The organism is Anaerobutyricum soehngenii (assembly GCF_009697165.1).
GTDB classification, from domain to species: domain Bacteria; phylum Bacillota; class Clostridia; order Lachnospirales; family Lachnospiraceae; genus Anaerobutyricum; species Anaerobutyricum soehngenii.
Genome location: NZ_VULP01000010.1, coordinates 1 through 57,671, shown reverse-complemented (window position 1 = coordinate 57,671; position 57,671 = coordinate 1). Strand labels below are relative to the sequence as shown.

Here is a 57,671-nt window from a genome sequence, read left to right as displayed (position 1 = left end):
GTGTTGGGATGCATATGACAATAAAAAAATCCCTTGTCCGAACTTAGAAGAACTTAAGTATGACTACGATCTTGAACGAGTAGCCATGAAACGTGCTGCGGAAATTGCATTATCTTATGAACATGAACGTCCAATGGGGGGTAAAGTTTGGGACGTTTATAATGAAGAAAACATTAAATGGCTTGCAGCCGGTGAAAATATCTCTGTCGGTCATACAACGGCTGCCGAAGCAAATCTTGGTTGGAGAGAAGATGATAAGACTTATGCTGGACAGGGACATCGTAGAAATATGCTTTCTTCCGATTATAATTGTGTCGGAATTGGACACGTTTATTATAATGGAGTACATTACTGGGTAGAAGTATTTGCAAATAGACCGGAGATAAATACAACGGAAATTCCGGCAAACGACAGTACAGAAACGGTTTCAGTTTCTGTAGATAAAAAGAAAATCAAAAAGGTCGATGTAACATTTGACCAAGATTCCTATTCCTTACGAATAGGAGAGAACATAACACCAATAATTACAGAGACCCGAATAGATGTTGTTAATTTCTCGTCACAGGGAAGAGGCTTAGCACCTGTTCTGGATACCCCTGTTGTCTCAATAGACGATTCCTCAGTAGCATCCTATAACAATAATCAGCTTTCTGGTTTAAAGGAGGGTACAACAAATCTGAGAGCAACCCTTTATGGTATGACTGCATCAGGTTCGACAGTATCTGTCCATGATTGTAAGAATCATTGGGACACTGGAAAAGTTACTAAAAAGCCAACTTGTACAGAACCTGGAGAAAAAACTTTTACCTGCAGTATTTGTAAAAGCACAAAAAAAGAAAGCGTTCCCTGCAACTGGACATAATTATGCGTCAGCCTGGACTACAGATATAGCTGCAACCTGTGAAAAAGCTGGTACAGAAAGCCGCCATTGTACAAATGAAAACTGTACAGCAACAACAGAGCAAAGAAGTATTGCTGCTTTAGGTCATAACTGGAAAGATAATGGAGACGAAACTGCTATATGTACTCGTAACGGATGTAAGGCAACACATACTCATGCATGGGATTCTGGAACAATAACTACAGAGCCAACCTGTACAGCAAAAGGAGAAAAAACATATCATTGTACCTATGAAGAAAATGGAATTTGTACAGCTACAAAAACAGAAGCTGTAAAAAAACTTGGGCATAGGTATATCCTAATAAAAAAGGAGGCCCCAACTTGTGAAAGTGATGGCATTCTTTACGGTAAATGTAGCCGCTGTTCAAAGACAATCACTAAGCAAGATGCCAAAAATCCAGCATTAGGACATGATTGGAAAGACAATGGGGATGGAACCGCAACATGTAGCCGAGAAGGTTGTGGAAAGAAGCATACACATGATTTAGATTCAGGAACAACAACAGTAGCACCAACTTGTACAGTCACTGGAGAAAAAGAATATTGTTGCACTTATACAAACTGTCCTTATAAAAAAACAGAATCTTTAAAGGCAACCGGTCATAAAAACAAAGAAACTAGAAATTATAAAAAGCCGACTTGCCAAGCAGAAGGATATACTGGAGATATCTATTGTAAAGATTGCGGAATACTACTTTCATCTGGAAAAGTAACTAAGAAATATGACCATGACTGGGATGGTGGTAAAGTTACAAAAGAAGCTACCTGTAAGGAAGAAGGAATCATGACCACCTACAAGGTAACATCCATTGGAGCGAAAGCCTTTAACAATAATAAAAAACTTACAAAAGTAACGATTGGAACAAATATTGTAAAAATCAATAGCAACGCATTCTTTAATTGTAAGAATCTAAAAACTGTCACCATAAAATCTGTGCACTTAACAGGAAAAACTGCAAATAAAAAAGCTTTTAAAAATGCTCACAAAAAGCTTGTTATTCGAGTGCCTAAGAAGGTAAAAAGGATTTATAAGAAGATTTTTAAAGGGCTAAAAGTAAAATAGTAAGAAGATTACTAATGAAAAAAGGTCAGAAAATGCTGGCCTTTTTTCATTGAAATAAAATATTTCTAAATTATAAAGTTGAAAACCTAGAACGTAAATAGTAGATATATAAAGCGGTTAAGATGCTCTTATCCTTACAACTATTCGTTAAAGTTGGATTTCGCGAATAGTTAGATTGCTCTTCTGATTACCTTAATATTGGTTAATAAGTTTTTAGACACTCAAACATCTTTTTAATCTTCCTTGCACCATTGTTTATATTCACTTAATCTTCTTATAAAACCATCGAATTCAGGAACAGTAAAATCTAATTCTTTGTATCGAATTGGATAAATAATTCCTTTATTAATTAACTGCGCTCTGATTGTAGAAATAGAGTTTACATTTTTGTGTAAATTTTTTGCTACATTTGATATTGTGCAAGGTAATTCACCGCATTTAACCATTGCAAATAAAAATCTTTTATCGCTTTGAGAACATCTTTCATATCTTGTTTTAAAAAATCCAACATCAAGTATCGAAAAAAAATCATTAATGCTTGAATCAACTAATTCTTTATCTATTAAATGATCATTCATTTTATTATATACGATCTGGCATAATTGCTGGATAAAAAAAGGATATCCTTTTGTTATTTCAATTATTTCATTAACAGCTGCTTTACTATATCTGACGTTAAATTTTTTAGCTGGTTCTTCAATCGCTTTCTGAGATTCATCAGGAGTCAATGAGCCGATTTCTTTGTACATGAATAATCTTTCTGAGTAGGATTTTTCCTCAGATAACATTTTATATATTTTAGGAAGTCCTGCACCAATTATCATAATAGGATAACCTAATTGGTTTGCTCTATGCAAGGCAGCAATTAGAGCCCCTAATTCTTTTTGCTTCATATATTGAATCTCGTCAATAAAAAAGCAAATTGGTGTTCCTGTTTTTGCTCCTAACTCTCCAATACTTACGAATACCTCTGTTAAACTCTGTGTTAAATTTCCAGATGTATACAGTTCTCTTTCCTGCATAGATACAGAAAAAGTATTATCGTTTGGATTGAAGGATATGATTAAGGATTTAATAGCATCTAATGGTTTTTGTATTAAATGTTTAAATTTCTCTATTGTACTTACCTTTCGGAGAAATGCCTGTGAACATTCTGCAATCTGTGAAATAAAATCATTTCTTTCTTCAATTTCGATATGTTTACAAAAGATTTTCTTTTCTGCTGCAATCGACTCTAATTTATTAATCAGAACAGTTTTTCCAACCCCTCGTAATCCACTGAAAATAACAGATTGAACCGGTATATTCATTATTAATGCATCAAATATTTGTTCTATATTAGTAATATCTTTTTCTCTTCCAGCTATATACCCTGGCATTAATCCAGCACCTGGGCGATAAGGATTAATTTTAAACATGATTAATTCCTCCTTATTACGGGAGTAGCATTAGCTACGGAGTAATTCGTGACATCAAATTAGGGGCAAAATTCCTTTTGACCCTAACATTATTATATCATGTCATAGTATGGCTTTCAACATTCTTACGCAAATATACGCTTATAAAATAATATAACGTCACTTTACGTTATATTACGCAAAAATAATCCTATATTTAAATTGTTTTCTAATTCAATACTTTTCCAATCTATTCTTGAAAATAAAAAAAGCATCCTATTCCTCAAGGAATTTAAGAATGCTTTTTTTATAGCTGTTTAGCCCGACAAATTATTACTTAATTTCAACAACTTCGTAATCTTTATCCTCAATTGTTTTCTTTAAGACATCATCTGCAATCTCTTTTTCTAAAGTAACTACAGCCGTTCCCTTCTCATGGCTTACTTCTGCTGAAGCTACCTCTGGAAGTGCTTCTAATGCTTTCTTTACTGCTGCTTCACAGTGTCCGCACATCATTCCTTTGATATTCATTGTCTTTGTCATTTCATTTACCTCTTTCTTTTCATTATTATTTATGTTAATTAAACTAACATCTATCGTGTTTTTCTTCTTTTTATCTTTTTTTGTGCTTCGAATATTTAACAGGTTTAAACGTAGTGCGTTTGTAACAACACAGAAACTGGATAAACTCATTGCTGCCGCTCCAAACATTGGATTTAATTTCCATCCTAATACGGGAATCAACAGACCGGCTGCCAGAGGAATTCCAATTGTGTTATAGAAAAATGCCCAGAATAAGTTTTCATGGATATTTCTTAATACGCCTCGGCTTAAGCGGATTGCAGCCGGAACATCCGCGAGTTTACTCTTCATCAATACAACATCGGCGGCATCCATCGCTACATCAGTACCTGCTCCGATTGCGATTCCTACATCGGCGCGAGTTAAAGCTGGAGCATCATTAATTCCATCACCAACCATAGCAACTTTACCTTTTTTACCTAATGCTTGAATAACACTTTCCTTTCCGTCTGGAAGAACGCCTGCGATTACATTGTCAACACCTGCCTGTTCTCCGATTGCCTTTGCAGTACGTTCATTATCTCCTGTCAGCATAACAACATGAATCCCCATCGCCTTTAACTCTTTAATTGCCTGTGGGCTGTCTTCCTTAATTACGTCAGCTACGGCAATCATTCCGAGAAGACGATTCTCTTTTGCAAAGAAAAGAGGAGTTTTTCCAGCAGACGCTAATTGTTCTGCGCTATGTTTTAATTTCCTGGAGATAGATAAACTCTTTTCTATAAAAAGCAAATTACCACCAATAAGGGTTTCTTCATTCAATGTTCCTGTAAGCCCATTTCCTGGAACAGCTTTGAAATTATCTACAACAGAAACCGTAAAGTTTTTCTCTTCACCATATTCTACGATTGCCTTTGCTAACGGATGCTCACTCTTCTTTTCCAGTGAAAATGCTGTTTCTAAAAGTTCCTGTTCACTGATTCCGTCAACCGGAAGAATATCTGTTACTTTCGGCTGACCATTTGTGATCGTTCCAGTCTTATCTAAGGCAACAATATCAACCTTGCCAGCTTCCTCTAAGGATACAGCCGTCTTAAATAAAATACCATGTTTGGCACCAACGCCGTTTCCAACCATGATCGCAACCGGTGTTGCAAGACCTAATGCACAAGGGCAGCTGATCACAAGAACAGAGATACCTCTTGCAAGGGCAAAACCAACACTCTCTCCGGCAAGAAGCCAGCCGATAATCGTGATAATCGCAATTGTGATAACAGCAGGTACAAAAATACCAGACACCTTATCAGCAATCTTTGCAATAGGAGCCTTTGTTGCCGCCGCATCACTTACCATCTTGATAATCTGAGAAAGAGTGGTATCCTCTCCTACTCTTGTAGCCTCACATTTAATAAAGCCGGATTGATTAATCGTTGCGGCGGAAACAGTATCTCCTACAGCCTTATCTACTGGAATACTCTCTCCAGTAAGAGTTGCCTCATCAATCGCACTATTTCCCTCAAGGACAATACCATCTACCGGTATACTTTCCCCTGGTTTTACAAGAAAAATGTCTCCCTTTTTCACCTGATCAGCAGAAATCAGCATTTCCTGTTCATTGCGGACAACGGTAGCCATCTTTGGAGCAAGATTCATAAGGCTCTTTAATGCATCTGTTGTTTTTCCTTTTGAATATGCCTCTAATGTTTTACCAAGAGTAATCAAAGTAAGAATCATTGCCGCAGATTCAAAATAAAACTCATGCATATAGCTCATAACAAGCTTATCATTTCCGGCAGTTTGCGCTACGGTCATCGCAAACAGAGCATACGTACTATAACCAAATGCTGCTGTTGCCCCCATCGCAACTAAAGTATCCATATTGGGTGCCCTGTGAATTAGACTTGTAAATCCGCTAATAAAGAAACGCTGATTAATTACCATAATGATTACAGTAAATAAAAGCTGTGCAAGCCCCATACCGACATGATTATTATTTAAGAAGCCCGGTAACGGCCAGTTCCACATCATGTGTCCCATAGAAAGGTACATAAGCGGCATCAAAAAGATAAGAGAAATAATCAGTCTCTTTAATAACTTTGGTGTCTCCGTATCTGCTAAAGCTTCCGCTCCCTGACTACTCTCCATCTGCGCCCCTTTTACAGAAGCATGATAACCTGCTTTTTCTACGGCTGCCACAATATCTGCTGAAGTAGCCGTTCCTTCTACTCCCATAGAATTTGTTAATAAACTTACAGAAACATCTGTAACACCAGGTACGTTAGAAACTACTTTTTCTACACGAGCCTGACATGCTGCACAGGTCATTCCTGTTATACTATACTGTTCCATTCTGTCTCCTCTCTGTCTGAAAAATCTACTTCATTAACTTTTGCAACGTTACAACTAACTCCTCTATAACCTCGTCATTTCCCGCCTGAATATTTTCTTTTACACAGGTACGAATATGATTCGAAATCAATACTTTATTAAAACTATTCAATGCCGCATTGATTGCAGAAACTTGTGTAAGAATATCAATACAATATGCATCATTCTCTAACATCGACCGAACACCACGAACCTGTCCTTCGATACGGCTTAAACGATTGAGCAATGCCTTAAATTCTTTTTCTGAACGAACTTTTTTCTTTACACTGCAATTTTGACACTTCGGTTGAGAAGAACTGCTTTTAAAACTATCATTCGCTCCACAGTGACAAGATAAAGAAATATCTTCTTTATTATTACAACACTCTCCCATAGCATTTTCCTTTCTGTAAATTTTATTCTCTATTATTCTCTATCAGATAAGTAGGATTATATACCCCATAAGGGTATTTTGCAAGCAATATTTAAAAAAAATTATTATTACAAATTAGAATAAAAAAGGATCTATCCTTTGTAATGATAAATCCTTTAAATTCAAAAATTTTCAATATTAATAGTTTCCATTATATCATCAATAGTAAATCTGTTCATAAAAATATTTATAAATGCACGTAGTATTCTCTTAATAAAATGATTTAACAATTTCCATAATTAACCATACTATAATCCCATGTAATAGTATCTAATAAAAGGAACTCTTCTGTTCCTATTGGTTTGCCATCCCGATCTGTGGAAAATACATCGCACGATATCACATTGTTCTTTTTTGTAATAGTTTCTATCGGAGTATGCCCGACTACCTGCAGGAATTGATGTGACTTATACATTTTCACATCTGTATACTGTGGTCTGAGCCAGATTGGGGAGCCGTCATACCACATCTCCATTTTTCCCAAATTATTAATGTAGTCTAAAACAGTGTCCACATCATCGTGCTTTGTCTTTGGAACATATAAGTCAACAAAATTCTTAGCTACTCCTGCATGTGAAAACAGAACATTATCAATTCTGTGCACATACTTTATTGGATTATTCTCTGGTAATACTTCCTTTAAATCAAGCAACTTTTTTTGTACGGTATAAGCAGCCATAGTACTGTATCCCGTTTCTAACTCACGCCAAACATAACTTAAATCATGATTTCCATAGCACCAGGCAGTATCCGGATATTTTTTTGCAAAACGAATAGCCTCTTCGTAAGTCTCCTCATAAAACAGGATATTAAACTGTTTGTCCCAGTCATCAGGAATGTCCATCAAACAAACCGCTCTTTGTGCAATCCCTCGCTCCATCAATTCCGCTGCCTGTTTAAACATAAATGGTTTTAAATGTATATCTGGTATTACAAGAACTTTCATAAATAGTTTCCTCCTTTCTGATAATGGGCAATTCATACAAAATTGTTGCAACTTACCTATAACACCTGATACAAAATCCCATACAACTCCCTCACATAAAATGTAGGAAACAGCCACCATGCAGTATGACCAGGTACCGCCCCAACGGAAAAACCAAGTGTCTTTGCTATCTTTGAAGCGCGATACTGATGATAATCACTTGTTGCAATCGCTATATTCTTACTTAATCCTCTCTCTTCTATTATTTTTTTAGAAAATCTCAGATTTTCCCTCGTAGAAGTTGATTTATCTTCTTTTATAATTCTTGAAAAATGAATTCCTTTCTTTATCAGGTAGCGGTACATGCACTCCGCTTCACTGATTTTTTCTCCCTCGCCCATTCCACCGGATACAATACATTGTGAATCAGGATTTTCCTCTAAATAGATAAGAGCCGCATCTAACCTTTCCCGCAAAGAACGACTGGCATGTTCTCCATATACTTTACAGCCAAGTACAATGAGCGTTGCATTCTCCTTTGGCTTTTTTGTTGATGCCTTTACGATAAAAATGGTTTCGATAATTACAGTTATCACTACAACACTAACAACAGCTATTACAATACCAATCACACACTTTCCAAGAAAATTTTTTTGCAAATAAAATATTCCTTGCTGAAAATTCTTATAAAAAATGCCTCCAAGCAGCAAAATACCGCTAACTACTAATCCTGTAAGATTCCCAATATTTAAAATTCGGTGAGTGAATAATGGAATACTGAACCATATGAAAAAAACTGCACCAATTAGAATCGTTAAAATATGTATTATTTTCAATTTCTAAAAACCTGCCTTTCTTATCTTGTAAATTTTCAATTACATATCTGTTACATATCTATATCCGCTACACAAGATCTGATTACTTTTATAAGTATAGCATATTGAGATTTTCTTAGCTATGATTTATGTTTCTCTTCTTTTTCTGCTTTTTTACACTTCTTTAATCGGATGTACTCTCGAGTCTTTCTTGCACTTGATTTTGTGAGTACATTCGGCAAACAAGTTCAATCATATCAGGATACTTTTTTCAACTGTATAAAAATTCAATATAGAAAGTTCAAATTTATTTATTTTATATTGAACTTTTTCCTTCCGTGTGCTATACTCTGTCTAAATCTTACAAGCATACAACGCAAATTGAACTTTGCGCAATCATAAAAACAGAAAGGAGCAGCTAGATGATTCAAAAAGAAGTCTTCTCAGAGCGATTAAAAGCTGCCATGAAGAAACAAAACGTAAAGCAGATTGATCTTGTACGAGCGGCGCAGTCACAGGGTATCAAACTTGGAAAAAGTCATATAAGCCAGTATGTAAGCGGAAAAACAGTTCCAAGGACGGATATTTTATTGTTTTTGGCGAAAACATTACAAGTAGAAGAAAAATGGCTGATTGGTATATCGGATATGGAATCTGACACAGCCATTTCTGCCAATAAAAATAGAGATCTATTAGATAAGAACGATACTAGTAATACTATACAAACAACCTCTGCAGAAATTATCAGCAGGGACATTAGTAATAAAGAGGAAAGAACAATGCGTGAATTTAAGAAATCATCCAAATTAGATAATGTTTTATATGATGTAAGAGGACCAGTTGTTGATGAAGCTGCTCGTATGGAAGAGGCTGGGACACATGTTTTAAAATTAAATATTGGTAATCCGGCACCGTTCGGTTTCCGTACTCCTGATGAAGTAATTTATGATATGCGCCAGCAGTTAACAGACTGTGAAGGATATTCAAATGCAATGGGATTGTTTTCAGCAAGAAAAGCGATTATGCAGTATGCACAGTTAAAACATATTCCAAATGTGAATATCAATGATATCTACACTGGAAATGGTGTCAGTGAATTGATTAATCTTTGTATGTCAGCACTCCTTGATACAGGAGATGAAATCTTAATTCCTTCTCCGGATTATCCACTCTGGACTGCCTGTGCTACGTTAGCAGGTGGAAAAGCTGTTCATTACATTTGTGATGAGGAGTCAGAATGGTATCCGGATATTAATGATATCCGCAAAAAAATTAACGACCACACAAAGGCAATCGTTATTATCAATCCTAATAATCCCACAGGTGCACTCTATCCAAAAGAAGTGTTAGAACAGATTGTGCAGGTAGCAAGAGAACATCAGTTAATTATCTTTTCTGATGAGATTTATGACCGTCTTGTTATGGATGGCGAAAAACATATTTCCATTGCTTCTCTCGCACCGGATTTATTCTGTGTAACATTTAGTGGATTATCTAAATCCCATATGATTGCAGGCTTTCGTGTTGGCTGGATGATCTTAAGTGGAAATAAAGCTATGGCCAAAGACTATATCGAAGGTTTAAACATGCTCTCTAATATGCGTCTTTGTTCTAATGTTCCAGGCCAGTCCATCATACAGACAGCACTCGGCGGACATCAGAGCGTAGAAGACTATATTATGCCTGGCGGAAGAGTTTATGAACAAAGAGAATTCATTTACAAGGCTCTTACAGATATTCCGGGAATCAGCGCAGTAAAACCGAAAGCAGCTTTTTACATCTTCCCAAAGATCGATACGAAAAAGTTCAATATTGTGAACGATGAGCAATTCGTACTAGATCTGTTACGAGAAAAAAAGGTATTACTTATTCATGGTGGTGGATTCAACTGGAAACAGCCAGACCATTTTCGTGTTGTATATCTGCCACGAATCGAAGTATTAAAAAAAGCAACGACAGGTATGGCTGAATTTTTAAGCACGTATCATCAGTAAATTAGTAAGATAAGCTTTTCTCTTTTAAGTCTGACAGTGGCTGGATAAGGTTTCAATATAATTCAGCCACTGTCAGAAGACCATTTTTTAAATGATTTTAGTAATTCAGTATCTCTTTTCCTAATTCTTCGTCAGCATAGAGGATATCGATATATCCACCAAGTAATGCACCATGTAGTGCTTCTTTTTTTTCAAGTCCGGAAGCAACACCTATCTTACAGGGGATTTTCTTTAATTCTTCTAAAGTAAGACTGATACGTCTCCTTGAAAAGGAACTACTTACTGCTTCTCCGGATGCATTAAAAAAACAAGTGCATACATCTCCTACAGCTCCTTTTTTTTCTAATTCAACAAAATCTTCTTCTTTTAAAGAACCAGAATGATATAAAATAGTATTCCGACTTAAATTTCCTATACCAAAAAGGGCAATCTGGCAATCACGTCCTAAAGTAAGTGCAGCGGAAATATTTCTTTCTTGTTTTAACATATCAGCAATTTCTGCGGAATCTACTGCAACAGGCGCAGGAATTACATAAGCCTCTCCACATCCTGCCCGGGCAATCGCCTGTGACAAATCATCTGCTCCAACAGGAACAGACGTCAGATTTGTCTTTCCATTAAGCTGAACTACTTTTACATTCTTCACACCAAGATCTGAAATATAATTTGCAAAACTCTTCATTGTACGACCCCAGGCAGTTCCGATAATGCTTCCATCTTTTAAATAGGAAGATAAGTCCTTTGCTGCTGCCCTGCATACATCTTCCTGTACAGCAATTGACGTGCTTGACAGTTTAGGAACAAGAAATACTTTCTTTAACCCATATCGTTTTTGTAAAGAATCGGATAATTCTTCATTCGATAATACCGGATATTCTACAGTAATCTTAATATATCCCATCTCTTCTGCTTTTTTTAACATTCTGCTGACGGTAGATACCGAAATTCCCTCTTCCTGTGCAATGATCTTCTGATCCATATGCGATTCATAATATTTTTTTGCCACTCGAATTATTTTGATTATTTTATCATTCTTCATACGTTTCCCCCACATTTACCATTATTATAAAATACCAATAGGATAGTGTCAATCAATAGAAATCGAAAAAATGAAAATATTTGCAAAAATTAAATGTATAGAAATATAAACATAGAAATAATTGCATTTTTATTGACTTATATGAAAAATCCTGTTATACTTCAACAAGTAAGTGTTTATAACATTTTAAAACATTTGGTATGTTCCTAACCAGATTTTTTTACAGAATATCTTCTGTACAGATCAGGTTATTCAACATTTTCAGGAAAAGTTATCCTGAATTTCTTTCTCCCGAAGGTTCTTTCACTTCTGTTTATATTTCCCTACTCTACTACAGTTCCAAAAAGAAACTTTGGGAGAAGTTTAAGATTTAATCAATACTCCTCATTTATAGAAGGCAGAACCTTTTCGATGGAAATAAAAATATAACGATTCATGATAAGAATTGATTTCAGTTATGAAATATGATAGAATAAGTTTTACGGATTATGGCATTGTATTAAGCAATGCCATAATTTATGTCCAAAGAAAAGGAAAGTGAGAAAGGTATTATGAAAGAAAAAAAGAAAATGTCACTGGCAATGCAGATATTTATTGCATTGGTTCTGGCGATTGCTGCCGGACTTCTTTTGCAAAGATATGCGCAGTTTGCCGAAACGTATATCAAGCCATTTGGAACAATCTTCTTAAATCTACTTAAATTTATCGTTGTTCCTATCGTGCTGTTTTCCATCATGTGTGGAATCATCTCGATGCGCGATATTAAAAAAGTTGGGGCAATCGGTTTGAAAACAGTTGTTTACTATATGTGTACTACTGCTTTTGCTATTACTTTTGGTCTGATCGGCGGTAACTTATTTAAAAAATTATTTCCTGTAATTGCCACCACAGATCTATCTTATGAAATCGGAGAGAAAACATCCTTAATGGATACGATTGTAAATATTTTTCCTTCCAATTTTATTTCTCCAATGGTCGAAGCAAATATGCTTCAGGTTATTGTTATGGCAATATTAATCGGTTTTGCTATTATTCTTGTTGGGGACGAAAAGAATGACCGGATCATTACGGCTTGTAATGATTTAAATGATATATTTATGAAATGTATGGAAATGATTTTGAAATTATCTCCAGTCGGTGTGTTCTGTCTGCTTTGTCCAGTAGTTGCCGCGAATGGAGCAACGATTATTGGCTCTCTTGCCATGGTACTTTTAGCAGCTTATGTATGTTATGTTATTCATGCCGTTATTGTTTACTCGCTTGCTGTAAAAACACTCGGTGGAATCAGTCCGGTGACATTCTTTAAAGAAATGCTTCCAGCTATCATGTTTGCATTTTCAAGTGCGTCTTCTGTTGGAACACTTCCTATTAATATGGAGTGTACAGAAAAACTGGGAGTGTCTAAAGAGATTTCGTCTTTTATTCTCCCACTGGGTGCAACAATTAACATGGATGGTACTGCAATCTATCAAGGGGTATGTGCAATCTTCATCGCTTCTTGCTATGGAATTCATCTCACCCTTCCACAAATGCTTACGATCATTTTCACTGCTACTTTAGCGTCTATCGGTACAGCCGGTGTTCCTGGAGCAGGAATGGTTATGCTTGCGATGGTACTTACTTCGGTTGGACTTCCTGTTGACGGAATTGCTTTAGTTGCCGGAGTTGACCGTATCTTTGACATGGGACGTACAACGGTTAATATTACCGGAGATGCTTCTTGCTGCGTTGTTGTATCAAACCTTGAGAAAAAACGAGAAGCACGAAAACTTACAAAAAACTAATTTCAAGCATACCGGAATATTTTTGAAAAAATACAAAAAATAATAAATGCACATAGCGAATCTTCTATTGTTATTGCAAGAGAAAGTTATCTCTTTATTTTTCTTTGCACAAAAACTGATTCGACTATGTGCATTTTTTGTTATATCATATGCGATATAGCCGCCAACATTCTTATATTTTTAATCTACACAATGGTATTAACCGTTTATTTTCTAAAATTTAGTTCTTTGTTTCTATTATTCCACGAAAATCTCCCCAAAATCAGGCAAAAAAACTAATGAAATTATAAGTACAATCTATAAATAACCAGAAACCATGCTATTTCGCATTCTGTTTTACTATTTATAAATTGATTTTTAAGAAAAAATGGCACATCCTATGTAAATTATTTGTTTTACAGTATTTATCTAACATTTTTCAGAAGATATATGTTATTAATTGTAATATATTAATTAATATTAATTGATAAAAATGCATCTTGAAGTTTTTTTTGAGATGTTGTATGCTGTAGAAAAGGTTTTTGAGGCATTTTAAAGCTTTTAGGGGGAATATACCCTTATCAAAACTTAACAGTATTGATAACGTCTCAAAAACAACGAAAAATAGAGCTGTGAGTTTTATCAAAACTTATTATCAAAATTGGAGGATTATCAATGGTTTACGGATACTGCCGGGTATCAACGAAGGGACAGGCGAAAGACGGAAACAGTATAGAGGCACAAGAGGCGGCAGTAAGAGAAGCGGGTGCAGAAGAAATATATGCAGATGCATTTACAGGGACAAAGAAACACAGACCACAACTGGACAAGTTGCTAAAAGTGATACAAGATGGCGATAAAGTTGTTGTAACTAAGTTAGACAGAATTGCAAGAAGTGCCACGCAGGGAATCGCATTGATAGATACGATGCTTGATAAAGGAGTCACTGTACATATTTTAAATATGGGTATTATGGATAATACGCCTACCGGCAAGCTGATTCGAACAATTATGCTTGCCTTTGCTGAGTTTGAACGTGATATGATTGTTGAACGAACCCAGGAAGGAAAGGCGATTGCCAGACAAAAAGAAGATTTTAAAGAAGGAAGACCTCGAATCAGCAAGATAAAGATAGATCATGCCCTTTCTCTTTTAGAAGAAGGATATAGTTATAAACAAGTTGAGAGCATGACCGGGATCAGTACCGCTACACTTGCCAGAAGAAAAAGAGAACGGATTTTAGAAGAAGAATTTTAAGAAAATTGGAGGAATTTATTATGGCAAATTTTGCAATTGCAGCCGATGAAAATGTTATCGCCCGCGGCAATAAGCTTATAGAGGAATTACAAGAACCTGGAGAAAAAAAAGGAGTTACACTGAATCGTCTTTTTGATCTTGTATCCACCCATTTGCAGGAAGATCAATTAAAAAGAAGCGGCGTAGATACAGAGGCACTAGATGCTTCCATTACGAATATTCGTAATCTATTCACTGCCGCCCTCTCCGGAAAAGAAGAAATCCGGACAGAATATGAACGCCGTATGGCAGAACTTCGGGAAAAAAACGAAGAATTAGAAAAAAACTATAAGATTCAACTGGGGAAACTCATTACAGAGAAGGAAGAAGCTCTACGAAAATACAATGATCTAAAAGAATTGCAGGAAACCGCAGAATCTGCAAGAAAAGCTGCCGAAGAACAAACGGCCTCTGCTGTGAATCTTGCAAAAGAAAAAGATAAAACAAATATCATGCTGATGGAAAAGTTACGTATAGCAGAACAAAAAGCTAAAAATTATAATTCTTTAGAACAAAAAGTGACTTCTTTAAATCAGGAAGTTTCAAATCTGCAATTTAAAATAAAAGACTACGAAAAAAACGAACTTTTACATATTAAAGAGATAGAGCAGTTAAAAAAAGAAAAAGAGAATGATTCTTCTACTATCGAAAAGTTAAATCAGGAAAAACTGCATATGAAGGAAAATACACAAAAGGAGCTTTCCGAAAAAGAATCCCTTCTTACTACTCAGGAAAAGGAATTAAATACTTTACGTATTCAGCTTGCAGAACAGGTAAAAGATGCCGAGCTTATAAAAGAACGAGCTGTTATTGAAAAAGAAAGGGAAATGATTTCCAAAACAGAAGAACTTCGAAATACACTTGATATAATAAAAGAAGAAAAGTATAATTTACAACTTGAACTGAGTCGATTAAAAAAATAATTTATTTATTTCTATAACAAGAGGGATGCCTGCCGTTATGATTGATAATCTTATCTGTAGACATCCCTTAAAATCTTTCATTATCCCTACATTTATTATTTTTCATATAGCCAATTTCGTGTTATAATCGCTTAAGTAAAAAAAATGTAAACATAACAGGAAGTGATTTTATTTATGAAAAGAATTGATTTTGACAACGGAAAAATTACTACCAACATCTTTCAAGCAGCCATACCGATGTTAATTGCACAGATTTTAAGTCTTCTTTATAATATTGTAGATAGAATCTATATTGCAAGAATACCAGATATCGGAACAACTGCGCTTGGAGCGGTTGGTCTGTGTTTTCCAATTATCGTGATTATTACGGCTTTTAGCAACTTGTTTGGTAGTGGCGGTGCTCCTATCTTTGCAATTGAAAGAGGACGTAACGATACAAAAAGAGCAGGTATGATCATGAATACCTCCTTTTTTATGCTCACGATATGCTCGATTTTACTGATGTGTGTCGTTTTTTTATTTGCCAGGCCGATTCTTACAATATTTGGTGCATCTGACAATGCACTCATCTATGCCTATCCTTATATTATGATTTATCTGATCGGAACTTTTCCGTCAATGATCGCAACCGGAATGAATCCTTTTATTAATGCACAAGGATATGCAACAACAGGTATGATTTCTGTTATTATCGGAGCCATAGCCAATATTGTACTTGATCCTCTTTTTATCTTTGTATTTCATCTTGGTATACGTGGGGCTGCTATAGCAACCGTATTATCGCAATGCTTATCTGCTGGATTTGTATTCTATTTTCTTTCAAAAAAAGCAGAATACAAAATTCGATTACTACATAAAGAAGAAATTAAGAATTGCGGGAAAGATGCAAAAAATATCGTCAGTCTTGGAACAGCAGGATTTGTTATGCAGCTTACAAACAGCCTTGTGACGATTTGCTGCAATAATGTTCTTGCAGCAACAGGAGGAGATGTTTATGTATCAGTTATGACAATCATATCTAGTGTACGACAAATGATAGAAACCCCAATATGGTCTATTTCTGAAGGATCTTCTCCGATTATCAGTTATAATTATGGAGCAAAACGACCAAAAAAAGTAATCAAGGCATGGATCACTATGTCTGTTCTTGCTTTAATTTACAGTCTTATTGCCTGGGGAATCATTCTTCTTGCTCCAAAATTCTTAATTGGAATCTTTAGCTCGGATAAAAGTCTTATGATTGATACAATTCCTGCAATGAAGCTTTACTTTGCAGCCTTTATTTTTATGATTTTTCAATATACCGGACAGACAATGTTTAAATCTCTCAATAAGAAAAAACAGGCAATTTTTTTCTCCTTACTGCGTAAAGTCATCATTGTTGTACCATTGACATATTTACTTCCGTATGCTTGTCATATGGGATGTAACGGTGTTTTCATAGCAGAACCAGTATCCAATGTACTTGGCGGAAGCCTGTGCTTTATCGTCATGCTCGCTACTGTCCTTCCAGAATTAAAGAGAATGAATCCTGATTTGTAAGGCGAAACAGATGAAATCAGGATTTCTACCTGAGAAAAATAAGGGGATTGTCCCAAAGTCTGTGATTTTTATTCAAATGAAAATCTCCAGTTTGAATGTCAATCCTTTAAAATTTAATTCCATAGAAAGCCATAATATTCTGGAAAATTCCATTCTCACCAACTATGGATTTAGATTAGACAGCCGCTGTATTCAAGTCGAGCCGCTGCGAGACTTGGCGCGTGATTCTGGTCAGCGTAAGCTGACATATTCTTTACAGAATCACTGCGCATCCTCGCGGAGCGTTTATCTCAGTCGGAGATTGGACTCCCACTAAGACAAATTTGCTGTCACTCACCACCTGAAAGAGGTGGGAGTCTTCTCGACTGAGATAAAGCCTTTTGCTGAATTGGAAGGAAACTATGGCAAAGAAAAGAGAATTTTTATAAGTATTGCATTTGTGACTTTGTGTTGTGGAATTTTGACTCTGAAAACTTCGGACTTATTTTTCCGAAGTTTTCGTTTTTCGAGGCAAAATGAAACGTTTAGCGCAACGGAACAAAATCAAACTTATAAAAATTCTCTTTTCTTTAGAAATTTCAATACAATTCAGTTAAGTAATCCCTCTTCAGCAGTGTCGTCTACACCAAATCCATAAATCAATAATTAATGTCTTTGAGCTTTATTGCTGTAGACTTCACAAAATCTTGCGGCAAAAGACGGTTCTTCCCCACCGGCATAAAGATGAGACACATCCCCTACTTTTAAACCGCGAAAATAAGCAATGCCTTTTTTTCTTTCTTCTGTTACAAGCTCTGTAACAGATGTTGGAGCTAATGCGAGACTATTCCATAAAGTAAATGGAGAAACATTCCACAAATGCGAAAGGAGTACACCTATAAGACCGAAGTGACAGAAAAAGGTAATCGTTTTTGTATTTTCTTTTTCTACGCGATAATGACCATTTTCACGAACATACCCATGTTCTGCAAGAAGATTATCAAATTCTTGTATGATGTTATCATATACCTCGACCATATCAGAACACTGTGCTACAACGGAATCTCTCCATGCGATTCTATCCATATATTCGTTATGTTCTGTCAGATGTTCTGGCATCATATCCCATACGATTCTTGGAAGATATCCTTTTTCGTTTTTCTTTACATCGGGATAAGCTTCCGCCAGTTCAGGTGCTTTATTTATATCTAATTGAGCAGGGAATTCCTGTAACCAAGCTAAAGTTTCAGCTTCGCAGTTCACTGCCTCTAAACAGGGTTTTGCTGTGCGCTGTGCTCTTCCTAATGGAGACATATAACATTCTCCCATTTGAAGAGTAACCGCTCTCTTGGCTAAAAGATCGGCTTCTCTGCAGCCTTTTTCAGTTAATGTATCATTTAAGTAATCGGGATCCCCATGTCTTATAAATAAAATTCTCATTGTATGTATTCCTTTCTTATCTAATTAATATATGTAAAATTATGCAAATTCTATAATAGTTTCTATTAATTTTTGAGAGGCAACTGGCTTTGTCAAATGTCCATTCATACCTGCGTCACTACATTGCTGCATACATTCTTTAGATGCCTGTGCTGTCATTGCGATAATCGGAATGTTTTTTGCATCCGTACGTTTAGAAAGTCGAATAGCCAGACTTGCTTCAAGACCATCCATAACTGGCATCATAATATCCATTAAAATCATATCATAGGTATTTGGGGCAGATGCCAGAAATTTCTCTACGGCTTCTTTACCATTCCATGCCTTTTCAATTCGTGCTCCGTATTCCTGTAAATAAAATTCTGCTATTTCCATATTGAGGTCATTATCTTCCGCCAAAAGAATATGCATACAATCCAAACAGTTATTATTTAAACTGTTAACTTCGGAAGCAGTGTTGCCTTTTTTCATTGATTTTTCTGAAATGGATAATAGTGATTCTTTTGTATCAGGTAAAGAACTTTCTGGCTGATTTATTTTAAATGGAAGGCGGAAAATAAATGTTGTTCCTTTTCCTAAAATACTTTCTACTTCTATCGTTCCATTCATTGCTTCAATCAGCTGTCTGACAATGGACATACCCAGACCACTTCCTTTATAACGTGTTCGTGCATCCACCTGCTCCTGAGTAAAAATATCAAACAGTTCTTCCTTTACAAACTTTTCACTCATTCCAATTCCGCTGTCTTTTATTTTAAACTCAAACCAGGCTGTAGTTCCGTCAAAAGAAATTTCTTCTGCATACGTATCAATTGTACCACCAATTTTATTATATTTAATAGCATTGCTAAACAAGTTCACCATAATCTGACGTAGGCGTGTAGGGCTTCCAATCACCATCATATGGTCTAAATTTTTTCGATGCGCATGATGTGATAATTTCATTTCAAGAAGCTGTGCATTAACTAAAGAACACACTTCGTCAATAACCTGTAAGAGGTTAAAAGAAACTTCCTCTAACACAAGTCGTCCAGATTCTAATTTGCTCATATCAAGGACATCATCTGCAAGAGACATCAAATGTCCAGCAGAAAGTTGAATTTTATCAAGACATTCTTCCACCTTTTTTTCATTGTCTTTATTTTTACGGATTATATCGAGCATACCTATAATTCCGTTGATCGGAGTACGAATATCATGACTCATACGGTTAACAAACTCTGTTTTTGCACGACTTGCAGAATCTGCTTTTTCAAATGCAAGCTGCAGGCGCTCTTTTTCCTGCTGATCTTTTTCATGAAACACTGCTGTATTCTTAAATAAAATAATTCCATGCACTACCGTTGACTCTTTTTGAAGTTCACTGTCATAAACAGTATCTCTTGACATTAATACCGTTTTTTGAAGCCAGATTGGTTTACCATTAATATCTTTTTCACGATATTCTACTATTACCTGTTTTTCTCCTGTATGGAAACGTTCCAATAACTTTGCAGATGAGTCTACAATACGATAATTCTCTATGGTATCTTCTGTTATCAGCTCCTTGTGTTTTACACAATATTCATTATAAGAACATGGCAGACTTACTTTCATATTGAATTTTTGTAGACTATTTGAATGATAAAAAATATTTTCCAGACGATCATGCGTAAAATCCGCCGTACAAACTACTTCTGCCGTATCAAGTAATGCTTCTACATAATTTCCATTTTCAAGAATAATCTGTTTCATCTGCTCATAATACTGCGTTAATTGCAGCTTTTCATCCGCTGCTGCAATATTTTTGTCATGAAATACTTCAAATCCCAAGATAAAATGGTGTACGGCCCCATCACGACTGGCATCATAAAAAATAACAGTTAATCTTCCATGTAATGGGGAATCTCCCTTTCTATATTGATATGAAATTTCATGAACAAAATTTTTATTTGTAAGATGTTCTTTCAGATAATCAATCTGAAGCTGCGTCCATATAGTCTTTCGTGTAGAGTCAGTAGCCAGTTTACGAACAATTTGTTCTACCGCTCCGGAATAGCTTCCATTTTCTGCAAGAAAAAATTCACTACTGGCACGTAAAGTACGATACTTGTCCATAAATGCATCACAATAAAGGCAATCAGAAAAATGATATCCCATATCCTTTACCTTTGCTAATAAAGACTGGTTAATCCTTTTTTCTTCCGCTGCCTCTTCCATTTTGGCACGATTCTTATCAATATACATATTTTTATCGGCATAACGGAATAATTCCCTCATCGTAGCCTGCTCAAAATCCTGTGACAGGGCATAACCAACAGCATAACTGATCGGCATTTCCGGATGTTCCTTTGAATACGTTTCTGTTTGCTTCCGAATATTTAAAAGACATTTCTCTACATGAGCACGAGTAACCCCGTTTAAAACAACAATAAATTCATCACCACCATCGCGGCCTACAAAATACTCATCCGAGACAGCAATGCGAAGCTGTTTAGCAAAAGAATAAATATATTCGTCTCCTTTATCATGCCCCAGAGTATTGTTAATATTGCGAAGATTATTCAGATCAAACACACAAACTGCCACAGCATCTTCGGTAGTTAACAATTTCGGTTTATTAAGAATCTCCTCACATTTATTTTTATTCGGAAGACCAGTTGCCTCATCAAGATATACCTTACTTTGCAAAATGCGGTTTTGTGCTGCATAACGTAATGCCTTCACAAGCTCAATGGCAATGATAATAATAAGACCTCCAATATCAACGAAAACAATCTGCTCTAATCTGTTAAGAGCAGTTGCCTTCCTTTGAGAGTACGCTTCAGCAAGTCCGGTTGCCTCATCACATATATTAAAAAAAGTCTCGCTCATCTCAATAATATTTGTATTCTCATATCCTTTTTCACGAATGAGAAGAATCTCTTTACATAATTTTTCAAAATATCTGTTAAGTTCATTCATTTTAACTTGAAAAGCAGCATCATCCAATCGGACAAGTTTCAATTCATCACTGCCATAACGTAATCCTTTAATATAGGAAGAAACACTTTCAATCATCTCATCATGAGGCTGTCCGGCATTCTCAAGCTTTATAATACGCTGTGTTTTACCACGCACCAATCCCGCATAATTAACAACCCTTGCTGTCCCCTGAATCTGTCCTACCAGTAACATAATGCAAAAAAACAATATAATTAAAACTGTTGTTAAAAGAATCATACAGCTACGGGTAATATATGATAATTTCTTTGAATTTAAAACTTTTTTCATGTTTAAGCACTCCACAATCTTGCAATTTATTTTATACAAAACAATCCTATGGCTATTATATAGGTAGCCATAATATCTGTCAATTATAGTGAAGAAAGCTTTTTGAAAGAACTATTTATAATGGATATTCTAAAATATGGAAGTGAAAAAATATATAGACAAGTTCGTGACAACAGTGTATGATTTTTATTTATATGAAACAGATAATTATAATACATAACCAGAAAGGAACGATTACTTATGAAATTGTTGATTGATGATGCACATATTGACCTTATTAAAAAAATCTGCGATTACTATCCTGTAGATGGAGTAACAACAAATCCATCTATTTTAGCTAAAAGCGGAAGACAGCCGTTTGAAGTATTAAAAGAAATTCGTAGTTTTATTGGGAAAGATACAGAACTTCATGTGCAGGTTGTAGCGAAAAATGCGGAAGGTATGGTTGAAGATGCCCACCGCATCGTAAAAGAATTAGGAGCAAATACTTATGTAAAAGTTCCGTCTGTTCCAGAAGGCTTCAAAGCAATGAAAATTCTCGTTAAGGGAAATATCAATATCACAGCTACTGCTATTTACACCCCAATGCAGGCATTCCTCGCTGCTAAATGTGGCGCATCTTACGCAGCTCCATATGTAAATCGTATTGATAATATGGGATTCAATGGGATTCAGGTTACGAAACAAATCCATGATATTTTTAAAAATAATAATTTAAAAACAGAAGTTCTTGCTGCAAGCTTTAAAAATTCACAGCAGGTTCTTGAATTATGTGAATATGGAATCGGAGCTTCTACTATTGCTCCGGACATCATTGAAGGACTTGTTAAGAATCAGGCCATCACTTCCGCAGTTGATGATTTCATAAAAGACTTTGAAACATTAACTGGAGAAGGAAAAACAATGAGTAATTATGATCTACATTAAATAGAATATACGATGATTAAAATTTGTATATAAAACACGTATGTCTTTTGTAAAATGTTTGAAAATAGTGTTATTTTCTCGTTTTTCACTTTACAACAACGAAATAAATCGTTACAATACGCTTGAAGACTATATTTAAGAATTGAAAATATTTACAGGTTATAATTGTAAAAAGGAGAATAAACAGCTATGGAAAGTTTAAGAGCAAAAAAAGGCTTTATCTGCGATATGGATGGTGTAATTTATCATGGAAATCAACTTCTTCCGGGTGTAAAAGAGTTTGTTGAATGGTTACAAAAAGAGGAAAAACAATTTCTTTTTCTTACAAATGCAAGCAGTCGCTCGCCCAAAGAATTACAGAATAAATTATATCGTATGGGATTGGATATTGGGGAGGAACATTTTTACACAAGTGCATTAGCTACAGCGAAGTTTTTACAATCTCAGGCTCCGGGCTGCAGCGCTTATGTGATTGGAGATCATGGACTTTATAATGCTTTATATGATGCCGGAATTACAATTAATGATGTGGATCCGGATTATGTTGTTGTAGGAGAAACTGTAACTTATGGTTATGAACATATTATTACTGCCATGAATCTTGTAAATAAAGGTGCCCGATTAATTGCAACAAATACTGACATTATCGGTCCTATTGAGGGTGGTATCGCACCTGCCTGTCGTGCTTTTGTTGCACCGATTGAAGCAACTACAGGAAAAAAGGCTTATTATGTCGGTAAACCGAATCCATTAATGATGCGTACGGGTTTACAAATTTTAGGTGTGCACTCTTCGGAGGCAGTAATGATTGGTGATAGAATGGATACAGATATTATTGCTGGTATTGAAACTGGTCTTGATACTGCTTTAGTACTTTCAGGAGTATCCACAAGAGCAACTATCAAAGAATTTCCATATCGCCCAAGACTTATTTTAAATGGGGTAGGAGATATTGCGATCTAATTATTTTTGAAGATTGCGATAAGGCGTGTAGCAATCTGGTATCAAACGCGTTCCTATAAGGAATCAAAAGAAAAAAATAAGAACCGCCTGTCATAGCGGCTATCTTTATAGTTACTATGACAGGCGGTTCTTATTTTAATTACGTTTTCCAGAATTACGAAACCATCTTTCACTCTTTCCCTGGTCTGTAATCCGATTTAAATCAACTCTTCCGGATATTCCCGGACAAAATCCATTAGACGTAAATTGCTGAAGGTCTGCTCCCTTATGAACATCGTAGCGAGGATTATATTTTCCATTATTTAATCCATAACGAGCTTCCCACCACGCACAATTCCTTGGTCGTCTGTAAATTACTTGTTTATACATTTCGTACTCTGAGTACATCGTATAAAGCATCATTTTATGTCGTTGTCTCTTTAAAAAATCGAGAGATTTTTCTATATCTGCTTCTGCATTGCCTGATTCCACATCAAGCACATACCCTACAAAATGTTTTTCTATTCGTTCTCTACAGACTTCGACTAAAAATCTGGTTTGGTCAACTTCTTTTCCTCGGTTTAGAAATGCATACAACCAATATGGAATTCCTCTTTTTTCACATTCTTTTATATTAGTGTATAATGTTTTATCGATATAGGAAATCCCCTGTGTCGCTTTCATAATAAGAAAGGGACAGCTTCTTTTAACAGTATCCCAGTTTCGTACTGGGTGATAATGACTGATATCTGGATAATATTTACTCATAACATGTTCCAAAACACTTTGCCAAACCTGTTTTATTTATTAATATGCAAATCAGTGCATTTTGATTTTAAAATTTAAAAACAGAATCCTTTTATCTATGCGATCATTCCTCTGATGCTTCCCCTCATCTTTCGAACAAAGGAAAGGATTAATCCGGCTGCCGCAAAAGTAAGTATCGTCTTACTTCCTGTAAAAGCATCTAAGATCCATCTTCCACCCTCACCTTCTATACCGTTATATCCAAGAGAAAGAAAGCCATCAATAAATGGGGCAAGTATCGTAATAATTAGAAATAATCCGAAGGCAAAAATGCCTCTTCCGGTGTCAATATTTCTAAGAACACCCATATCCATTACTTTTTTAGAACCTAAAATCCATAAGGCTTCTATAATTCCAAAAAGAATGAAAAAGGCACTGCCTCCAACAAATATAATACTATTAATGTCTCTTGAGGAAGGAAGTTCCATAATTGCGCCTATGCTTGTATAATTGAAGACATTTCTAAAAATCTGCAGTACAATTCCAAGCATCAGAAGTGCACAGAGCCAATGAAGTCCTGTAAAAAGCAGATTTCCGGCTGTTTTTACACTCTTTCCTACAACAGTTCCGGCTGTAGAAGCCGCGCTTGATACAGCATCTCCACCAGCACTTAAAGCGGAGCGGCGCTTTCTTTTTGTCTGAGTGGTTCTTGTATTTCTTGAAGAACCTCCTCTTTTATTTTTAATTGTAACTTTTACATTCTTCTGCTGCTGATTCTCCTTTTGCGCATCTTCTTCATTATATACTTTATATTCTGCATCCATAGATTCATTATTACCTGCTACTTCTTTCGGAAGTGGAGCTCCACAGTTATTGCAGAAGTTTCCCTCTGTCTGTGCGCCACAATTCTTACAAATCATTGTTCTTCACCTCATTTCAAATATCTTGTATCATCATATACTAATTTTGTAAAAAAGAAAAGGGGCAAAGTTTCCTGATTTTTACCGGGTTCATTTTATACACTACTACGTTTGATTTTCTTTATCTACTTGTCGTTATAATATCTCTCTTTGTGCAAATGGTTCCAAATTATTATTACATTCTTTTATGCACGCTTATAAAGAATTGGAATATCATATCCAAATGTTCTTTTTCCATTGACCTCCATACTCTCGGCTACTTCCAAACCTGTCCCTGAAAAACGTTCCCACAATTTAAACTTCATAACCGGTGTAAACTGGCTTGTACTTCCACCTTCCCAAATACCATCATTTTCAACATATAATGCCGGTGTAAACTTTTCCGACTTCTTTAATTCACTATATTCTACCGGCAGCATGGAATCATACGTAAATGTATTTTTATCTGCTCCCGCCGGTATTTCATAAGATGAAAGTAAAATTCCCTCCTTTTCCTCTGTAAATAAAAAAATATGGGGAGAGGCATGTTTCTTTCCATTTGTTTCATAATAGCTTTCTTCTACAAGAAACTTTCCCTGAAAATCCACTGGAAGATTTTTAATCTTGTCATTACAGACTGTATTCACGTGCTCAGCATATGGATATACTTTTCCCGCTTTTTGCATCTCTTCAAACTGCTCTTTATTATTAAAATGTCCTGTTATAAGCTTCATAAACATCTCAAGATTTGAGCTCTTTTCTTTATTATTTAACATAATTCTGCCTCCTATTTTATTTATTATGTACTCTCGGAGTTTTTCTTGCACTTGCTTTTGTTACATCATAATTCTGATGTTAAATAAATCAAGTCAAATTATGCTGGCGAATTATCACTACCGCCTTTTGGTGCATATTTTTCAAACAGCCAGTCTTCTAATGTATTTAAGTTTTCATCTGAATGTTCAACCTCTCGCGCATATCGCCAGGAGATTTCTTCCACATCTTTCATGAAAAGTTTTTTTCCATTCTCTAACCAACGAACGATTAAAAATTCCTGAATCCAGCGAACGGAAAATAATGCCAGTTCCATTTTAGAACAAACCATATCGTCGTAAACAGCTCCGCAAAAATATGTATAAACAAAGAACATCAGAAATTGTTCGCCTATATTTTTCCACTCTTCTTTATGAATACTCAACAAACCATACATTTCGTGAAATTCATTACAAATGTGATGATAATTCTCTTTCGTTGTCTTATAAAGCCATTTATCAGCCCCATCAAGCACTTGATTCCATTCCGGACGCAGGCGTTCCAGATGCCGAAGAATCTGTAATTCTTCTTTTTGCCGTTCCCATTGATGAAGAGATGCGGCATTAACCCCCTTTCCTGCAAGGCATTTCAATACGAATTCCTGCAAATGACCTTCTTTCTGATAACGCTTACATTCTCGCAAAAGATTATCAATATCAAATTCTCGCTGTTCCTCCATACAGATTTGGTAACTTTCTGCCAGCTGTTCACAAACTTCCATACGGAGCGTCAATGAAATAGAACGATTTTGCAAAATAGAAAACAGAACATCTCGAGTATCTTCTAACTGGGAAAACATCATAAAATCAAACTCTTCAAAATCGTCTTCCTCATCTGTTTCTTCTTCTAGAAATCGAACAGGTTCTTTACAGGACAAAATGATTTTTGCTGCTTCCGGACAAGAAAGTGATAAGGATAATTCTCTAAGCCCTTCATATTCTTCCGTATGTCTTGGATAGGATTTACAGGTATCACAGAGTGCATCGGGTCCTAATGCTTTATAAAGATCACACAAATTTTCCTCATTTAAAAACGCACACCGACGGTTATTCTGATAAAAGCACTCCTTTTCCCAATCAATTGAATTACGCAGATGTCTCCCAAATTCACCTGCTTCTTTTCCATAACGTTCCAAAGATTCCTCATCGATCATAATCTGCCATCCTGCACAGCAGGTATCTGGGCAATCTCCTGCTGTGCAGATAAACTTGTCATAAAAATGTGGTTTTAAATATTTCATCTTTTTTCCTTTTCTTTTCAAAATTTTCATAAATAATTCGTTTTTTCTGTACAAATAGAACAGACTATATTATAGCGCAAAAAAACAAATTTTGAAATCCATATGATGTTTTATCTTGATGAATCCGAATCTATTAATAATCATTTTGTCCAAAATAAAAAGGAACTATCTATTTTCTGATAGCCCCTTTTTATTATTCTTCTTATTATTCTGTTGCCTGAATCGCATCATATCCAGTTTCTTTCGTACGAATCTTTTGAGCATGACGAACCTCATACGTAAATATCTTACCATCGCCAGGTTCTCCTGTATAGGCAGCTTTTTCAATCGCTTCAATCGTTTTTGCTTCCCATTCTTCTGAAGAAACAACGATTTCAAACTTAATTTTAGGCTGCATCTGCATATCAACCTGCATACCACGAACAATTTCTTTATATCCTCGCTGGATACCACATCCCATTACCTGGGATACAGTAAGACCATTTACACCAATCGCATTTAAAGCGGCTTTTACATCTTCAAATTTATCTTCTCTGACATAAGCCTCAACTTTTATCATCATATTTCTATTCCTCCTGTTTTTCTGAAATTGCATACGAATAGTATTTATATTACTGGTCAAGACCGTTAAAGGATGGATAAGCACTCTCTCCATGTTCAGAAATGTCAAGACCAACCTGTTCTTCACGAACACTTACACGTAATGGAGTAAATATTCTGACAATTGCAACACAAATTAATGTACCGACAACAGCAACCGCAATCGTAAGTATAATTCCGATAATCTGTGCGGCAAATAAATGATAATCTCCATAAATCAGACCATCCCACTTTGCGACAGGATTAATGGAAGACTTAGTAAAAATACCAGTTGCAATACCACCCCAGATTCCGCCAATACCATGACATCCAAAAGCATCTAACGCATCATCTATCTTTAATTTTTTCTTAATAAATCCTACACCAAAGTAACAGATTGGACTGACTAACGCACCGATAATAAAGGATGCCCATATTGGAACAAATCCTGCTCCAGGTGTGATAGCAACAAGTCCTACAACTAATCCTGTTGAAGCACCAACTAATGTCGTTTTTTTGTTTTTTACTACATCAATAAACATCCAGGACAGAAGAGCTGCTGCTGCAGAAATAGACGAAGTCATAAATGCGTGCGCTGCCAGTCCGTCAGCTTTTAATGCACTGCCTGCATTAAAACCAAACCAGCCAAACCAAAGGAGCGTTGCTCCAAGGACAACAGAAGGGATATTGTGGATTCGATAAGTTGTATGTTCATAGCCTCGTCTTCTTCCGAGAATAATGGCAAGTACTAAGGCACTTACTCCTGAACTGATATGAACAACATCTCCGCCGGCAAAGTCAACCGAGCCGATTGCCGCAAGAAATCCTCCCTCGCCCCACACCATGTGTGCCATAGGATAGTAGACAATAACTGACCATATTGCTACAAAAAGAAATAATGCTTTAAATTTCATACGACCAACTAAGGAACCAGTGATCAAAGCCGGGGTAATCATAGCAAACATCATCTGAAATGCACAAAATACAAGATGAGGAATACTATCTGCATAAGGTCCTGCGCTCATTCCAACATTATTTAAACCAAACCAGCGGAAATCACCGATAATTCCTGCATGATTTCCTCCAAAAGCTAACGAATAACCAAAAAGTGTCCACATTACAACAGAAAGCCCCATAATAGCAATACATGCCATAATTGTGTTACAAACATTTTTTCTTCGAACTAAACCACCATAAAAGAATGCAAGCCCCGGTGTCATAAAAAAGACAAGCGCTGCACATATCATCATAAAAGCTGTATCTCCTGTATTCATAATTATTTATGTCCTTTCTTCTCTTTCTTTGATGATTCATCATTAATTAAAAAATATTCCGGAAAATAAAAAAGGCGCCTAAAGTATAATTATTATACTTCAGACACCCTTGTCATGCTTCGAATATTATCATATATTTAATCTTTTTTCAAGAGAAAATAATTAAAAAGCTCATGTTTGGTTAATTTTATTAATAAATAGAAACTATTCACCTAATTTTTCAGACAATATTTTGGCAGCATCTTCAATGCAGCCAGGACAAGAACGAAGTACCTTGCCTGTATCCATTCCTTTTAATTCCCGGCAAATTGTAGAACCATTTTTCTTGCGGAAACTATCATTTAATTCTCTTACTTTTTTATAAGTATCTGCTTTAGAAACTGGCGCTTCCAAATCGCCACAACTATTCGCCATTCCCATAATAAGAGCCATTCCTGTCACCGCTCCACAAGTTCCGTAAGTATCACTGACACCAAGACCAAGACCTTCTGATACCTTGAATGCCGTTTCCTCATCTAGTCCTGCTTTGTCACAAAATGCACATACGATTGCCTGTGCACAATTATATCCTTTTTTATGATATTCTGCGGCTCTTTCTGCTCTGTTCATTTGTAAAATCCTCCCTTTATACCTCATTCATGTACTTTATATTAAAATCTTTCGTTGTTAGTTTAACACAATCTCATATATCCTGCATAGTGAAAAATATTCTCATAAAATATTAATTATACACCTAGCTCTTCGAGAAACGCCTCGCAGCCTTCAATGAGATCTTCGTAAGTTTCATCAAAATTACCCGTATACCATGGGTCTGCAATATCCCTTTTCTTCCCTGCAAATTCCAGTAAAAGATGCACTTTATGCTTAGGATCATGATTAATAATGCGTTTTACATTATTGATATTCCATTTATCCATGCATAACAGATAATCATAAACTTCATAATCCTGTTTCGTCAGCTGTCTTGCCTGCCTCTTTGTATGAGGAATTTCCATTGCATCAAGCTTTGCCCTCGCCCCCGGATGCATCGGATTTCCAATTTCTTCACGACTAGTAGCACAAGAAGAGATTTGGAAAGAATCTTCTAATCCTCTTTTTTTAACCATATCTTTTAAAATAAATTCACCCATCGGGGAGCGACATATATTTCCATGGCAGATAAATAATACCTTTATCATAACTTTTATACCTCCTTATATCTTTTTAAAAACTCCCGAAACCCTTTATTTATAAGGCTTTTCGGGAGTTCTCTTTTTTTGTTGTTTTCTTATAACCTCCCATAATATTTTATATTTTCTCAGTCATTTGGTACTCGATTGGTACTCAAATTGGTACAAAACCAATCAATTTGTACCATGTCTTATAGCTCATAAATTAGCCACTTTTGCAGTATTGCGGGACTTTTTTACTCTGATTTTCCGTTGCTCTTTTTGTTCTATTTGGGCGATTTCTCGCTTGGCATCTGCCAGACCTAAGTGCGTGTAGACATTTAAAGTCACTGAAATATCTGAGTGTCTCATGAGATATTGCAGGGTTTTCACACTTATTCCACTCCTAGCCATGTTAGAGCAGTAGGTATGACGGCAAACGTGTGGAGTAACCTTTGGCATTTGCAACTTGTACAGCCTATTATACTTCTGACAGATGTGTTGGAAATATTTTTCCCAATGAAGTGAAATCATAGGATTTTTATTTTTATCAAAATAAAGGAAGCCGCTATACCGTCAATTATCGGCTCAACTTTTAAGTGAGGACGATTATTAATAATTTTCCTGAAGCATTCTTCAACGTCTTTCTTTATCAGTAAGACTCTAACACCTGCTTTGGTCAGCCTCCAACTCGTAATCTTTTTGCGCTTCCTTTCTACGTATTCGCCGCAACATAACTTATAACATATAATAAGTATGCCACGACATAAAATTCAAGTCAAGACACATTTAAATAGCTTCTAACGTGTCAATATATTCCTCAAATAGTCACCGCTTTATCTGTGGGCGGTTTCCGTTCCAAAGTAAAAATTTTGCCGTCCTATTATCGGCTACGAGGTTGCATAGTTTGTTTTCGCCGATTCGAAAATAAGCCGCTGCCTCTTCAATGCTTAGTGTATACTTTTCCCACACTGGTATTTTCTCCATAAATTTTCCCTTTCTTGCTATTTCAGACACAAAAAAAGTAGCTATTTCAAAAAGAAAACTGACATAAGTTGTGTCTTTCTCGTTTTTTTATAACTGCTGTAGCCGTCTTTCACCAACAAGACGGAAATTCTTAAATTTTCTCACATTATATCATAAGTTCTTATTTTATCAACTCTTAGTATAAAACATAAATTTTATTTAGGCTCGATTCAAGACGTTAAAACACTCCCCTGTAAACTCATATTTGCCCCGTAGAGCCGTTTTAATATCTTTTTAATATTTTTGCAAAAATGACATAGAAGGCGTATTAGATCGGATTTGGCATATTGTAATTTAAAAAAGCGTGAACAAGTCAATTAAATTATTTAAAACCTCTGTAAAATGACAATCAACGTTATTGTAGCAGCTTTTATCTCTTGCCAATAGTTTATGGCAAGAGAACTAATGGTAAATAATATGATTATATATTCCACAAGTGTTTTTCGTTTATTCAAAATCTCTGTAATACGATAATGAACGCTATTGTAGAGGATTTTGTTTACTGTTCATAATTTATGTAAGAAAAGATATATGTTTGTTTCCTATATAGCCAAAAATCTTGATAACTATATTAAATATTTTGATGAAGCGTTGCAATGGGTGGAGGAAAATGGTGCTAAATCAGATGAAATGGCTCAACGGATAAAAGAAAATAATGTACAATAGAGCAGATAATACAAGATTTATTTAGCAATTAAAAAGGACTCTTGTTTTTTCAAGAGTCCTAGTGTATAATTTGGTTAGAAGATGACCGAATACAAATTTCGGTTACCCTCGGTAATTTGAATATTAAAAAGAAATAAGCATCTTACTTTGGACGGTTGGGATGCTTATTTCTTATTATGATTATCTATGTAGGTCAGAACCGCAAAAACTAATATCAGTAAAGTTAGTACTTCCATTGTAGTCATGGGCATCACCCTCCTCTCTAAAGAGAGGGCACTGAAAAATATACCATTTTTATTTTGACTTTAATAAAAAAAGAAAAAAACCATCAGAATTTTTATGATTCTGGTGGATTTTTTGTTAGGCGAAATATAAATTGCTTGTTTTTTCGGAGAAAGTTCTTATTTTTCATTCATTAATTTAATTATTCTCTTAAGATTTACTGCAAAGATCGTCATTGCTCCTTGCATTTCCATACAAATAAGACCTGATGATGACGCTACGTCATAACCATGCCGATGTTTTAGTTCGCTATTCTTAGCTTCTATTTTATAGCGTTCCCGCTTTTTTTCTTTGAAATGCTCAGTTTCCTGAAATTTAAACTGTTCACTGTGGGAATCGCAAATGATTGTTTCTGTGGATGTTTTCTTTTTGGCTCCTTCTTTGTAACAGCCATCACGATACGGACAACATTTACATTTTTCAATATCAAAAAAATAGACCATACGTGGGTTTTTGTTTTTTTTATCTTTTTTCCTTTTATCGAAATATTTATGAATGGCTAAATGTCCTGCTTTACACTGATACATTCCGGCATCTTTATTAAATTCAAACTCATCTTCCTTTCTTCGGTTACCTTGTGTAATAACTGGATTTAATTTTGCTATCAGTTCATAACCACCTTCTTTTGCTGCCTCGATATTTTTCTTTTCAGAATAAGCCATATCTCCAATGACTGATTCAATCTGTATCCCTGCAGCTTTACTTTTTTGTATAAGTTTTGGCAGTTCTTTGCCATCTGTTTTTTCGCCGCTGGTGATTGTGGCAGCTGTGATGATCCGTTCTTCTGTCATTGCTATGTGTGTTTTATATCCAAAGAATGAAGTGTCGGCTGTCTTATGACCAGTTTTTGCATCTTCATCCTTTGAAATTTCTAAATGTTCCATGTCATCAGTGACAGATTCTTCTAGTAGATTTAATTTTTCCTGCACTTTTGGATAACTGCAAATTTCTTCATTTCCTTTTACAACATCAATAAGCTGTTTACAGTATTTTAGTTCTTTTTCTAAAGAATCCTCTGTGTTTTTATCAGGAAATTTTTCTTTCATTGTTTCATCAATCTCATAAATGCTACGGCGCAGATTTTTTGATTGTTCCTGGAGTACTTGACGTGGTGTCTTTTGATTGTATCTTGATTTTGTATGCGTAGCATCCACAATAATGGATTTTGACTTAATAATTCCTTTTTCTAATGCTAACTGAACTGTTTTGGCAATCAGCATATCCAAAAGATTCATATCCTTTAAACGCAGCTTCCGAAATTTTGTCAATGAACTTGGATTTATAACTTCATCTTCTGGAGCCATATCCAAAAAATATTTAAAAGACATATCGTATTTAGAACGTTCAACCACATCAACATCTGATAAATCATAAATTGATTTTAAAAGCAGATATTTAAACATTCGGATAGGTGGAACTGCATTTCGTCCGTTATCTAGACAATAATTAGCAAGCAATTCACCATAAATAAAGCTAAAATCAACCAATTCTTTTATCTGTCGGAGAAGATTATCTTTCGGGATTACTAATTCATATATTTCCATGTATGGACTTAGCACCAATTTCTGCTGTTGTTCGATCATAAAAACACCGCCTATATTTGATAGATACATTGTACCAAATATAGACGGTATTATCTACTTTTTCAGTGCCCTCCTCTAAAGACTGGAGGGTGTAAGGCGAAAATTGCATCCGTTTCTGTTCAATTATACAGGTGGATTATACATCTTTCTGCCACTAACTCAAGTAAAAAGCCGCCAAATGTCCACGAACTCCCCAAACAGGAACCGTATAGCTGTACAGTTTGAAACCCAATATTGTAATTCTTCTGGCGACCCTTCCATAATGATACGTTCAAACTCTCCATTTGAAATTCCTAATATTGCTTTCACAAGCTTTTGCAATTCATGAATATCGTTCTCGTCCCAGGATAATATTCCACCACAAAAAACATAATCGTCAATCAGATCCGTAATCTTCTTTTTCGAGAAACGGTCCATCTCGATTGCCTTCAAATCATTTTTTAAAATTTTTCTACTAATTCGTTCTGCCTGAAACCAAGGTTGCATTAATACGGTAACCAACTCTGTACGAGCAATCTTTAATGGTTTAATCTCAAGTGTTGAATTATACTCGTATGCTGATTCTGTTATATTAGCTTTATTTATCATTGTTAGTACTGGATTAATCCAGTCATTCTGATAAACCACAGCTACCCCACTAGGAAGCTTTGCGATTTCATTCACCTGATCCTCTGTCAAACCTATAGAACGACCTACTGCTTCTCTGTCATTAGCTTCTGGTATCCTTAATACAATTTTGGTATTGGTATTCTTAATGGCCGCAATATCAACTGAAGAAGGTGACTGATCTACAATTACAAATCCTTCACCATATGTCCTTATTTCTGCGATTGTGTTTGTAAGCATTTCCACTGACTTGCCTATCAATTCAGAGCTATTAGTACCTGTAGTATTTTTTAGAATTTAATATCCGATGCATAATCAGAATTATCGATTAACTTACCTAACTGCTCTGATAATATCTCAAAATCTGGATATTCGATATCATCGCCTTCAAATGTTGATGATCCCAGATCCCAGCCAATAGTTTCATAGGACTTTAATATTGCATCTTTGAAGAATGCTGGCATAGCATCATACATTGGCCAACAAACACTAAATATTTCAATTTTTGTTTTTATCTCTCACATATATAAAAGAATAACTTGGGCACTACCTTTACCAGTTTTTTCTCTTTTGTGCAATCGTGATTCTTTTTACGTTCTTCCATCACATAAAGAGACATTGCTAAATTCCTTACATCTTTCCACCATAAACAGGGAAGATTCCACTGTTACCATAGCTCTTAATTTTCTTAAAATTTTTTAACAGTTCCATGTCTTCAGCACTAATTTCAAAATCTAGTTCTGCATTACTCTTCATATGTTCAGGATTACCTGTTTTTGGCAGAGAAATTGCACCAAGCTGAAGCGTATATCTAATGCAGAGCTGTGGAACAGTCACACCATACTTTTTTGCAATCGTAGTTATCTCCGGTTGATTTAATATTTCACCATGCGCAATTGGTGAGTATGCTTCTACAGCAATATTATTCTTCTGGCAATATTCTACTAATTCCATTGGTGTATTACTGATATGGAGAAGAATCTGATTTACCATTGGCTTAATCTTTGCTGTTTCAAGAAGACTTGCAATATCTTCAATCAGGAAATTGGAAATTCCGATTGCCTTAAGTTTTCCTGCCTTATAAGCATCCTCAAGAGCTTTCCATGCCGCACGATTTCCCTCTATATATCTATCTTCACACTGATTAACTTTTACCCAAGGCTGCGGACTGTGGATAATCATCATATCAAGATAATCCAGTCCCATCTTTTCAAGTGTCTCATTGATTCCTGCCATTGCTTCCTCATAGGTTTTATGCTCTGCGGCAACCTTTGATACAACAAATAACTCATCACGCGGAATACCACAAGTTCTTACTCCTTCACCCACGCCACGCTCATTGCCGTATGCCTGTGCAGTATCAATATGTCTATAGCCAATCTCTACTGCTGCTTTTACAGCATCAGCAGCCTTATCATCATCAATAAACCATGTTCCAAGACCGAGCTGTGGAATTTTCACTCCATTATTCAATACAATACTATTATCAAACATTTCATTCACCTTCCTATTGTAATTTCCCATATTCTTCATCACTTACCGGTTCAAGCCATTCATTAGAACCATTTTCGCCAGGAACTTCTATTGCCAGATGTGAAAACCATTCATCCGGTGCGGCACCATGCCAGTGTTTCACTTCTGCCGGAATATTGATGCAGTCGCCTGGCTTCATTTCTACAGCATCTTTTCCTTCTTCTTGATAATATCCTCTTCCGGCAACACATACCAGGATCTGTCCTCCCCCACTTTTTGCATGATGAATATGCCAGTTATTTCTGCATCCAGGTTCGAATGTCACATTAAAAATTCCAACCTGAGAAGTGGAGATCGGTGCAAGAAAACTTCTGCCGGAAAAATACTGTGCAAACCCATCATTTGATGCACCAATCGGAAACATCATTTCTTTTGCATGCGCACGCATCGCTTCCTCTTCGTATGGCAAATCTCCTTCGCCTGCTTCCCACACTTCCTTTGCAAGATTGAAAACAGCCCACGCTTTTGGCCAACCTACATAGAATGCGACATGTGTGATCACTGCAGCAATCTCTTTTTGTGTTACACCATGATTTTTTGCATTTTGAAGATGATATTTTAAAGAAGAATCTGTAATTCCAGAAGCCATCAGCGCAACCACTGTGATGATACTTCTTGTTTTCACATCAATATCCTGGTTATTCCAGTTTTCTCCGAAAAGTACATCATCGTTAAAATGTGCAAATTCCGGTGCGAATTCACCAAGTGTATTTCTTCCTGCTGTCTGTACTATTTTTCCCATATTCTGTATACCTCCATAACGCTGTTATTTATAAAGAGTTTACCCATTCAGTGATTTCCTGTTTCGTTCCACAATTTAACAGTCTGCCTTCTGTAATAACTGCGTCTGATGCAGATGACTGCAATTCTTTCACAGTGTTCCCAAATCCACTTCCTCCGGATGTTGCAAAAAGCACAATCTTTTTACCACTGAAATCGTAAGCTTCTAAAAATGTATTGATGATTGTCGGAGCTACATACCACCAGATTGGGAATCCCAGAAGGATCTCGTCATAAGAACTCATATCCATTTCTTTTTTCATAATCTCCGGTCTATATTTTTTATCACTCATTTCCACACTGCTTCTGGATTTTTTATTCATCCAGTCAAGATCAGGCTTTGTATATGGAACTTTCGGCTCAATCTCAAACAAATCCGCTTTTACTTCCTCTGCAATCATCTGTGCTACTTTTTTTGTTGTTCCACTTGCACTGAAAAATGCCACTAATTTTTTACTCATAATAAAAAGCCCCTTTCTATACGTATTTTTCACAAAAAAATAGATGTATAAGATTTACATTCATCTTACACATCTATTTTAAGCTCTATCGCTTCATTATGTCTAATGCTTATATTGAATTTTGTTTTATGCCTGAAAAGCATTAATCTCCTCGATCATTTTACGGACTGCCAAAGAATATGGGATATTCCGTCGCCAGGCAATCACCGTACTGGTCGTGATTTTAGGAGAAATTCTTCGCTGTACAAGAATATCCTCTCGCCAATACTTTGCAGCACCCTCAATTGAAATTGGATACCCCAGTCCATTTGCCGCCATAACTCCAGCATTCGTTCCAAGATTACTCGTAAAAGCAATCTGTAATTTTGAAAAGTCTTTCCCAAACCAGTTGGCAAGTTCACTTTGAACGTTCATTCTTTCCGGCAGAATCAAGGGCTTTCCAATAAGATCTTCTTTTTTTATAAACTCTTTTTCTGCCAGCGGATCATCCGGCCGCATTCCGACACACCAGTGATCGCGATCTGTGATCCGGATATAATCCAGCCCTTCGGTGTCCACCGGCTCCATGAATAATGCAATATCTACAAGTCCTTTGTTCATCATCTCATACACTGCATCTGCTGTTGCAGTATGCAATACAATCTGAACTAGCGGATATTTTTCTTTATATGTTTTACATATCTTCGCCAATGTCTCCACTGCCGCAAATTCACCACATCCAATGGTTATCGTGCCCTCTACAACCTCTTCTTTTCCTTTCAGTTCCTCAAGCGTCCTTTCCTCAAGATTGAGAATCTCCAGGGCACGCCTTTTTAATAGAATTCCCTCATCAGTAAGCGATATTTTCTTCCCGTTTCGAATAAATAATGCTACTCCTAGCTCCTCTTCAAATGCTGCCATTTGTCTGGAAAGCGTTGGCTGGGTAATATGCAATTGTTCTGCTGCTTTTGTAAAGTTCTGTTCTTTTGCTACTGTCAGAAAATAGCGTAATAGTCTTAATTCCATGTTTTTTATTCCTGTTTTTTTGTTTTAACAGTTTCTTAAAATATTGTGCCAAAGCGGCATCCGTGCAATATACATAACAGCCCTTCATACCTCTTGTCATGAGTGTTCTGTATGTATTTTTTATAATTTCATCTGCAACCTGCTCTGCTTTTTCTTTATCTTTCTTCGCTAGTGTTTTTATTCCTTTCAAGGAATTATCGGTCTTTGCACGTTTTGTATAGTCTGTAATCACTTTCCCGTTTTCAAATCGCATATCATTCCCAATAATAACACCTGTATAATCGAATTCTAATCCTTGTGATGTATGAATACATCCGGCTTCATGAACTGACTCATCACTGATTGCAAAGGCATCTCCACCATTTAGATTCCAGCTTATGGAATAATCTCCAATCTCAATATCATGGAAATTTGTATTGTTTCTGGTAGCCTTCGGCCAATTCCAACAATAACCTGCAAGAATTCTTGCTCTATTTCTGGCGCGATTCTTTTCAAGCACAATTGCTTCCATTTCCCATTGTTTCAATTCAACAATAACAACATTTTCTTTTCCATTCAATCCATAACCAGAAACAAGCATAAATAAGCATGTATTCACCCCACACATCATATTGTTTTGTTCAATTTCAATAGACAATTCTAAAATAATCCAAATATGCTTTATATTTATCTTGTGCTGTCAGACAGGTATCTGTCAGATAACCTTTTTCGTTGTCCCATTCCTTCAATCCACGATAATAGAACATCTTCAAATTGTCCTCAATAATAAACGGAACGATATTGTATTTCAAACACTCCTTAAACATAATCAATCTGCCCACACGCCCATTACCATCTTGGAACGGATGGATTCGCTCAAACTTCACATGGAAGTCAAGAATATCCGCAAAGGTCTTTTCTTCTTTGGCGTTGTATTCCATCAGCAAGACCTTCATTTTATCGGCAACTTCTTCTGGAAGGGCTGTATCCCTGCCACCGACTTCATTCGGAAGTTTCTTATAATCACCAACAGCAAACCAATCTTTTCTAGAATCGCTGGTGCCATTCTTCAAAACCAAATGAAGTTCTTTGATGAACTTCTCCGTCAAAGCTACTTTTGCATGATCAATAATCATGTCAATGCAACGGAAATGATTTGCCGTTTCAATCACATCATCCACATTCAGCACTTCTTTTTCTACGCCAATAGTATTGGTTTCAAAGATATATCTGGTTTGTTCGTGTGTCAGGCGGCTTCCTTCCATATGGTTAGAGTTATATGTCAAATCAATCTGTGTTTTATGATAAATACCACCAGAGTATTTACTTGCCTTCTGCTCTTTCAGAATATCCACCAGAGTAATAGGTTCTTCTTTCCTCTTATTGATACGCTCTGGTTTCTCCGCATTTTCTGGAATGTTCCAAGTCTTACCGATAAGACACGCACCCTTCACACGACCCTGGGCACAGTAATTTCTAACACTGCGTTCTGACATATTCCATTTTTTTGCTATTTCAGCGACTAAAAGGTATTTCATCTACCATCCTCCGTCATAAATCAAATCCAAAATGTACTAATCTACTAATAGTATATCACACCATCGGCAAAAACACCATCTGTTTTATCTATCACACTATTTTTTAGCCGATATATAATATCTGTTTTCTGGACCGATTAATTTAATAGAAAAATCACCTAAAGATTCAAAATACACTTTTGAATTTTAAATCTATACCTTATGTCGCCTAATAAGTTGTGTGTTTATTTTTTTGATTTATACTGATAATTTGACGCCAAAATAGAATATGAACTTCCAGTACCTGTTTTCAAATTTTGAAATTATACCATCATTCATCAATTTCTAATTTTCAAACCATATCTCTTACAGTTTCCATATGTCTTGACTACTGATCCGGTCTTCCAAAGGTGTAAATAAAGTGTGAATTCTACACTTCCATCGTAAAATGGACTGTTTCTTAGAATAGGTAAATATTTTTTCAAAATCTTTTCTTCTGTTGGAAATCAAACATACAAGTTATATTTATCATATTATACTTCTAACAGAAACAAAAGTTACATGCTATTAATGAAGGGTAAAAATGATGAGAAAGGTTATCCGGATTGATAAAAAAATGCAACGGCTATGGAGCCTGCGCAGATACCTGTCACAAAGGTACTATGGAAAGATTATAGAGTAAAAGGAGAATACGAGAATGAATAAAAAAATGTTTTGTTACCAGTGCGAGCAGACCGTAAGTTGTGCCGGCTGTACAGGAAATGCCGGTGTCTGTGGAAAAAAGGCAGATACAGCAAAATTACAGGATGAACTGACAGGTGCATTGATCGGTCTTGCAAGATCTATGGATGACACAACAATGATATCCCAAAATACCTGGCGTATCATCATAGAAGGATTGTTTACTACCGTTACAAATGTAAGTTTTGATAATACAGCCATCGAAAATATGATACAAAAAGTCAGAGCTGAGAAAGAAAGACTGGTTCCTAATTGCAGCAACTGTCAGGCTCCTTGTGGCAGAACAGAGGAATACGATATGCAAAAACTTTGGAATGACGATGAAGATATCCGCTCTTTGAAGTCGCTTATCCTCTTTGGTATTCGTGGAATGGCTGCCTATGCCTATCATGCAAATGTTCTAAATTATGAAGATACTGAAGTAAATCAGTTCTTCCGCGAAGCCCTGTTTAAGATTGGTTATGAAGAAAGTGTGGAAAGACTGCTTCCTACTGTATTGAAAGTAGGAGAAATCAATCTAAAGTGTATGGCACTTCTTGATAAGGCTAATACAGAAACCTATGGAACACCAGAACCAATCGATGTTACACTCACAGTAGAAAAGGGTCCTTTTATTGTCGTAACCGGACATGATCTGAAAGACCTGCAGCTTTTGCTTGAACAGACAGAAGGAAAAGGAATCAACATCTATACTCATGGTGAAATGCTCCCTGCCCATGCCTATCCATTCTTAAAAAAATTCTCACACTTAAAAGGAAATTTTGGAACTGCATGGCAGAATCAGCAGAAAGAGTTTGATCATCTTCCGGCTCCGATTCTTTACACTACCAACTGTTTGATGCCGCCAAAAAGTAGTTATGCTGACAGAGTATTTACAACAGAAGTGGTTGCTTTCCCAGGAGCTGTTCATATCGATGAGAAAAAAGATTTCACGCCAGTTATTGAAAAAGCTTTGGAACTGGGTGGTTACAAAGAAAATCAGATATTTTCTGGTATCAACGGCGGAACAAAAGTGACAACCGGATTTGGTCATGCAGCTATCCTATCTCATGCAAATACTGTAGTAGATGCCGTAAAATCAGGTGCAACCCGCCATTTCTTCCTGGTTGCCGGCTGTGATGGTGCTAAGCCAGGTCGAAACTATTACACAGAATTTGTGAAACAGACACCTTCTGATAGTATTGTCCTCACTCTGGCTTGTGGCAAGTTCCGATTCAATGATCTCAATCTGGGAGAAATCGGCGGGCTGCCACGACTGATGGACATGGGGCAATGTAACGATGCTTATGGTGCAATCCAAGTTGCCGTAGCACTTGCAGATGCATTTGGATGTTCTGTAAATGAGCTTCCGCTTTCCTTCGTTCTCTCCTGGTATGAACAAAAAGCAGTCTGTATCCTGTTAACACTTTTACATCTGGGTATCAAAAACATTCGTCTTGGTCCTTCTCTTCCAGCGTTTTTGTCTCCTAATATTCTGAACTTTCTGGTAGAAAATTATGGTATTTCACCTATTACCACACCAGAAGAAGACATCAAAACGCTACTGAACCATAACAAATAATTTTTATTCTAAAATCCAAATGAATATAAACAATCAACTCAAAATGCCAGAAAAACCGAGGACTATTCCCCGGTTTTTCTTCTTTGCTTAACTATTTATAATCCTTTTACAAACTCAACTGCATTCTTTATATCTTCTTCATCCGGATGCCCTTTTGCAATTCCACCAACCAGTTTAAATGGACCAAATGTATCATAGCCCTTACATCCGAATTTTCCTATCACTTTAGAATGTTTCTTATTTAAAATCTGCTCTATAGATCTGTAATTCGCACTTCCACCATAAGTACAAATCAGAAATATCTTTTTGTCGTCTGGTAGATTCTTCTCTGCAAATTTCAACATTGACTGATGAAATTTTGAAAAATAAATCCCTGATGCAAACCCAATCATATCATAACTACCCAGATCTGCATCTGACTGTTTTACAGCATCAATCAAGTCAACCTGACACTCTTCTGCTATGCTTTTTACTAATTTTTCTGTATTTCCATGATGTACAGATGCATATACGATTGCTTTTCTCATTTTTTTCCTTTCTGCCTGCTCCATCAATCAGGTCATAACTCATATTTTTTCATTTCTTCTACAATTCTATCCAGCATCTGTTCAAACTGACTTTTTGCTTTCGTCTTATTTGCTGCTCCATCATACAGGCTATAATAGAAAAACATATTTGCATAAAATTTAACTGCATTCTCTTCTGGATGATTCATTTTCATATTTTTGAACAGCTCCTTCACGTATTCTGCCGGTCCAGATACGAGATATTGCTGATACAAATTCTGCATCTCTTCACTGCGAAACTGTTCTATTGTCAGCATCTTCCGAAATGATGATGCAAAATCATCCTCTGTCCAGTATTCAAACATAGACTTGCTGTATTCTACAAAATCATCCAATGATACATCCTTATACTCTTCAGGCATACTCTCTTTTTCATCTTCCGGCATATCATAATCTGATGCCTGTTCGCCATCCTGCTGCTCCATGCGCTTAACAATACTGTCAAAAATATCTCTCTTACTTTTGTAGTGTCGGTATAATGCCCCTTTTGTCATGTCAAGCTCTCCTGCTATCTGACTGACTGAGACAGCCTCATAACCATCTCTGGCGAACAGATGCAGTGCCACAATTAATATTTCCTCTTTCCTATTACCCATGTACATTTCCTCCAAAAAATAAACGACTGTTTACTTTTAATGATAGTAAACAGTCGTTTATTTGTCAAGGCTTTTCTTTTTTCCCATCGTTTTCAATAACTGTATTGTTTTCGATTTACCAAATGGGACATATGGTGCAATTTCACTTATCGGTTTTAGCATTATTTTACTTAAGATTTTGTAAATTACTTTTTCATCTTCGGTTAAATTAGCATTGGTTTCAAATACCGGCAACACAATTTTTATAGTATTTTCTGATACTTCAAAATCTGGTTTTACCAAACTCTCTGCATACAAATGTGCAAAAAATCAATCATAAAAATTTACGATTGATTTTAATTCTTATTTCCATGTTTTCCAGATATCAGGATGATATCCAAGCGTAGATTGTTTTCCATTTCGAACCACCGGTGTTTTAATTACCTGGGGATTATCAAGTATCTTTCTAAGTTTATCTTCGTCTGCAATATATTTAATGAGTGCAAGCAAATCCTTATCTTTCCCCTCCCAGTTAACCATATTTTCCAATCCACCATTTACCTGGGCAACAGAATTAAATTCGCCTTTGCTCATTCCTTTGTCCTTCATATCAACAAACTGATACTTAATACCACGTTCTTTGAAAAATCTTTCTGCTTTCTTTGTGTCATTGCACTTCTTCGTGCCAAAAATTTGTATATTCAAATTACTTTCCTCCAAATTATATAATGCCAGCGCCACTATTGGATAGTGAATCCTCTTTCATATTCTCATTTCACTTCTTCTTCATTTTCATCAGTGCAATTAACTTCTTAGCGGCAGATATTGCAAATGCTTCCTCATTAATATGTGCATTCACATCAATTATCTCAACAAGAGGATTGTTTATCACTTTCTTTAATGTAATAAATAATGCTTGATCTTCCTTTGGACCATAATATTTACTGCCTGCCTTATCATTCATTGAAATTCCTCGAATCGGAAGCAATAATGCTGCGTTACTCTTACACTGATTCAGTTTTTCACCAACTTTAATACCAAATGCAATATTTTCCTCTATATTACTTTTTACAACCGTAATAGCCGGATTATGCATATAGACAACTCTATTCTTATATTTTTCCGGGAGACTGCTTCTTTCTCCAAATGTAATCATGTCAGCAGCACCTACGGATACCACCTGAGGAATCCCATTCAACGCCGCTGCATCTAAGCGTTCTGGACCAGCGGCCATAATACCTCCGGCAATTTCATCGATCCATTCTGTTGTTGTCAGATCTAATACACCATCCACAATTCCACTGTTGATTAAAGACTCCATCATCTTACCACCAGTTCCAGAAGCATGAAAAATAATCACTTCGTAGCCTTCCTGTTCCAGATATTCTTTTGCTCTCATAACACATGGAGTCGTTACCCCATACATCGTAGCTGCTATCAGTGGCTTTTTTACTGGAATATCCGTATTCTCATGTTCCACCATACCAACAATCGCATGAACAGCATGTGTTAATACCTGAGAAGAAATACGGTTAATTCCCGCAACATCGACAATAGAAGGCATCATTAAAATATCACTTGTCCCCACATATCTTGATACATCCCCGGATGCCATCGTAGATACCATAATTTTAGGAACGCCTAGAGGCAATAATCTCATGCAGGGAGTCACAAGAGAAGTTCCGCCTGTGCCGCCTAACGCAAGAACCGCATCAAACAGCCTTTCTTCATATAACTTTGGAATTAATGTACAAAGTCCCTTAGCCATCACTTCCATAGCATGTCCCCGGTCTTTTTTCTCCTGTAATTCTGCAATACTTCCCTCTCCCAAAACAGCGACCGAATCATGATCAATATCCGGTGAAAAAGCAGCCTCAAAAATACCAGCATGAATCGTTAACGTTCGTAATCCCAAATTCTCTATTTTATTTTTTACATAGAGATACTCTTCTCCCTTTGTATCAAAAGTACCAATTAAAGCTATCGTTTTCATTTTTTCCTTCTCCAAGAAATCAACTTCTTTCTATAAAAATATCTTAAATGATGTTTAAAAGCGAATGGAAAAGTATGCAAATTGCCTTTTGATTTTTCAAACATACTTTAAGTTCATTATATTATAATTTCTTTGTAATTACTGGGAATAACTCATCGTAATATTGGGAGAAAAAATTGTTTGCATGCTTCAGTAGATAATATAAATATTTTATCAGATATCAAAAACTTCTCCATCCTCTGGAATCCACACATTTCCCTCATAAAATTGTTTTGCTTCTGCGCTATATCGTTCTTTTCGCTTTATCCCTGTCTGATCTTCTGTATGCCAGATCAGCAGATTCTTTACTTTTAAATCTTGTGCAATCATACTTGCTTCTTTCACTGTCTGATGCTGATATTGATATGCATGAAATTTCGGTTCTTCATTAAATAAGCAAAATGCTTCTGATAATAGCCAATCTACCTCCTTACTATATTTTTTACCATTTTCCTTTAACGGTTCATCTCCGGCAAATACTAGCTTCTTCCCATTATCATATTCCATCAGAAAGCCATATTGTTTTGCTTTCGTAGAACCAATATTAAAAAATGTAAAATCATAATTTAAAATATGCCTCTTTTCATGATCTTTTACCACAACAAACTTGATTCTTGTCTCCAAAAAAACCTGACTGCGCTTCTTAAGAATCATGCGGCATACCTGCAATGCCTTCCCCAAGACTTCATCATTTCCATAAAGATAAAAATCCCCTTCATACTCCTCAAGTTCTAATAATTCTGCAATCGTGCGGATTACCCAAATCATCCCTAAAAAATGATCCGTATGTTCATGGGAAAGAAAGGCATGATGCAGATGTTTCCAGTCAAGATTCATAATATCAAATGCCCGCAAGATATCACTACCTCCTGTTCCATCCACAAGAAATAACTGATTGTCTTCTTCAAAGACACAGGATGTATTAATATATTTACTTACCGTTGCTGTTCCGGTACCGATGATGTGCATTTTCATTGAAAAATCTCCTTTTTTCGCAAGGTGTTTCCTAAATATCGCAATATTCCTACGTTTTTACATAAATAATTACTCAAATCGAAATTGAACCACTTTTATGGGAGTGTATATTTTTCTCCATCAAATACTATATTTTCAGCATTTATAAACATTTTATCTGTATAAAGCTCAATACTTAAATTAAATTCTATATTATAACCTTTTAATAATTTAATTTTTTTAATGGAAATTCAATTTTGTCTGTCCCTATATATGACATTTCTACAAAGGGATAATAGTCTAAACTTTCTTTTTCTTTTTTATTTGCACTATGCACAAAGAAAATATTATATATTTTTTCTATTTTCATTTCATGTCTTACCGCTGTATATGGATTAACTATTGATAAATATATTGTCCCTTCCATTATATTATAATTAAATGACCATATCTCGCTTTCCTCTATTTCGTATAATATATCGTCTAAATATAACATTATCATCCTCCTCTATATTTTTAAACATACAATTTTCCACCAATCTTTACTGGGGATGGAATTCTTACATATGTACTATTTTTACTAGATTCTTTATACATTAGTTGACATTACATTATATAATTGCTATTATGCTATTAACAAACAACCAGCAGGTTGCTTTTAAGTTTCCCATTCTGGGGGTTATATCAGTTAATAAATAAGCTGCCTATTCCGCTAAGAACTAAGGGCAGCTTATTTATTTTTCAAATTCAGAATCGAACTATTAATCTATTTCCATTCGTTAATATTTCAGACTGCTACTCCTGCTTCTTTGGCAATTCTTTCTTCAAGTGCCCATAATCCATATTTTTTATTTCCTTTATCTGTGAGGGTTTTATGAAGTTCCAAGCACCTGATCTAAAACAGCAAGTATAATTTTTATATCAATTGGTTTCGTTATGTGTGCATTCATACCTGCTTTAAATGACTTTTCTTTATCTTCTTCAAAAGCATTTGCAGTCATGGCAACGATATTCCTGATAATAGCCATACCAAGTCCTGTCCCTTTAATTCCACTTTGGGTAGATGTCCGTTCTCTTGAAAAGGAATCAAACACATGTGCCTGAAATTCTTCAGACATTCCGATTCCATTATCCCGGATTCTGAATTCAAAGGCAGTAAATCCCTTTCTGTTACATGGTTTCTCGGATACGCGAATATTGACCAACCCACCTACCGGAGTAAATTTAATTGCATTACTTACTATATTTAAAAGAATCTGGTTCAGACGTAATCTGTCAGTGATAACATTCTCATGGACAACATCTTGTGTGTCAATATAAAGATCCTGCTGTTTTTGCCTTATTTGCATGTTCAGCAGAGGCGAGAGCAAGCCGAAGGGCATCTTCCTGCTGCAGTTCCCTTTCTCTCTGGTCTGTCACATCATGTGTCAGAAACAGAATATCTGTCACCCTGCCATCCTTATCACAATTCTGAACAATGGCACTTACTTCTATCCACTGTCTGTCCATGTTACGATAAATATACCGAAGAATCTTATGTTTTTCAAACCGTTCACTGGTCGTGTCAAGATCTGTAAATTCAAGATAGTCATTCTGGCATTCCGGCAGCATATAATTATCATGGATCAGTTTCCTTATCCCACAGACATTCTGGCATTGTTTCAGGACATTTTCCTTATCCGCCTGGATTTTTAACCATTCTACTTTCTGATCTTCCAGATGAACTAAAAATATATTGGTAAATACCATTCCAAGTGCCTTCAATGCTTTTGTAAGCTCCTCATCCCGTTTCTGGCTATAATGAAGTGCGTTTGACAATTCTTCATTCTTCTGCAAGGCACTGACATCCTGATAGGTCACATAGATATATTTTTTCTTTCCAACGATGAGATAGGAAAGGTCTGACTGTATATAAAACCATTTTCCCTGCGGATTTCTTTTTCTGTAAAAAATCCTCCTTGTTTTCTCATGTACTATTAATAATCCAAGTTTGTTTCAAAATAAAAACACTGTCAAAGATGCAATGACTGCTTTTTCTGCAACTGGCTGCCATTTCACTCCACTAGTTTATGAATTACTTTTATCAGTAATTCCACATCAACAGGCTTAGCAACATGTTCATTCATTCCTGCTTCTTTTACTCTTATTCTGTCCTCCGCAAAAGCATTTGCTGTCATTGCAATAATCGGTACCTCCTTTGCATCCGCTCTGTCCAGAGACCTGATCATCTTTGTGGCTTTATAACCATTCATGACCGGCATCATAATGTCCATAAGAATGACATCAAATTCACCAGATCTGCTTTTTTCGAATATCTCAACAGCTTCCTGTCCATTCCATGCTTTGGTCACCTCAGCACCTTCATTCTGAATCGCAAATTCAGCAATTTCCATATTCAGCTCATTATCTTCTGCCAGAAGAATATGCAGTCCCTTTATAGATTTTTCTGATACGTCCTTCTGTTCTTCTCATTTATCCGCATCCAGATCTATTTTGAATGGAACCCGGATCACAAATGTCGTCCCTACGCCTTTTTCACTTTCAAAAGTAATGGCTCCACCCATTTTTTCAACCAGTTTTTTGGTAATAGGCATTCCCAGGCCTGTTCCTGTAAATTTTGTGCGGCTTCCTGGCTGTTCCTGTGCAAATGGTTCAAAAATATGTTTCTGGAACTCCTCAGTCATTCCAATTCCTGTATCCCGGCAGACAAATTCCATTGTTGTCATTTCCGGCTGTTTGGATGGAATCTCCCTGTAGCTGATATAAATATATCCGTTTTCTCTGTTATATTTCACCGCATTTGACAGGATATTCATCATCACACGTTTCACATACTCTGAGCTTCCAATAAAATCTCTGTGTATGATTTCTTTTTTCTCCCACACGATCTGGATATTCTCTTCTGCTGCCATCTGCTCGATTACAACAAATACTTCCCTGAAAATACTGCTCAGATTAAACGGGATCTCTTCCAGAACGATTTCATCAGACTCCATCTTACTCATATCCAGAACATCATTTACCAGTTCCAGTAATAGATTAGATGCCTCTTTCACCTTTATCCTGTATTCTGTCTGCTTCTCCATATCATCTGCATAATGGTCTGCCATATTGACCATGCCGCAGATTCCATTGATCGGAGTCCGGATATCATGGCTCATCCGCTGGAGAAACTCTGTTTTTGCCTCATTGGCGGCTTCTGCCTTTTTTGCTGCTATCAGAAGTTCTGCTTTATATTTTTCATCTTTTTCCTGTTCCTGTTTCCGATGCGCCAGATTGGTTCTGTATGTCCAGAACCAGAATATACTGAACATCAGACAATAAAGAAAAATAACGCTTGTCACACTTAATGGAAGGTTATGAAACACTTCTTTGTCTGGAAGATACGCATAGATATAATAATCCCTATGCTTCAGCATGATTCCGTAACATCCGGTTCCTTCATTCTTCATATGAAAAATGTGCTGACTGTCTATATGCTTTTTCATTGCCTGAACGACTTCGCTACCGGCTGTACTCTGCCCCAGCAGTTTCTCATCGTTGCTGGCAACAACGATTCCCTCGTCTGCAACAATAATCGTTCCATCTTTCTGAGTACTATAGCCATTTAAAAGCCCCTGTATCGTCAGAGTATAGTTTCTGGCAAATTCAGGAGATGTGTAATAATAGATTGCAACGATACCCGGTGCATCTTTTCTGGCACAGGCCGCAATGTCGATATGCGACCCGTCTTCCCTGGTAAACCGTTCCGAATAGCTTCTTTCTTCATATCCGGAAAAATCCATGATAATTTCTTTTTGCAGATACTCTGTAATCTCATTTGCCAGAGATTCATCCGTACTGTATTCACAGTCCGTCTTTCCTTCTGTATCCAGTACAATGATGCCATCCACCCAGAGAGTCTGCAGATTTTCTTTCAGGAAATCCTCGCTTAGCTGTCCGCCGTTTTCTGTTTCTATAGCGATATTTGTACTCATCTGTCTGGCACTTTCAATCGCACGTAGGAGACTTTTGGATTCCGAAGATTCATTATAATGGGTGTAGGTGGAACACTGCACTTTCACATAGTTTACAATCTCCACCATTCTTTTCTCTGCTTCCGTTTTTTCCACATGAAAAAAATAAAACAAAGAGACTACAGCCACACAGATTCCAATCAGACCTCCGATCAGCTGGATTCGTTTTTCTTTTTTCCTTCTCTTAATATCCAAGATCATCCACCTCCAGATACTTTTCCGGATTATCCAGATATTTTTCAATGATTTTCAGAGATGTGCCATCCTGACGCATATCTTCCAGCATCTGGTTCATCTGCTCGCAGATTCCTCTGTCATCATCTTTTGCAAAAGCAACTCCTATCCCCACGACCATCAGTGGTTCTTCCAGGATACGGAAACTTGTATCATAATCCTTCATGTACTGGATAACAGATTCCTCATGTGCGCCAACCGCATCTACATAGCCTTTCCCCAGAAACGTATAGATTAGTTCCCGGTGTCCGAGACTGATCAGATTTCCCAGTTTGGGAATTCTTTCATCTGTCCGTTTCAGAAAGATGCCTTGTGGTTTGGTTGTAGACTGGACAGCCAGGTTCTTTCCCTCCAGGTCACTCAGTTTATAAATATCACTATTCTCATTTACAGCAGCCACCTGACGGCTTGCTATATATGGTCCTGCCCAGCGGTAATCGTCAAGGCGTCCTTCCATGGAAAAACAACCCATGATACAGTCAATCTCTCCGCTCTCCACCAGTTCTTTTTTCTTCTCCCAGTTAATCTGGACAACCTCCACCTGATATCCCATTCTTTTAAATGCTTCTGTAGCCAGTTCTACATCTATGCCTGTCGGTACACCATCCTCATTCAGATAATTGTATGGTGGATAGTTGTCGCTGCCGAGGGTAATGACTGGCTTTTCTGTTTCTTTTTTACCATTGTCTGTGTTTTTACACCCTGTAAGGGTGACTGCTAAAATTCCCGCAAGCAAAATGCCTGCAATCACTCTTTTTCCTTTCATTTTTCTTCCATCCCTGCACTTTTCTTGTACTTTCCTGTTTTCCATTTATTATAGTTAATTGCCCCGAAATTACATAACAATTAGTGTACATATCTCAAAATTGTTTTTATAACTTCATCGATCACAATCGGTTTTGACAAATGTGCGTTCATTCCTGCTTCCATACATCTTTTTGCATCTTCCCTGAATGCATTTGCAGTCATAGCAATGATAGGGATTGTTTTTGCATCCTGCCGTTCCAGGGATCTTATTGTTTTTGTGGCAGTAAGCCCATCCATCACCGGCATCATGACATCCATTAAAATAACATCGTATGTTCCTGATTCGCAGGCTTCAAAGTGCTGAACAGCTTCTAACCCATTTTTCACTGTTTCTACTTTAGCCCCATTTTCTGTCAGCATAAATTCTGCTATTTCCGCATTCAGCTCATTATCTTCAACCAATAATATCCGGACACCTGATATATCTGTATTGAAATCTTCTTTTTCTTCCGGTCGTGCATTCGTATCAATTTTAAATGGAAGTATTACAGTAAAACAGCTTCCTTCACCAAGCTTGCTTTCAACTGTTATGGTTCCACCCATCTTTTCTACAAGTTGTTTCACAATAGGCATTCCCAGACCTGTCCCATTATAATCAGAACGTGGGGAATTATCTGCCTGCACAAATGGAGTAAATAATTTATTTTTTATAAATTCTTCTGACATTCCAATTCCATTATCTCTTATTTTAAATTCACATGTCATGTGATCTTCTGATCTTTCAATCGTTCTCATACTCATGTAAATAGAACCATTCACCTTATTGTACTTCATACTGTTTGTAAACAGATTCATCAATACTTTTTTCAGATGAACTGCATTGCTCCAAACATATATACCACTGTAATCATCATGTTCTCCTATAACATGAAGTCCTTTTTCTTCTGCCTGAAAAGATAGTGACTCCGTGATTTCTTTACATACCTGATCCAGATTGATGGATTCATCACTAAAAACCACGGTATCCGATTCTAACTTTGCCATATCCAAAACATCATTTACCAATGATAATAGCAGTTTCGAAGACTCATTTATTTTATTCAGGCAATCTTTTGCCCGCTCACCATCATTTCCGCTTTTTTCAAGAATTGTAAGCATGCCAATAATGCCATTGATCGGTGTCCTGATGTCATGAGACATGTTATTTAAAAAGGAAGTCTTAGCCTTATTGGCACTCTGTGCTTCTACAAGTGCATTATGTAATTCCTGCTGTTTTTCTTCAAGCTCCTGATTCAGCTTCAATGCCTGCTCAGCAGACTTCTTGGATTTTTCTTCCGCACGTTTTGATTTTTTCAAAGAATCAAGAATTATACACAGGACAACAAAAATAAAGATTCCAACTATGAGTGAAAACATCAGTAAATTATCTTGAATAAAATCCTTCGCTGTAACTTTTCGTAAAGAAGCATTATACGAAACTACTGCACCTGAAAATTGAGCTGTAGGCATAGATGTCAGTGTTTTATTCAGAATGGACAAAAGAACCGGTTCTCCCTGCTGAACAGCAAATGAAACATCAGCTTCTTTTGTCAGGAAAACACTATGAAGCTTATTATTTTTCAAATAGTCTGAAACAGTACCTGAATCTCTTACAATACAATCCGTCTCCCCTTTCTGCATTGCTTTTACTGCTGCATCTGATGTCCCATATTCTATAATCTCCCATTGTGGATAATTGTATGAAAGATATGCCTTCAATGCAAAATTATCTTTTTCAACGGCAACTATATTCTCTTTATTTTCATCAAAAGAATCCTTTGCCGTAATTGCTGCCATATTGAGAGTCAATAGAGTATCCGACAAAGCAAATCCATTTGTTTCTGCAAAGTATGGATTCTGGTTTGCATGAAAAATCAGGTCTATTTTTCCATCCTGCAATGCCTGAAGCAGTTCACTTCTTGTATCATATCCATTTAATTCAAATTCCAGAGTCTGACCTTGCAGACAATTTTCTGCAAGATCCACATAATCTGTGATAACACCTGTCAATTTGCCTGTTGATGGATCTACACTACTGATACCGCCATCCTGATTCAGATACCCTATCCTGATTGCTCCATGCTGCCCGATCCACTCCCTTTCTTCTTTTGAAAGAAACGAGCTGCTCTGTGCAGAAAGATAACGCCTGTAGAGATCATCAGTGTAAAATGGATTGTCATCCTTGATTCTGCGCATAGCACTATCCAGTGCTTCTTTGATATCCGGACGTCTGGGATTTATGGCAAAATAGATTTCTGTCTCTCCAATACTTGTAACAGGCGAAATATCTGATTCTTCCCAACGGGATTCTTCTACTGAAACGAAGCAGTCAATTTCATGTTTCGACAGTTTGTCCATAACTTCTGCGGTATTAGAAGCATTGACATGCTGCGTATGCAGACCATACTTTAACTCCCATTCGTTAAGCAGATCCTCCGGTATATGATCTTTCAACACATCAATATTTTTTCCCTCAAAAGAATCCAGATTTCCTGCTGTAAGATCCATATTGGATGCATCCATATAGATGTAATATTTCTCTTCCCCCATAGGCATATCGGAAAAAAGCATATTTTCAGCACGTTCGTCTGTATAGGAAATGCCACCAAGAATATCAATCTCTCCATTTTCCAACTGTGTAAAGCAATCTTCCCAATTACTTGTTATGTATTCATAGCTCCAACCTGCATAACCTGCTATATCTTGAAGATACTCATAACCATATCCTCTTCTTTCCCCCTTTTCATTGACGTATTATAAGTTTCTTCAAAAGATCCTACCCGGATAACATTGTCAGAGTTTTCTTTGGCAAATGTAGGAACGGATAAAACAATAAAACATATAATTGTGCAAAATATAATGTAACAAAATTTGAAATTCATTATATTCTGTACTAATTTGCACTTCTTCATCTTTCTCCCATCCTCTAGGCTACAATTGCTTGCTTGCTTGCTTGCTTCCAGATTTTAATTTTACATTCATTAATTGTCAATAACCTCCCCGCTATTTTTCACAATATTTTTCCAAACAGCTTCTGTATTACTTATTCAAGTGCTCTACCATAAAAAAGCACTGCCAAACAGACAGTGCACCTCATTTCATGCAACTGGCTGCCATTTTACAGGCCCAGTAGCTTTGCGTCCCAGACTTTCATCTGGTTTGTCGATTTCCTTATTATTTTTAAACTTTTGCAAAAAAACTGGTTTTATTATACTATGGTTCTCTACTGTATACAAGAAAAACATTACCGTTTTAACACCCGAAAATCAAAAAAGAACAGCCGATACATATACTCGAACTGTTCTTCTACTTTCGAAGTCCACGAAGCATTGACATTACTGTTTCCTGCTCCCGTCTTTGACAGTTTGTAAAAGAAAAAATCGCTGCAACCCTTGTATTTACTGAGCTGTGGCGATTTTTCTCATTGTCACAAAGTATGGTAATTTATTCTTTTCTTTTACTTTTTTTCTGGATTGTTTTCATTCTGCTTTTCGTTATAAATTGATAGTCCGTTCGAAAGCCGCAGGCTTCATGAAGATCATCAGTAATGGCTTCCCGTTTGTATAAAGCTATAAATCCTTGTTCCTGAATCTCTGCAAAATTCATTGCTTTTAATGTATCTAATAATTCCTCACAAGTATATTTATAGTTCAATTTTCTCTCAAGGAAACGATAGATCATTAATGCCAGAAAACAGATCAGAAAATGTGCTTTGATCCGGTTTTCATCCCGCAGATAAACAGGTCTTGCGGAAAAGTCTGTTTTCATGATCCGGAAACATTCTTCGATCTGCCATCTTCCTTCACTTACTTTTAAAATATCGCTGACTTCATCGTCTAACAGGTCCGTGTATACTGCATAAAGTCCATCATACTGGCTTTCTTCAGAAATCTTATGTTCATCAAGATAATGCTGGATATTGGCAGTCTCACCTTCTTTTGTAACTGCTGTTGTTCCAATAAATCTGGCTGGATTGTTTGGGTTCCTGCGGTTCTTTTTTGTGTTCCCGGAATCCAGCACCGCTTGTGCACGTTCTATCTGTTTGCTACGGATGGATTTCTGGTAAAAGGCATATTTAGGGGAATAAGTAATGATCAAACACTGCTGTAACTTTTTAGTGGTATATGGTTCGTCTTTGTAATAAAGTCCTTTGTCGTCTTCGGGCAGTTTTGAGATATCAACAGGTTTGTCATCAGATACCCTTTTGAATCCCTGCGGGCTTAAAGCCCATTCTTTTTCTTCTTTTTTCAGCTTTTTAATAGACCGGGTCACAATATAGGCCCGTTCCCCCATATGGTTATATTCCCTGATAGATTCGGATCCCAGACCTGCATCGCTACAGTAAATAAATTTCTGACATTCAAAATCTTCAAGGATCTTTTGCTCTAATGGTTTCAGGGATGTCTGTTCGTTTGAATTCCCTGAAAAGAGGGAGAAAGCAAGGGGAATCCCATCCCCGTCCATAAACAGGCCCATCTGAATGATCGGGTTGGGTCTGTGTTCTTTGCTTTTTCCATACTTTTTAATTCCATCTTCCTGTTCGATCTCAAAGTAATAATTGGAACAGTCACAATAAAAGATCTTGTCATTCCTTTTTCCAAGAAAGTGGCTGTTTTTGTAAACGTCAGCCTGAATAAGGTCACATTCGCTGCCAAGAACATCTAATGCCCTGTATACATCATGAAGCTCATAAGAAGGCTTTTCTAAAAACTCATGTGCTATCCTGAATGAAGAACGCTTACTGCATGGATCCAGGATCCTTGTATAGATCAGATCAGAAAGGATCGCATTGATATCGTATTTAAATTTATATTTTTGTTTTAATTTCCTACAGACTTTATTCATCTGCAGCTGATAATAAACAGACTGTGGAAAGAGATAACCTCCACGGAAAAAGACCTGTTTATCATAGTCCAGCGGCCTGCGACTATTTTTTGCGATATGTAACTGTCAAACTCCCGATTGTATGTTATAATATTTTTGAAGTAGAAAAATTAGCAAAGTAATAGGAGGCTACTATGGTTATTGAGAATAATCCCAAAGAACTTGCTGCTATGAAGAAATTTCATGAAGGAAACAGAGCAGAAGGATTAAAACTGCAGGAGGAGTTTGCTTCAGAGTTTCGTGAAGAATATAAAGATAAAGATCATTGTCCCTGTAAGAAAGCCTGTCGTTATCATGGAAATTGTAAGGAATGCGTGGCGATTCACAGGGCTCATCAGGAACATGTTCCAAACTGTATGCGGCCGATGTTGAATAGGAAGATTAAGATACTTTCTGAGTTAACGGAACATACTCTTGCTAATGAGATAGAACCTCCTAAAGAACATTTGAGAAAAGAGTTTCTCTAGAATGTGTTTGAAAAGTAATTAGAACTCCTTGGTGATTTAATTGTTAGGTGTTTTAAAAAGTATTTAAAGAGTAAAAGTTCATGGACATCAAACTTGCAGAATTGTCATAATTAGTTAGAAAAAGGAAATAAAGTTATGTTTCGAAAGATGAGAAGATTTAAACAGCAGTTAGAACAAAAAGAGTGTATAGAGGTGTTAAAAAGTCAGCCAAGAGGTGTTCTTTCAATATTAGGTGAGGACGGTTATCCTTATGGTATTCCAATTGATTACTGGTACTGTGAGGAGGAGAATCGAATTTATTTTCATGGAGCGAAGGAAGGACATAAGATTGATGCAATAAAAGAATGTGATAAAGCATCTTTTTGCGTTTATGACGAGGGATACCGAGAAGAAGGGGAATGGGCATTAAATATAAAAAGTGTTATTATTTTTGGAAGAATTCGTTTGGTTGAAGAACAGGAAAAATCTCTGTCTATTTGTAGAGAACTTTGCTTTAAGTTTACAGATGATGAAGAATATATTCAAAAAGAAATAGAAAATGCTGGTAAAAGAGTACAATGCTTAGAGTTAATACCAGAGCACATGACAGGAAAGCTGGTAAAAGAATCATAATTTTTTCTTTTGTTTAAAAAGTATTGTTTGCCAATCGCTTGATAAAAAACTCAATTAGTGTATTTTAAAAGGAAAAGCAGTTGATGAAAGAGGGGGTTAAACAATGAAAGAGAAGAAATATGTTGCTGAGAAAATAGACAATTTCTAGGCAGAAATTCCTGTAGAAGAATATATATTATCTCCCCTCCCTACAATAAAATTATACTGAATAATATTAATATAGTCAATAAAAATAAAAAAATATATATAATATATAATAATTTCTTATAATTTATTGAGACTGTAATTAATTCTGTGTAAACTCTAAAAGAGCTGTATATCCTCTTGGATTGATGTTAAAATAAATATCAATTCAGGAGGATTTTTTATGGCACGAAGAAGAAAAATGGATCCAGAACGCAAAGCGTTCATCAATAGCTTGTTGGAACACTATCAACCAAAGGATGCTCAGGATATCTAGGACATGCTCAAGGATTTGTTAGGCGAAACGCTGCAAGGTATGTTAGAAGCTGAAATGGATGATCACCTTGGATATTCCAAGTATGACTACAAGAACAAAGAGACAGACGATAGCCGTAATGGTTA

At 36.2% G+C, this 57,671-nt stretch carries 49 protein-coding genes, 3 pseudogenes and 1 riboswitch (1 of these 53 running past the window's edge); of the genes and pseudogenes, 12 read left to right on the top strand and 40 right to left on the bottom strand.

The window, feature by feature from the left end:
- Both FYJ25_RS14600 and FYJ25_RS14595 read left to right on the top strand, forming a co-directional pair.
- Nucleotides 1-862 carry the 3' portion of a CAP domain-containing protein gene (locus FYJ25_RS14600; RefSeq protein WP_154580838.1) on the top strand. Its footprint begins 197 nt before the window's first position, so only the last 862 of its 1,059 coding nucleotides appear in the window; its start codon lies off the left edge, out of view; its stop codon occupies nucleotides 860-862.
- Between the two features lie 823 nt (nucleotides 863-1,685).
- Nucleotides 1,686-1,964 (top strand): leucine-rich repeat protein, encoded by a 279-nt coding sequence (locus FYJ25_RS14595; protein WP_243145697.1) that lies wholly within the window; start codon nucleotides 1,686-1,688, stop codon nucleotides 1,962-1,964.
- A gap of 233 nt (nucleotides 1,965-2,197) precedes the next feature.
- Here the strand turns inward: FYJ25_RS14595 and FYJ25_RS06520 are convergent, their stop codons facing one another.
- The 5 genes from FYJ25_RS06520 to FYJ25_RS06500 all read right to left on the bottom strand — a co-directional run bounded on the left by FYJ25_RS06520 (nucleotide 2,198) and on the right by FYJ25_RS06500 (nucleotide 8,267).
- Nucleotides 2,198-3,382 carry an ATP-binding protein gene (locus FYJ25_RS06520; protein ID WP_096239965.1) on the bottom strand — a complete coding sequence of 395 codons (1,185 nt, stop codon included), beginning with the start codon at nucleotides 3,380-3,382 and terminating at the stop codon, nucleotides 2,198-2,200.
- 312 nt (nucleotides 3,383-3,694) lie between these two features.
- Nucleotides 3,695-6,232, bottom strand: a complete 2,538-nt coding sequence (locus tag FYJ25_RS06515; RefSeq protein WP_154580836.1) for a heavy metal translocating P-type ATPase — start codon at nucleotides 6,230-6,232, stop codon at nucleotides 3,695-3,697.
- A gap of 25 nt (nucleotides 6,233-6,257) precedes the next feature.
- On the bottom strand, nucleotides 6,258-6,644 hold the full coding sequence (locus tag FYJ25_RS06510) for a metal-sensing transcriptional repressor (RefSeq protein WP_096239969.1): 387 nt from the start codon (nucleotides 6,642-6,644) through the stop codon (nucleotides 6,258-6,260).
- Nucleotides 6,645-6,906: 262 nt separating this feature from the next.
- Nucleotides 6,907-7,629 carry a metallophosphoesterase gene (locus tag FYJ25_RS06505; protein WP_096239971.1) on the bottom strand — a complete coding sequence of 241 codons (723 nt, stop codon included), beginning with the start codon at nucleotides 7,627-7,629 and terminating at the stop codon, nucleotides 6,907-6,909.
- A 56-nt stretch (nucleotides 7,630-7,685) separates the two neighbouring features.
- Nucleotides 7,686-8,267, bottom strand: a complete 582-nt coding sequence (locus FYJ25_RS06500; protein ID WP_157908561.1) for a YdcF family protein — start codon at nucleotides 8,265-8,267, stop codon at nucleotides 7,686-7,688.
- A gap of 578 nt (nucleotides 8,268-8,845) precedes the next feature.
- Between FYJ25_RS06500 and FYJ25_RS06495 the strand changes: the two genes are divergently transcribed.
- Nucleotides 8,846-10,417, top strand: coding sequence for an aminotransferase class I/II-fold pyridoxal phosphate-dependent enzyme (locus FYJ25_RS06495; protein WP_096239975.1), 1,572 nt, complete (start codon nucleotides 8,846-8,848; stop codon nucleotides 10,415-10,417).
- A gap of 97 nt (nucleotides 10,418-10,514) precedes the next feature.
- Here the strand turns inward: FYJ25_RS06495 and FYJ25_RS06490 are convergent, their stop codons facing one another.
- Complete coding sequence (locus tag FYJ25_RS06490) at nucleotides 10,515-11,456, bottom strand: sugar-binding transcriptional regulator (RefSeq protein WP_162290855.1); 942 nt, start codon at nucleotides 11,454-11,456, stop codon at nucleotides 10,515-10,517.
- Between the two features lie 551 nt (nucleotides 11,457-12,007).
- On the opposite strand from FYJ25_RS06490, the gene FYJ25_RS06485 reads away from it, so the two are divergent.
- From FYJ25_RS06485 to FYJ25_RS06470, 4 genes are all read left to right on the top strand, one after another.
- Nucleotides 12,008-13,240, top strand: a complete 1,233-nt coding sequence (locus FYJ25_RS06485) for a dicarboxylate/amino acid:cation symporter (RefSeq protein ID WP_096241582.1) — start codon at nucleotides 12,008-12,010, stop codon at nucleotides 13,238-13,240.
- Nucleotides 13,241-13,894: 654 nt separating this feature from the next.
- The gene (locus tag FYJ25_RS06480; protein WP_021906609.1) at nucleotides 13,895-14,476 is read left to right on the top strand and encodes a recombinase family protein; all 582 of its coding nucleotides are present in this window, start codon (nucleotides 13,895-13,897) and stop codon (nucleotides 14,474-14,476) included.
- A gap of 20 nt (nucleotides 14,477-14,496) precedes the next feature.
- Nucleotides 14,497-15,438: a coiled-coil domain-containing protein gene (locus FYJ25_RS06475; RefSeq protein WP_096239979.1), complete on the top strand. Its 942-nt coding sequence runs from the start codon at nucleotides 14,497-14,499 to the stop codon at nucleotides 15,436-15,438.
- 174 nt (nucleotides 15,439-15,612) lie between these two features.
- Entirely contained in the window at nucleotides 15,613-16,980 is a 1,368-nt protein-coding gene (locus FYJ25_RS06470) for an MATE family efflux transporter (RefSeq protein WP_096239981.1), read from the top strand.
- 645 nt (nucleotides 16,981-17,625) lie between these two features.
- Here the strand turns inward: FYJ25_RS06470 and FYJ25_RS06465 are convergent.
- Nucleotides 17,626-18,399 carry a histidine phosphatase family protein gene (locus FYJ25_RS06465; RefSeq protein ID WP_154580835.1) on the bottom strand — a complete coding sequence of 258 codons (774 nt, stop codon included), beginning with the start codon at nucleotides 18,397-18,399 and terminating at the stop codon, nucleotides 17,626-17,628.
- 39 nt (nucleotides 18,400-18,438) lie between these two features.
- Nucleotides 18,439-21,651: a diguanylate cyclase domain-containing protein gene (locus tag FYJ25_RS06460; protein ID WP_096239985.1), complete on the bottom strand. Its 3,213-nt coding sequence runs from the start codon at nucleotides 21,649-21,651 to the stop codon at nucleotides 18,439-18,441.
- 240 nt (nucleotides 21,652-21,891) lie between these two features.
- On the opposite strand from FYJ25_RS06460, the gene FYJ25_RS06455 reads away from it, so the two are divergent.
- Nucleotides 21,892-22,578, top strand: coding sequence for a fructose-6-phosphate aldolase (locus FYJ25_RS06455; protein WP_154580834.1), 687 nt, complete (start codon nucleotides 21,892-21,894; stop codon nucleotides 22,576-22,578).
- 189 nt (nucleotides 22,579-22,767) lie between these two features.
- Nucleotides 22,768-23,541, top strand: a complete 774-nt coding sequence (locus FYJ25_RS06450) for an HAD-IIA family hydrolase (protein WP_154580833.1) — start codon at nucleotides 22,768-22,770, stop codon at nucleotides 23,539-23,541.
- Between the two features lie 135 nt (nucleotides 23,542-23,676).
- Here FYJ25_RS06450 and FYJ25_RS06445 read toward each other — a convergent pair whose 3' ends face one another.
- The 19 genes from FYJ25_RS06445 to FYJ25_RS06360 form a co-directional block, all read right to left on the bottom strand.
- Nucleotides 23,677-24,288: a GH25 family lysozyme gene (locus FYJ25_RS06445; RefSeq protein WP_096239996.1), complete on the bottom strand. Its 612-nt coding sequence runs from the start codon at nucleotides 24,286-24,288 to the stop codon at nucleotides 23,677-23,679.
- Between the two features lie 95 nt (nucleotides 24,289-24,383).
- Nucleotides 24,384-25,187 (bottom strand): zinc ribbon domain-containing protein, encoded by an 804-nt coding sequence (locus FYJ25_RS06440; RefSeq protein ID WP_096239998.1) that lies wholly within the window; start codon nucleotides 25,185-25,187, stop codon nucleotides 24,384-24,386.
- A 185-nt stretch (nucleotides 25,188-25,372) separates the two neighbouring features.
- The gene (locus FYJ25_RS06435; RefSeq protein ID WP_154580832.1) at nucleotides 25,373-25,942 is read right to left on the bottom strand and encodes a hypothetical protein; all 570 of its coding nucleotides are present in this window, start codon (nucleotides 25,940-25,942) and stop codon (nucleotides 25,373-25,375) included.
- A gap of 98 nt (nucleotides 25,943-26,040) precedes the next feature.
- The gene (gene fliB, locus FYJ25_RS06430; RefSeq protein ID WP_154580831.1) at nucleotides 26,041-27,219 is read right to left on the bottom strand and encodes a flagellin lysine-N-methylase; all 1,179 of its coding nucleotides are present in this window, start codon (nucleotides 27,217-27,219) and stop codon (nucleotides 26,041-26,043) included.
- Nucleotides 27,220-27,424: 205 nt separating this feature from the next.
- Nucleotides 27,425-27,781, bottom strand: coding sequence for a P-II family nitrogen regulator (locus tag FYJ25_RS06425; RefSeq protein WP_096240000.1), 357 nt, complete (start codon nucleotides 27,779-27,781; stop codon nucleotides 27,425-27,427).
- Between the two features lie 49 nt (nucleotides 27,782-27,830).
- Nucleotides 27,831-29,072 carry an ammonium transporter gene (locus FYJ25_RS06420; protein ID WP_021906163.1) on the bottom strand — a complete coding sequence of 414 codons (1,242 nt, stop codon included), beginning with the start codon at nucleotides 29,070-29,072 and terminating at the stop codon, nucleotides 27,831-27,833.
- A gap of 204 nt (nucleotides 29,073-29,276) precedes the next feature.
- Entirely contained in the window at nucleotides 29,277-29,681 is a 405-nt protein-coding gene (locus tag FYJ25_RS06415; protein ID WP_021906162.1) for a C-GCAxxG-C-C family protein, read from the bottom strand.
- 116 nt (nucleotides 29,682-29,797) lie between these two features.
- Complete coding sequence (locus FYJ25_RS06410; protein WP_096240003.1) at nucleotides 29,798-30,250, bottom strand: low molecular weight protein-tyrosine-phosphatase; 453 nt, start codon at nucleotides 30,248-30,250, stop codon at nucleotides 29,798-29,800.
- A 189-nt stretch (nucleotides 30,251-30,439) separates the two neighbouring features.
- Entirely contained in the window at nucleotides 30,440-30,754 is a 315-nt protein-coding gene (locus tag FYJ25_RS14985) for a tyrosine-type recombinase/integrase (RefSeq protein ID WP_330578284.1), read from the bottom strand.
- A gap of 294 nt (nucleotides 30,755-31,048) precedes the next feature.
- Nucleotides 31,049-31,207, bottom strand: coding sequence for an excisionase (locus FYJ25_RS06400; RefSeq protein ID WP_154580830.1), 159 nt, complete (start codon nucleotides 31,205-31,207; stop codon nucleotides 31,049-31,051).
- A gap of 1,106 nt (nucleotides 31,208-32,313) precedes the next feature.
- Complete coding sequence (locus tag FYJ25_RS06395) at nucleotides 32,314-33,777, bottom strand: IS1182 family transposase (RefSeq protein WP_154580829.1); 1,464 nt, start codon at nucleotides 33,775-33,777, stop codon at nucleotides 32,314-32,316.
- Nucleotides 33,778-33,936: 159 nt separating this feature from the next.
- The gene (locus tag FYJ25_RS06390; protein ID WP_205677384.1) at nucleotides 33,937-34,623 is read right to left on the bottom strand and encodes an ATP-binding protein; all 687 of its coding nucleotides are present in this window, start codon (nucleotides 34,621-34,623) and stop codon (nucleotides 33,937-33,939) included.
- Between the two features lie 50 nt (nucleotides 34,624-34,673).
- Nucleotides 34,674-34,847: a hypothetical protein gene (locus tag FYJ25_RS14440; RefSeq protein ID WP_205677383.1), complete on the bottom strand. Its 174-nt coding sequence runs from the start codon at nucleotides 34,845-34,847 to the stop codon at nucleotides 34,674-34,676.
- A gap of 166 nt (nucleotides 34,848-35,013) precedes the next feature.
- Complete coding sequence (locus FYJ25_RS06385; protein WP_154580828.1) at nucleotides 35,014-35,877, bottom strand: aldo/keto reductase; 864 nt, start codon at nucleotides 35,875-35,877, stop codon at nucleotides 35,014-35,016.
- Nucleotides 35,878-35,890: 13 nt separating this feature from the next.
- Nucleotides 35,891-36,658 (bottom strand): carboxymuconolactone decarboxylase family protein, encoded by a 768-nt coding sequence (locus FYJ25_RS06380; RefSeq protein WP_154580827.1) that lies wholly within the window; start codon nucleotides 36,656-36,658, stop codon nucleotides 35,891-35,893.
- A 28-nt stretch (nucleotides 36,659-36,686) separates the two neighbouring features.
- On the bottom strand, nucleotides 36,687-37,157 hold the full coding sequence (locus tag FYJ25_RS06375; RefSeq protein WP_154580826.1) for a flavodoxin: 471 nt from the start codon (nucleotides 37,155-37,157) through the stop codon (nucleotides 36,687-36,689).
- Between the two features lie 126 nt (nucleotides 37,158-37,283).
- Nucleotides 37,284-38,162, bottom strand: coding sequence for a LysR family transcriptional regulator (locus FYJ25_RS06370; protein WP_154580825.1), 879 nt, complete (start codon nucleotides 38,160-38,162; stop codon nucleotides 37,284-37,286).
- Complete coding sequence (locus tag FYJ25_RS06365; RefSeq protein WP_330578283.1) at nucleotides 38,044-38,760, bottom strand: DNA/RNA helicase domain-containing protein; 717 nt, start codon at nucleotides 38,758-38,760, stop codon at nucleotides 38,044-38,046. The genes FYJ25_RS06370 and FYJ25_RS06365 overlap by 119 nt, the downstream gene beginning before the upstream one ends.
- 28 nt (nucleotides 38,761-38,788) lie before the next feature.
- The gene (locus FYJ25_RS06360) at nucleotides 38,789-39,679 is read right to left on the bottom strand and encodes a Fic family protein (protein ID WP_154580824.1); all 891 of its coding nucleotides are present in this window, start codon (nucleotides 39,677-39,679) and stop codon (nucleotides 38,789-38,791) included.
- Between the two features lie 676 nt (nucleotides 39,680-40,355).
- Here FYJ25_RS06360 and hcp point away from each other — a divergent pair.
- A complete protein-coding gene (gene hcp / locus FYJ25_RS06355) occupies nucleotides 40,356-41,960 on the top strand; it encodes a hydroxylamine reductase (RefSeq protein ID WP_154580823.1) in 1,605 nt (534 codons plus the stop codon).
- Nucleotides 41,961-42,055: 95 nt separating this feature from the next.
- Here hcp and FYJ25_RS06350 read toward each other — a convergent pair whose 3' ends face one another.
- From FYJ25_RS06350 to FYJ25_RS06290, 13 genes and pseudogenes are all read right to left on the bottom strand, one after another.
- Complete coding sequence (locus tag FYJ25_RS06350) at nucleotides 42,056-42,487, bottom strand: flavodoxin family protein (protein WP_154580822.1); 432 nt, start codon at nucleotides 42,485-42,487, stop codon at nucleotides 42,056-42,058.
- A gap of 32 nt (nucleotides 42,488-42,519) precedes the next feature.
- Complete coding sequence (locus FYJ25_RS06345) at nucleotides 42,520-43,122, bottom strand: TetR/AcrR family transcriptional regulator (RefSeq protein WP_154580821.1); 603 nt, start codon at nucleotides 43,120-43,122, stop codon at nucleotides 42,520-42,522.
- A gap of 57 nt (nucleotides 43,123-43,179) precedes the next feature.
- The gene (locus tag FYJ25_RS06340) at nucleotides 43,180-43,404 is read right to left on the bottom strand and encodes a hypothetical protein (RefSeq protein ID WP_243145693.1); all 225 of its coding nucleotides are present in this window, start codon (nucleotides 43,402-43,404) and stop codon (nucleotides 43,180-43,182) included.
- A gap of 60 nt (nucleotides 43,405-43,464) precedes the next feature.
- The gene (locus FYJ25_RS06335; RefSeq protein ID WP_096240056.1) at nucleotides 43,465-43,806 is read right to left on the bottom strand and encodes an arsenate reductase family protein; all 342 of its coding nucleotides are present in this window, start codon (nucleotides 43,804-43,806) and stop codon (nucleotides 43,465-43,467) included.
- A 70-nt stretch (nucleotides 43,807-43,876) separates the two neighbouring features.
- Nucleotides 43,877-45,094, bottom strand: a complete 1,218-nt coding sequence (locus FYJ25_RS06330) for a Tm-1-like ATP-binding domain-containing protein (protein WP_154580820.1) — start codon at nucleotides 45,092-45,094, stop codon at nucleotides 43,877-43,879.
- Nucleotides 45,095-45,307: 213 nt separating this feature from the next.
- Nucleotides 45,308-46,108 carry an MBL fold metallo-hydrolase gene (locus FYJ25_RS06325; protein ID WP_021906498.1) on the bottom strand — a complete coding sequence of 267 codons (801 nt, stop codon included), beginning with the start codon at nucleotides 46,106-46,108 and terminating at the stop codon, nucleotides 45,308-45,310.
- A gap of 95 nt (nucleotides 46,109-46,203) precedes the next feature.
- Nucleotides 46,204-46,514: pseudogene (locus FYJ25_RS06320) on the bottom strand (YxiG family protein).
- A 445-nt stretch (nucleotides 46,515-46,959) separates the two neighbouring features.
- Nucleotides 46,960-47,436 carry an ATP-binding response regulator gene (locus tag FYJ25_RS06315; RefSeq protein ID WP_243145692.1) on the bottom strand — a complete coding sequence of 159 codons (477 nt, stop codon included), beginning with the start codon at nucleotides 47,434-47,436 and terminating at the stop codon, nucleotides 46,960-46,962.
- Complete coding sequence (locus tag FYJ25_RS06310) at nucleotides 47,399-47,923, bottom strand: hypothetical protein (RefSeq protein ID WP_154580817.1); 525 nt, start codon at nucleotides 47,921-47,923, stop codon at nucleotides 47,399-47,401. The genes FYJ25_RS06315 and FYJ25_RS06310 overlap by 38 nt, the downstream gene beginning before the upstream one ends.
- A 218-nt stretch (nucleotides 47,924-48,141) precedes the next feature.
- Nucleotides 48,142-50,304 (bottom strand): annotated as a pseudogene (locus FYJ25_RS06305) (ATP-binding response regulator).
- Nucleotides 50,288-51,103, bottom strand: a complete 816-nt coding sequence (locus FYJ25_RS06300; protein ID WP_154580816.1) for a substrate-binding periplasmic protein — start codon at nucleotides 51,101-51,103, stop codon at nucleotides 50,288-50,290. Before FYJ25_RS06300 ends, FYJ25_RS06305 begins: the two are co-directional and overlap by 17 nt.
- An 80-nt stretch (nucleotides 51,104-51,183) precedes the next feature.
- On the bottom strand, nucleotides 51,184-53,823 hold the full coding sequence (locus FYJ25_RS14980) for a response regulator (protein ID WP_334296209.1): 2,640 nt from the start codon (nucleotides 53,821-53,823) through the stop codon (nucleotides 51,184-51,186).
- Nucleotides 53,824-54,221: 398 nt separating this feature from the next.
- Nucleotides 54,222-54,297, bottom strand: a riboswitch (cyclic di-GMP riboswitch).
- Between the two features lie 270 nt (nucleotides 54,298-54,567).
- A pseudogene (locus tag FYJ25_RS06290) lies at nucleotides 54,568-56,046 on the bottom strand (IS1634 family transposase); the annotation flags it as partial.
- Between the two features lie 95 nt (nucleotides 56,047-56,141).
- Between FYJ25_RS06290 and FYJ25_RS06285 the strand changes: the two are divergent.
- Nucleotides 56,142-56,474 (top strand): hypothetical protein, encoded by a 333-nt coding sequence (locus FYJ25_RS06285; protein ID WP_005350571.1) that lies wholly within the window; start codon nucleotides 56,142-56,144, stop codon nucleotides 56,472-56,474.
- A gap of 135 nt (nucleotides 56,475-56,609) precedes the next feature.
- The gene (locus FYJ25_RS06280) at nucleotides 56,610-57,086 is read left to right on the top strand and encodes a pyridoxamine 5'-phosphate oxidase family protein (protein ID WP_096240074.1); all 477 of its coding nucleotides are present in this window, start codon (nucleotides 56,610-56,612) and stop codon (nucleotides 57,084-57,086) included.
- Nucleotides 57,087-57,671: the final 585 nt, after the last annotated feature.

Coding starts and splice junctions, on each gene's coding strand:
- FYJ25_RS06375 (WP_154580826.1), bottom strand. CDS start 37,157: ATGAGTAAAAAATTAGTGGCATTTTTCAGTGCAAGTGGAACAACAAAA.
- FYJ25_RS06410 (WP_096240003.1), bottom strand. CDS start 30,250: ATGATAAAGGTATTATTTATCTGCCATGGAAATATATGTCGCTCCCCG.
- FYJ25_RS06315 (WP_243145692.1), bottom strand. CDS start 47,436: ATGCAAATAAGGCAAAAACAGCAGGATCTTTATATTGACACACAAGAT.
- FYJ25_RS14440 (WP_205677383.1), bottom strand. CDS start 34,847: ATGCCAGCATTCTTCAAAGATGCAATATTAAAGTCCTATGAAACTATT.
- FYJ25_RS06495 (WP_096239975.1), top strand. CDS start 8,846: ATGATTCAAAAAGAAGTCTTCTCAGAGCGATTAAAAGCTGCCATGAAG.
- FYJ25_RS06420 (WP_021906163.1), bottom strand. CDS start 29,072: ATGAATACAGGAGATACAGCTTTTATGATGATATGTGCAGCGCTTGTC.
- FYJ25_RS06390 (WP_205677384.1), bottom strand. CDS start 34,623: ATGCTTACAAACACAATCGCAGAAATAAGGACATATGGTGAAGGATTT.
- FYJ25_RS14985 (WP_330578284.1), bottom strand. CDS start 30,754: ATGATTTCACTTCATTGGGAAAAATATTTCCAACACATCTGTCAGAAG.
- FYJ25_RS06350 (WP_154580822.1), bottom strand. CDS start 42,487: ATGAGAAAAGCAATCGTATATGCATCTGTACATCATGGAAATACAGAA.
- FYJ25_RS06385 (WP_154580828.1), bottom strand. CDS start 35,877: ATGTTTGATAATAGTATTGTATTGAATAATGGAGTGAAAATTCCACAG.
- FYJ25_RS06285 (WP_005350571.1), top strand. CDS start 56,142: ATGGTTATTGAGAATAATCCCAAAGAACTTGCTGCTATGAAGAAATTT.
- FYJ25_RS14595 (WP_243145697.1), top strand. CDS start 1,686: ATGACCACCTACAAGGTAACATCCATTGGAGCGAAAGCCTTTAACAAT.
- FYJ25_RS06480 (WP_021906609.1), top strand. CDS start 13,895: ATGGTTTACGGATACTGCCGGGTATCAACGAAGGGACAGGCGAAAGAC.
- FYJ25_RS06445 (WP_096239996.1), bottom strand. CDS start 24,288: ATGAGTAAATATTATCCAGATATCAGTCATTATCACCCAGTACGAAAC.
- FYJ25_RS06395 (WP_154580829.1), bottom strand. CDS start 33,777: ATGATCGAACAACAGCAGAAATTGGTGCTAAGTCCATACATGGAAATA.
- FYJ25_RS06345 (WP_154580821.1), bottom strand. CDS start 43,122: ATGGGTAATAGGAAAGAGGAAATATTAATTGTGGCACTGCATCTGTTC.
- FYJ25_RS06490 (WP_162290855.1), bottom strand. CDS start 11,456: ATGAAGAATGATAAAATAATCAAAATAATTCGAGTGGCAAAAAAATAT.
- FYJ25_RS06455 (WP_154580834.1), top strand. CDS start 21,892: ATGAAATTGTTGATTGATGATGCACATATTGACCTTATTAAAAAAATC.
- FYJ25_RS06360 (WP_154580824.1), bottom strand. CDS start 39,679: ATGAAATACCTTTTAGTCGCTGAAATAGCAAAAAAATGGAATATGTCA.
- FYJ25_RS06465 (WP_154580835.1), bottom strand. CDS start 18,399: ATGAGAATTTTATTTATAAGACATGGGGATCCCGATTACTTAAATGAT.
- FYJ25_RS06280 (WP_096240074.1), top strand. CDS start 56,610: ATGTTTCGAAAGATGAGAAGATTTAAACAGCAGTTAGAACAAAAAGAG.
- FYJ25_RS06460 (WP_096239985.1), bottom strand. CDS start 21,651: ATGAAAAAAGTTTTAAATTCAAAGAAATTATCATATATTACCCGTAGC.
- fliB (WP_154580831.1), bottom strand. CDS start 27,219: ATGAAATATTTAAAACCACATTTTTATGACAAGTTTATCTGCACAGCA.
- FYJ25_RS06470 (WP_096239981.1), top strand. CDS start 15,613: ATGAAAAGAATTGATTTTGACAACGGAAAAATTACTACCAACATCTTT.
- FYJ25_RS06330 (WP_154580820.1), bottom strand. CDS start 45,094: ATGAAAACGATAGCTTTAATTGGTACTTTTGATACAAAGGGAGAAGAG.
- hcp (WP_154580823.1), top strand. CDS start 40,356: ATGAATAAAAAAATGTTTTGTTACCAGTGCGAGCAGACCGTAAGTTGT.
- FYJ25_RS06400 (WP_154580830.1), bottom strand. CDS start 31,207: ATGGAGAAAATACCAGTGTGGGAAAAGTATACACTAAGCATTGAAGAG.
- FYJ25_RS06300 (WP_154580816.1), bottom strand. CDS start 51,103: ATGAAAGGAAAAAGAGTGATTGCAGGCATTTTGCTTGCGGGAATTTTA.
- FYJ25_RS06485 (WP_096241582.1), top strand. CDS start 12,008: ATGAAAGAAAAAAAGAAAATGTCACTGGCAATGCAGATATTTATTGCA.
- FYJ25_RS06515 (WP_154580836.1), bottom strand. CDS start 6,232: ATGGAACAGTATAGTATAACAGGAATGACCTGTGCAGCATGTCAGGCT.
- FYJ25_RS06380 (WP_154580827.1), bottom strand. CDS start 36,658: ATGGGAAAAATAGTACAGACAGCAGGAAGAAATACACTTGGTGAATTC.
- FYJ25_RS06520 (WP_096239965.1), bottom strand. CDS start 3,382: ATGTTTAAAATTAATCCTTATCGCCCAGGTGCTGGATTAATGCCAGGG.
- FYJ25_RS06370 (WP_154580825.1), bottom strand. CDS start 38,162: ATGGAATTAAGACTATTACGCTATTTTCTGACAGTAGCAAAAGAACAG.
- FYJ25_RS06325 (WP_021906498.1), bottom strand. CDS start 46,108: ATGAAAATGCACATCATCGGTACCGGAACAGCAACGGTAAGTAAATAT.
- FYJ25_RS06450 (WP_154580833.1), top strand. CDS start 22,768: ATGGAAAGTTTAAGAGCAAAAAAAGGCTTTATCTGCGATATGGATGGT.
- FYJ25_RS06440 (WP_096239998.1), bottom strand. CDS start 25,187: ATGATTTGTAAGAATTGTGGCGCACAGACAGAGGGAAACTTCTGCAAT.
- FYJ25_RS06425 (WP_096240000.1), bottom strand. CDS start 27,781: ATGATGATAAAAGTTGAGGCTTATGTCAGAGAAGATAAATTTGAAGAT.
- FYJ25_RS06510 (WP_096239969.1), bottom strand. CDS start 6,644: ATGGGAGAGTGTTGTAATAATAAAGAAGATATTTCTTTATCTTGTCAC.
- FYJ25_RS06415 (WP_021906162.1), bottom strand. CDS start 29,681: ATGAACAGAGCAGAAAGAGCCGCAGAATATCATAAAAAAGGATATAAT.
- FYJ25_RS06435 (WP_154580832.1), bottom strand. CDS start 25,942: ATGTTAAATAATAAAGAAAAGAGCTCAAATCTTGAGATGTTTATGAAG.
- FYJ25_RS06475 (WP_096239979.1), top strand. CDS start 14,497: ATGGCAAATTTTGCAATTGCAGCCGATGAAAATGTTATCGCCCGCGGC.
- FYJ25_RS06505 (WP_096239971.1), bottom strand. CDS start 7,629: ATGAAAGTTCTTGTAATACCAGATATACATTTAAAACCATTTATGTTT.